Here is a 56,849-nt window from a genome sequence, read left to right as displayed (position 1 = left end):
TTATTGATCTGGGCATGATTGTCATGGTCCGCCCGGCGCGGGTCCGGACTTCTCACGGATTTCCGACGCCCGCCAGCGGGAGCGTCATCTTCATGACGGTTCCCCCAGGACCGGTCGAGGCCACCTCGACGGAACCGCCTGCAGCGACCGCGATCTCCCGGACCAGGGCCAGCCCGATGCCAAAGCTCCGCTGTCCCTGTGATCCGCCGGTAGCGGAGGCCCGCACGAAGCGATCAAAAATCCGGGCCTGATCCACACCCGTGATGCCGGTCCCCGTGTCCGCCACGGTGATGACCGCGCGGTGCTGCTCGATCGACGTCGTGATGCTGACGCGGCCGCCCGGAGGGGTGTGGGCGAGGGCGTTGTCAGCCAGGGCCAGTACCGCACGGCGCAGAGCGTTCGCGTCGATCCGGGCCAGCGGCCGGGCCTCGGCGGAGAAATCCAGGCGCACGTCCCGCTGGCCGGCCACCGGCTGAAGGCTCCCGGCGACGCCGGCGGCGGCGCCGGCCAGATCGGCGGGCGGCGCCGAGCGGTCCGGGGCGTCCGTGGTTGCCGCGAGGAGCAGTTCGTTGACAATTCCGGTCAGCGTGGCGGCGTCCTCACGGATCCGGGCCAGGTCCTGGCCCTGCCTGGATTCGGGTTCGGTGTTGCGCTGGGCGAGCTGGATCCGGGTGTCCAGGATGGTCAAAGGCGTGCGCAGTTCGTGGCTGGCGTCCTGGACGAAGCGCCGCTGCCGGGCCAAGGCGTCGCCGAGGGGCCGGATGGCGCTGCGCGCGCTGAGCCACCCGACGAAGCCCGCCAGCACGATTCCCGCCACGCCGGCGATGACCATGGCTTCGAGCACATCCTTGGAATCCAGGTAGGCGTAGGCCGTCCCGGCCGCCGGGCCCGGCACTTCCGGATGTGCGAGCTGATTCATGAGATAAAGGGCCGTGGCGGCGAGGAGCCCGAGAACCATGACCGCGCACGCGGCGCTGATCCGCAGGGCGACCTTGAGCGAGGCCTTGCGCAGCGTGGAGCGGTCCGGATTTTCGCCGTCGGTCCCTGCATTACTCACTGGCGTCGCCGATCTGGTAGCCGACGCCGTGAACGGTGCGGATGACGGCCTTGGCGACCTTCCGGCGAAGGTGGTGAACGTAGGTATCGATCATGCCGGGCTGGTCGGAAGCGTGGAAGTACGCCGCGAGGAGTTCGTCCCGGGTGAAAACCCGGTCAGGTTCCGCGGCAAGGGCCGCCAGGAGCTGGGCTTCTTTCGCTGTCAGTGACACCGCATGCCCATAGACAGACCGGACGGTGCGTTGCGCCGGGTCGAGTTCCCAGTCTCCGATCGTCAACGGTGCCGCGGCCGGAGCAAAGGTGCGCGTCAGGGCACGCAGGCGTGCTGCCAGCTCGGCGGCGTCGAACGGCTTGGTCACGTAATCGTTGGCGCCGGCGTCGAGTCCCCGGACTTTCTCGCCGGCATCGCCCAGGGCGGTCAGGATCAGGATGGGCGTGGCGATGCCTTTGGACCGCAACGCCGCGATGAGGGCGATGCCGTCCATTACGGGGAGCCCGCGGTCAATCACCATCACGTCCCAGGCCTGGGTCAGCCCCAGGTGCAGGCCGTCACGGCCGTCGGTCACCAGCCGGACCTGGTAATCCGGCTCCAGGAGCTCGGCGATGAGTGGCCCCAGGACACCGTCGTCCTCGACCAGCAGCAGGGACGGGCGGTCAGCGGTTGTCATGGCACCTATTCTTCCGCGGCCATTTCCCGGGTCCGCAGTCCGTCCCCAGTTCCCGCAGCCGTGTCGCCGTCCCCGGTTCCCGCAGCCGTGTTGCCGTCCCCGGTTCCCGCAGCCGTGTTGCCGGTGTCCGTGCGTCGGTGGGTGCGGCGGCGCAGGAGCTGCACGGCCCCCGGCACGACCGAGACGAGGACCAAGGCGACGGCAATGGCGTCGATGTTCTTGGCGATGATGTCAAAGTGTCCCAGCCAGGTGCCCAGAAGCGTGACGGAGGCTGACCAGGCCACCGCGCCGGTGACGTTCCAGAGGGTGAAGTACTTGTATTCATAGCGCGCAATCCCGGCGCTGAGCGGGGCAAACGTCCTGACCATCGGCACGAAGCGGGCCAGCACGACGGCGGCGCCGCCGTGCCGCCGGAAGAAGTCTTCCGTCGTGGTCAGGTGTGCCGTCTTCAGGATCCGGGCATCGTCCTTGAACCATCGCCGGCCGAAGGTGCGCCCCAGCATGTAGCCGACCTGGTCGCCGGCGATGGCAGCCGCGGTGACGACGCCGATCAGCACCGGCAGTGTCAGCTGCAGCTGCTGGTGCAGGAGTCCCGCGGTGAACAGCAGCGAGTCGCCGGGCAGGAAAGGGAAGAGCACGCCGGACTCGATGAAGACCATGAGCGCAATGACGCCCAAGGCGCCCGGGCCCAGGCCGGCGAGCAGGCTTGCCGGGTCCAGCAGCGACGGCGTTCCGGCCTGTGCGGCGGGAAGGAGGGTCGAAATGTCCAGGATGTGCATACTCATTTCCTCTCGGGGGCCGGCGGCCGGGTGACGGCGAGGGCCGGAAGCCGGTGCGCCAGCCGCGGAGCGGCCAGATTCCACAGCCCGGCAAGCAGTACCACCGCTGCGCTCGCGGCGAGGAACGACGCCACGACGTCGGTGGGGTAGTGGACGCCGATATACAGCCGGGACCAGGCCACGACCAGCGCCATCGCTGCCGCTCCCACGGCCGTGACCCGGGCCAGGCGGGTTCCGCGGGCCAGGAAGTACAGCGCGAAACCCAGGGCCACGGCAAAGGACACGTGGCCGCTCGGGAAACTGTTGGAGCCGGTTTCCGGCGACAGGGGATCGAACAGCATGGCGGGGTTGGGCCGCTGGCGGGCGACGATGAGCTTGAAGAACTCGCTGGCCACCCAGCCTGAGGATGCCACAACGCCGAAGGCCACCGCCTTGACCAGGCCGCCGCGGAACAGCCAGATGTAGAGGGCGGCGGCGCCGATCAGTCCGACGCCGGCCACCGGTCCAAACACCACGTTCAGCAGCATCGCGACGGCGGTCAAGGCCGCGGCGTGATGCTGGCTGAGGTCCTGGTCGACGCCGAGTTCGGCGGCGCTAAAGCCCGGCACCAGCTGCGCCGCGAGGCCGAGTGCCAGGACGGCAACGGACAGCAGGACGCCCAGCGGCATCCAGTGACGGACCTGGGGGAGGACCCATGGTGGCGGCGCCACGGCGGGACTTACGGCATCGGGGGGCACGGCGGTGGGTCGCACCGCGGTGCGGTTGAGTGCTGTATCGCGTTCAACGGGGGCGGGTCCAGTCATGGGATCCTCCGGCTCGGGACAAGGGCGCCCGGAAGGGCACCGGTCACCACTCTTCCGCCGTGCCATTAAGAAACGCTTAAGAAGTGCTGCGGGGCGTGCCGCCGAGCATTCCCGCCACGACGAGCTGCGGGGCCCTCTACGCGGCGTAGCGCAGCAGTGCCACCCCGTTGCCAAAGGCGTGCGTTTCCAAGAGCCGGAGCTGGGCCCGGCTGTCCGCATCCTTGAACATGGGGCGGCCCCGTCCAATCAGTACGGGGTGGACGTACACCCAGTATTCGTCGATCAGCCCGAGCCGACGGAAAGTATCTGCGAGTTCAGCCCCGCCGAGGGCCATGTCCCCGCCCGGCTGCGACTTCAGGGCCAGGACATCCGCCGCCACGACCTCCCGGACCACAGTGGCGTTCGGGCCGGCGGCCGTCAGGGTCCGGGAGTAGACGATCTTGGGCATGTCCCGCCAGATGTGGGCGAACTCGGCCATCGGGGGACTGACGTCGGGGTCCATGTCCGCGGTCGGCCAGTAGTCTTCCATCAGCTCGTAGGTGACGCGGCCTTCCAGGAAGGCACCCATGGGGGCGAGCTTTTCGTTCATGTGGCGGTGCAACTCCTCGTCCACCATGTGCCAGCTGATGTCGCGGTCCAGTCCCTCGAAGAATCCATCGAGGGACACCTGCATGGCCAGGATGATTTTTCGCATCGCCGCTCCTCTCCCTTTCCCCAGAGTACGCCGCGGCGAGATCCTGCCGCTTTGGGCGTCAAAAGAGGTCGAGGGTACGTTCCCAAGTGCATTTCGGCAGGATCTTGCCGAAACCGATGCAATACGGCAGGATTGGAGCCAGCAAGCGGCCAACCGGCAGCATCCTGCCGACTGGCGGGCGGGAGTGATGCCCCAAGCGGTTATGCGCGGAGTGACGCGCGGGACAGTTATGACACGCGGGGCACTTATACAGGGAACGGGCTGATACGGGATTGAGGTGCGGGGAGTGGGGGGAGTAGGCGCGGGAGTGAGTGATGCCCTCTCTGTGGCGGCGGGCATCCGGAGCGCCCGCAAGGATGCCGGTATCACCCAAGAGGACCTCGCCCACCTGGCCGGAACATCGGTGCGCACCGTCCGGACCATCGAGACGGGCACCGGGAACCCCTCGCTGCAGGCCGTCATCGCGGTCAGCAATGTCCTTGGCCTGCACCTGACGGTGCGGTGATGATGCCGTGATGCGGTGCCGAGATGCCGTGCAGTGGTGGCTGTGGAGTGAAGGCAGTGCAGTAATGGCGGTGCAGTGATGGCAGTGCTGGCGCCGGGGGACCTGCAGGACCTGAAATTTGTCCGGTCCGCGGACGTGTACAAGAACGGGGCGTTGGCCGGCCGCCTGAACCGGACCGGCTCCGGCGGGGTGAGCTTCGCCTACCTCAACGCCTATGTCTCCTCCGGCCTGCCCGCCGTGGCCGTCTCCCTCCCGCTGTCCGCCCCGGCCGTGGAGACCCCGGCCGGGGCCCTACCGGCGTTCTTCGCGGGACTCCTGCCGGAAGGGCACCGCCTCACGGTGCTAAAGAATGCGACCAAGACGAGCTTCGACGACGAACTGACCCTCCTGCTGGCCGTGGGCGCGGACGTGCCCGGGGACGTCCAGGTGGTTCCCGCGGGCGTCCCGCCGGTCGAACCGCCAAGCCTGGCCGACACGTCCCGACCGGAAGAACTCGACTTTTCCCTGCTGGCCAACACCGTGGATCTCCACGGCCTGCCGGGAGTCCAGCGCAAGACCAGCGCCTCCATGCTGACGACGCCGCTGGCCCTGCGCGGGCACCGCTATCTGCTCAAGCTGGACCCGCCGGAGCATCCGCATCTGGTGGTCAATGAGGCCGCGCACTTGCGGGCGGCGAAATCGCTGAAGATTCCGGTGGCCAAGAGCCGGATCATCGCGGACCGGAACGGACTTCCCGGGCTCCTGGTGGAAAGGTTCGACCGGGTCAAGGATCCGGCAGGTGTGTGGGTCCGGCTTCCGCTGGAGGACGGCACCCAGGTGCTGGGACTGCCGCCGGCGGCTAAGTACGGCGTCAGCTCGGAGCAGGTTGCCTCGGCCCTCGCCGGGACCTGCAAGGCGCCGGTGGTGGCGAGCCGGAACCTGTACCTGCAGTTTGTTTTTGCGTGGCTGACGGGTAACGGGGATCTTCACGCCAAGAACCTGGCCGTCCTCGGCGGCGGCCCTGACCGGACGATTGCCCCGGTCTTCGATGTCCCGTGCACTCTCCTGTACGGCGACGAGACCCTCGCGCTGCCGGTCGCGGGGAAGACCAGGAACCTCAGGGCCAGGCACTGGGCCGAGTTCGCCGACGCACTGGGCCTCCCGCCGAGGGCGGCGGCCTCGGCCAATGGAACCGCCCTCGCGGCGGCCGGCACCATCAGGCTTGAAGACCTGCCCTTCACCGGGTCGCCGCTGCGCGGCGCGCAGCGGGAACTGGGATTCCGGCGCCGGGAACTGACCGGCTGACCAGAGCTATTCCCAAGAGCCGGCTCTTGCGCGGGGAACCGCGAAGGTGAAGAATGCAGGGACTTCAACGCCCCACCGCGGGCAGTCACCTTCGGGGGAAGTATGATGCCTGCGAACCTTTTCGAACAGCAGCCCGGGCGGTCCGGATGACTGAGCCGGCACGCCACTACGGGGCCGGCGCCCACCGGGCAGACGCCGGATCAAGGCCCGGGCCGGGGCTCCCCTGGCAATTGCGGCGGATCCGGCCGCACTTCCTGACTGCGGCCGCCGTCGCGGGTGCCCTGGTAGTTGCCGGTGGCGTCTACGCCACCGTCCAGACAGGGATACCGGGTGAACCGCCGGCCGCCGCAGCGGCGACACCGTCGGGCACCGCCGTCGCGTCACCGCTGTCCGCAGCCCGGACATCACCGACGGTCACCGACGCCGGCGGGACAGCTTCGCCGGCGGCCACTGATCTGCCGGCGGCTGCGGCCGCGTCACCCAGTGCGGCTCCCGCGATTCCAGCCCCCGCTGCCCCGGCTCCCACAGTCCCGGCGGCGGCCGGCAAACCCGATGAAGTGCCCGCCGCCGCAGTTGCGGCCCGGGCCATCGGCCCCGAACTGGACGGCCAGATCAGGGCGATCATCGCGGCCAACAGGGCCTACGCGCTGGGGGTGTCGTTGATCGATCTTTCGGACGGGGTGGTCCACGGCTACGGGGTCCAGGGCAAGTTTGTGGCCGCCAGCACGGCCAAGATCCTCGCCGCGTCGGCTTACTACCACCTCGTGGAGACCGGCCGGGCCTCGCTGACTGCCCCGATGGGCGTCTCGACGGCCGGGGCCCAGATCCGCCAGATGGTCCAGCAAAGCAACAACGATTCATGGGCGCTGATCCTGGCGGCGGTCGGCCAGCGGGGTATCACCGACTACGCCGCGTCGATCGGGATCACGTACGACCGGACGGTGAACCTGCTGACCCCGGCGGAAATGGCCCGGACCCTCCAGCTTCTCTATACCGGACAACTGCTCAATGCGCGCAACACCGCCCAGCTGTTGTCCTACATGCAGCACACGAACTACGAGACGCTCATCCCTCCGGCGGTTCCGCCCGGAATAGGGGTCTTCCACAAATACGGGCTGCTGTACGGCAACCTGCACGATGCCAGTGTCCTGGTCAAGGACGGCAGAGCCTTCGTGTTCGTCGTTTACACCCGCGGCCTGAACTATTCGGACATGGGCCCGCGGACCCGGATCATCCAGCAGCTCACCCGGACCGTGACCGCCGCCCTGTTCTAGGTCAGCACCCGGCACGGGCCCGTTCGGTGGTGCCGTAGACGTCCGGGCTGACGGTATAGCCGTGCCGGTCCTGGGCCAGCGCATGCCTGTCGACGGCGGCCAAGGCATCGGCATCGAGCGTCGTCGTCGCGTCGAGTTTCAGGAACTCCTGGCTGTCGCCGCTGGAGGCCGTAACTTTGAAGCTGCCCACTCCGGCGCGGTAGTACTTCTGCTGGTGGCCGGCTGCCGACCCTTCGAGCGGGTTGAACTCATCAACCTTCAGAACAGTGGCGGTTCTGCTGACCACCTGGCCGCAGTCCAGGAAGTCAATCGACGGTGCCGACGCCTGCGTATACGGGCCAGAGCCCTCCGACGGATGGGCCAGCATGGCGACGCCTGCCCGGGCCTTGTCCACCCCCGTGATGAACGTGTTCGGTGCGCCGGTGAACTTTCCGGCGTCGAATTCCTCCGGGTACTCTCCCAGGAGCCAGACCGCACCCTTCCGGGTCTGCGCAAAGAACGCCAGTTCGGATTCCTCCAGGACGCCGTCGGAGTAGTCGCGGTCCCACAGGACAACCGTGCGAACGCCGTCGATCTCCTTGGTCAGGCCCGTCACGATCGACACGACGCGGTGGGTGTGGACCTCCGGCGGGCTCGTGGTGAGGTCCTTGACGGTGCCGCTGAACTCGGAGCGCGTCCCGGGTTTCATGGGGAGCCAGGTGTTGTCCACCCGTGGCTCCTGCGGGAAATTCCCCGCCTTGAAGTCCGGAAGAGAGCCCGGGCCGCAGTCCGTCGGGGTGGCAGACGTGGCGCTGACGGCGGCGTGGCCGGTGCCGGCTTCCGCCGGGCTGACGGTGAAGAGCGCGAGCGGCAGTGCCACAAGGCAACTGGCTACGGCAATGTTTTTGCGAAACATCGGGCTTCCTTTGCGGGGTTCAAGCGCGGCCTGTGGCCGCGGTCAGGCGGTCACCGGCCCGGCGGCCGCGCGTTCCTTCTCAAGTGTCTTCTTGGATTTGGCGAACCGGAGATAGAGCGAGGGAACGATGAAGAGATTGAGCAGGGTGGAGGTGACCAGGCCGCCCAGGATGACGACGGCCATGGGGTGCTCAATTTCGTGGCCCGGAATATTGCCCATGACCACCAGCGGCACCAGGGCCAATGCGGTGGCCAGGGTCGTCATGAGAATCGGCGACAGCCGCTCCGCCGCCCCGCGCAGCACGAGGGTGCGGCCAAACGCCTCGCCTTCATAGGTTTCCAGATGCTGGCAGTGGTTGATCAGCAGGATGCCGTTGCGCGCCGCGATCCCCATCACCGTGAGGAATCCGACGAGGGATCCAAGGGACAGGACTCCGCCGGTCAGGTACGCGGCGATGACCCCGCCTACCAAGGCTACGGGCAGCGTGAGCAGCGACAGCACTGCCAGCCGCCAGCTCCGGAAAGACGCCTGCAGCAGCAGGAGGATCACAGCCAGTGCAGCCAGGGAGTAGATCATCAGGCGGTTCGCCGCTGCCTCACGTTCGGTGTACTCGCCGAGCAGCTGCACGCTGTAGCCGGTCGGTAGATCCAGTTTCTCCAGCCGCGACTTCAGCTCGCTGACCACGGTTCCCAGGTCTGCTCCCTGGGCCAGGAAGGCACCCGTTTCCACCCGGCGGGACCCGTTGGTGCGGTCGATCTGGTTTGGCGTCGGCTGCAGGCTCACGGTCGCGACGTCGGCAAGGCGGACCCGCTGTCCGCTCGGCGTGTCGATGGGCAGGTCCTCGATGCTGGTGACACTGGAGCGGGTCGCCGGGGTGCTCCAGACCTGGACGTCGTAGGCACGGCCGTCCCGGAAGACGTCCCCGACCTCCTCACCGGCCACGAGGGTGGCGGCCGCGCGCCGGACGTCACCGGGCTTAAGCCCGAACTTTTGTGCCGCGGCAAGGTTCACCGTGACGGCGATCTGGGGGACCTCCACCTCGAGGGACACGTGCGCGTTCTCGGTGCCCTCGATCTGGTCCATGATTGCCTTGACCCGCTGTGCCTCCTCCCGGAGTACGTTGAGGTCATCTCCGTAGACCCGGACCAGGATCGGCTCGCTGGCACCGGTGATGACTTCTTCAATCCGCTCCTTCAGGTAGGTCTGGACGTCACGGTGCAGTCCCGGGTAGCCGGCAACCACTTCCTCGACGGCGGCCACCGTCTTGTCGTAGTCGGCGTGCCTGTCGATGCTGATCCAGTGCTCGCCGGCGTTGACCCCGACGATCTCGTCCGCGGCGAAGGCCTGCCCGATGTGCGTGCCGCAGTTCAGGACGCCCGGAACCTTGAGGAACTCCTCACAGCCGCGCTGGGCGATCCTGTACTCCTCCGCGGCAGAGGTTCCCGGTTCCGAGATCCAGTGCATCAGGAAGTCTCTTTCCTTGAACGTGGGGAACAGGGACGAGCCCATCAGGGGAGCAATGACCAGGCCCACCGTCGCCAGCACGCCAAAGCCCACGTAGCCGTACCGGGGCCGGTTCATGGCCTTGGACAGGGCCGTGTGGTAGCCGCGTTTGAGCACGCGGACCAGCGGCGGGTCGCGTTCTTCCAGTTTGGCGTTGCCCAGCAGGATCAGGGCCAGGGCCGGCGTGACGGTCAGCGCCACGAGCATGGAGGCAAGGACCGCAAGGGTGTAGGCGACGGCCAGCGGCCGGAAGAAGACGCCGGTCAGCCCGTCGAGGAAGAAGATCGGCACGGCGGCGACCACGATGATCAAGGTGGCGTAGACGATCGGACTCCGCATCTCCAGGGAGGCTTTCAGGACCACCGAGGACGCCGATTCATCACTGCCGGAGCCATTAATGCCCTGGGCCCGGCGCTGCCGGAGCCGGCGCATGATGTTCTCGACGTCGATGATCGCGTCATCCACCACGACGCCCACGGCGATGACCAGCCCCGCGAGGACCATTGTGTTGATCGCGCTGGACGTGAAATAGAGCACCAGTGCGGCGGTGAGCAGGGACAACGGGATGGCGATGATGCTGATCAGGGCCGTGCGCCATTGGAAGAGGAAGGCGATGAGGATCATGACGACAAGCAGGCAGCCCAGCAGCAGCGCGACGCTGAGGTTGGAGATCGCCTCCTCAACGAAGCTGGCGGGGCGGAAGATTGTGGTGTCGAAGTGGATGCCGCTCAGGCCCGGCTGCAGCTCGTGCAGGGCCTCCTCAACTCCCCGGGTCACGTCCAGGGTGTTACCCCATGGCAGCTTTTCGACGATCAGCATGAGTCCGTGTCCGTTGTTGATCACGGCATCACCAATGAGCGGCTGATGGTCCTCCACAACCTGGGCCACATCTCCCAGATGCAGAGCCACGCCGTCCTTTTCCCGGATGGTCACCTGGGCCAGGTCAGCGGGAGTCTGGATCGGCTGGACGTGGCGGACGCCCATGCGCTGGGACGGGCTGTCGATGAAGCCGCCCGTGCCGATGAACCGTCCGGGTGAGTATTTCAGCAGCCCGGCGTCGAGGGCGCCGGCGGTGACTTCCATGACCTGGTTGAGGGAGACGTTCTGGGCCTTGAGCTTGTCCGGCTCGACCTGGACCTGCAGCATCTGGAGCCGCTCGCCCCAAATGGCGACGTTGGCCACCCCGGGGACCCTTAGCAGCCGGGCCCGGATGGTCCAGTAGGACAGCATGGACATCTCGATGAGCGAGTGTTCCGAGGATGTCATCCCGATCTTCATCACGCGGCTGGTCGCGGACAGCGGCTGGAGCATCACCGGCGGGGCCGCCCAGGTGGGCAGCGCCGCGGTCACCGAGGCCATCCGCTCCGATACAAGCTGGCGGGCGTTGAGCAGGTCCGTGCCCTGATGGAACAGCAGCACGATCGATGACAGTTGCGGCACGGACTTTGACCGGATCTCATCCAGACCCGGCATGCCGGACACGGCGGCCTCGATCGGCACACTGACGAGTTCCTCGACCTCCTGGGCGGTCAGTCCCAGGCACGCGGTCTGGATTTCCACGCGGGGCGGCGCGAACTCGGGGAAGACATCCACGGACGCGGCACTCAACTGCAGGGAACCGAGCAGCATCACGGCGCATGCGAGGGCGACGACGACCGTCCTGAAACGGAGGCTGATCCCGATGAGCCAGCGCATGTCACTCGCCTGTGTCGAATTCGGCGCCGAGAAGTTCCTCGGCCCCTGTCGTGACCACCACGGTCCCTGCCGGCGGCCCGTCCGTCAGGACGGCGGCGTCGCCGTTGATGCGCTGGATAGTTATGGACTGGCGGACGTAGACCCGGGGTTCGGGGTTGGTGTAGACCCAGGCCTTGCCCGTGCTGTCGTACAGTATGGCCCCGTAGGGCACGGTGAGCTTCCCGGACTGGGGATCAACCGCAGTCGTCGCCGTTTTGATGCCGACCCGTTCGACGGCGTGCTCGGTCAGGGTGATCCGGTGAAGGTCCGTGCCGGGCACTTCGGTGACCACTGCCGGTTCACCTTCGGCCGGGGCGGCTGCCGGGGTCTGGGCGCAGCCGGCGACGCCCACTGCCGTGAACACCGTCAACAACGCCCCGATGATGAATGCCCGGATCCTGCTGCCCCGCGGCGGTGTGGAGTTCATGACGCATCCTGGCTTTCAGTTCGTTCAGCCGTACCCGGGCCGGTCCGCTCGCTCAGGGCTTGCTTCGGCTCGTAGCCAAGCAGCACGGCGGGCACAACAACCAGGGTGAAGAAAGTTGTTGTCAGCAGGCCGCCCCAGATGATCACGGCAAGCGGCTGGATGATTTCCGTTCCGACGACGCCGCCGGCAAGGACCAGCGGGAGCAGCGCCAGGCCGGTAATCAGGGTAGAAACCACCACGGGTCCCAAACGCTCCCTGGTTCCGCGGACCACCAGGGCCGGCCACGGCGCCGAGGCGTCCGCGGCACGCAGGCTCCTGACATGGCCCGTCAGCAGGAGGGCGCCGCGGACAGCGATTCCCAGGACCGCGGCGAAGGCAACCAGGGCGACCAGCGAGTTGACGCCGCCCGTGACCTGGGCGGCCAGCACGCCGCCGGACAGCGCCAGGATCAGGCCCAGGAGGAGCGGGGCGGCGAGCCGCCAGCTCCTCGTCGCCGTCTGCAGCAGCACGAGGATGCCCGCCGCGGCAACCGCCGCGAGCAGCCAGAGCCACTGGTAGTTGCTTTGCTGCTGGGCGTACTGGGTGAGGATCTCCGCGTGATAGGACATCGGGAACTGCATCTGCTGCAGGCCCGCGTCGATATCACGCTGGATATCGCCCAGCGGGCGGCCCTGGATGTCGGCTTTGACATCGATGCGCCGGGAAGTGTCATCATGCAGGATGACGGACTCATTCGCCACCATGGTCACCTGCGCGACGTCGCCGAGGCGGGCATGCCCGCCGTTGGGGGTGTCGATGATCAGGTTTCGGAGGCTGTCCAGGCTGTTATGGGTGGCTTCAGTCCCCTTCACGATGACCGAGAAGACTTTCTGTTGTTCGTAGAGGTTCCCGACTTCAATGCCCTGCACCAGGGCGGCGGCCGCGCGCCGCACGTCACCGGGGACGACTCCGGCCTTTTGGGCCGCGGCCAGGTTCACCTTGACCTCGGCGATCGGCTGTTCGGCGGGCAGGTCGACGTGGGGATTAACGACCCCGTCCGTGTGTTCCAGGATCCGCTGGACCTCCGCAGCCTTCTGCCGCAGGATCGCGGGGTCGAGTCCAAAGACCCGGACGGCAAAACCGCTGTCCCCTTCTTCCCGGATCTGGTCGATGCGTTCCTGCGGGTACGTGGAGATTTTGCTGCTCAGGCCCGGATAGCCGGCGATCACCCGGTCGACGGCGGCGGCCGTATCCGCGTACGACGCGTCGGCGGCCACGGTCACCCACAGTTCGCCGGAGCTGACGTCGCCAACCTGATCGGAGGTGATGGCGCGCCCGATGTGCCCGCCGACATTGGCCACGCCCGGCAGGGCACGCAGCTCGACGGCGGCCGCCTCGGTGATGCGGCTCATTTCCTGGTCGGAGGTGCCGGCAATCGCGTTCCAGTGCACCACCAGGGTCTTGTCCGCCAGCACCGGTACCACGGGACGGCTGCCGGTCAACTGGGGAGCGAGGGCGAGTCCGGCCAGCGCCACAACCGCGGCGGCGGCGAACACCCACCGGGTCTTCCCTGCCAGGCGCGTCACGAACCGGCCGTAACCGCCTTCAAGCCGCTTCAGGGGGCGGCGGTCCGGTGCCCCGGAACCGGCAGGAAGGACGAACGCGAGCGCGGCCGTGACGGTGAGGGCGACAATCATTGCCACAACCAGGGCGATGAGGAAGCTCTGGACCAAGGGGCCGAAGAGAGCGCCGTTCTCGCCCGCAATGAAGAGCGCAGGCGTGACGGCCAGCGCCATGATCAGCAGCGCGTAGAGGATCGGCGTGCGCACTGTCCGCAGGGCCTCCGGGATGACTGATTCGCGGCGTTGCCGGTCTTGCGCGGGCGCGGCGTCTGTCCCGCCGTCGGCGGTTTCTTTCCCGGACCCGGACCCGGGGCCGGCGTTCCGTGCCCGGGCAATGCCGTTGAGGTCCTCCGCGACATCGCCCACTATGACCGCCAGGGCCAGCACCATGCCGGCCAGGACCATGGTGTTCATCCCGGTGCCGCGCCAATCGAGCACCAGCGCCGCCGCGGTCAGCGACACCGGAATCGTAATGAGGCTGATCAGGGCCGTGCGCCAGGAGTGGAAGAAGGCGCCGAACAAGGCAACGATCAGCAGCAGCGTAATCAGCAGCGCGATGCCGAGCGTCCCGACCTCTTCGTCGATGAAGGACGCCTGCCGGTAGACGCTGGTGTCGATCGTGACTCCGGGCAGGCCGGGCTGGAGTGCACGCAATGCCTCGTCGACGCCCCGGGTCACGTCCATGGTGTTCGTCTCGGGGAACTTCTCGATGACCAGCAACAATTCCGCTTCCTTGCTGAGCAGGGCGTCGCCAATCAGCGGCTGGTGGTCTGTAGCCACGGTGGCCACGTCTTTGAGCAGGATGTTCCCGGCCGGGCCCTCGATGGGCACCTGGCCCAGATCCTCCGGCGTGGTGATCGGCAGGACATGCTGGACGCCGATCCGCTGGTGGCCCGTCTCGAAGAAGCCGCCGGTGCCCGGTGTCGATGCCTCAAGGTAGCTCAAGGGCGAAACCCAGACGGAGTTGCCGGTCGTCTTGATGACTTCGTCCAGCGTGACGCCCTTGGCCTGGAGCTGCGCGGGGTCCACCAGGACTTGGAGTTGCTGGTCGCGCTGGCCCCAGATGGCCACGTTCGCCACGCCGGGCACGGCCAGGAGCCCGGGCTTCATGGTCCACCGGGCCAGGACGGACATGTCGATGGCCGACATGTCCTTTGAGGTCAGCCGGATCATCATGACGCGGCTGGTGGAGGACAGTGGCTGCATCAGTACCGGTGCTGCCGAAACGTTGGGCAGTGCGCGCGCCTGGGTGAGCCGTTCCGAGACCAGTTGGCGTGCGCGGAAAAGGTCCGTCCCCGGTTTGAAGACCATCTGGATGGATGACAGGCCGGGCACGGACTTGGACCGGATGGCTTCCACCCAGGCCACCCCGTTCAGCAGGTCGGCCTCCATGGGGGAGGTGATGAGCTGCTCAACCTCGGCGGCCGAGAGCCCCAGTGCTTCGGTCTGGATCTCCACCTGCGGCGGGGCAAATTCCGGAAAGGCGTCCACGGACATGCTCGGCAGGCTGGTGAGTCCGAGGGCCAGGATTCCCGCCGCCGCGGCCAGGACCAGGATCCGGAACTGCAGGACCCAGCGGAGGATGGCGCTCATCATGGCCGGCACCCCGCAAGGGTGCGCAGGTCATGGGGAACCAGGTCGGGCCTGCGGCGCCGTCGGTAACCCGGGCCGTCGGAGTGAGCCGGGGGAGGGACGGGGCCGTGGGTCGGTCTTGCCACGAAACAGATCACCGGGAAAAGGATTTTGAATGCTTTTCCTGCTTGGCCAACTGCCCAAAAGTTGTTCACGGCGCGGCTCCCTGGTCCAAGGCCATAGCGCCCCCCAGCCGTCAAGAGCAATAATGATCTTCGGGCACACAGGCGTCAATAGAGATACAGGTGATGGCCATGAAGGCAGTCGCAGGGGACCGGATCATCATTCGAGGGACCACCGTCGAGTCCACGGACCGGCACGGTTTGATCCTGGAGGTGAAGGGGGCCGATGGAGCGCCGCCGTACCTCGTGAGGTTCGATGACGGCCATGAAACGATCATGTTCCCGGGCGGTGATTTCGTCGTCGAACGGACCGGGGGCGGCCCCTAAGCCCGCCGCCCTGCGGGCCCGGCCCTGGAACCGGCTTTGGAACCTGGCCCTAGAAACTCGACGAGCTCCCGGACCCGGAAAAGCTGCCGCCGCTGGACCCGTACCCGGTGGTGGCGCCGCCGCCGCGTGCGCTGCTCACGCTGCTGACGCCGGTGCTGAAGCCGGAGTTGAAGCTCGGGACCGAGAAGAAGTAGTAGGACGGATACACCGTGCCGAGAATGCTCGGCTCGTAGGCTCGACCGTATCGGGCCTTGGTCCCGGCCTGCGCACTCTCCATGTCCTTGCGCATGAGACCGGCTTCCTTCTCGTTGCGGGCATAGGCGTCGATCACGGTGTCGGCGTGGTCCTTCAGAAGCTCCGAGAGATGGGTCCTGGCATCACGCAACCGGTCCAGCGCCGTCTCGGGGGTGATCGAGCCGTCCGCCAGCTCCGATGACCAGCGTTCAAGGTCGCTGCGGCTTTCATCGCGGAAGGACCGCAACGCGGCCGCCGTCGCAGACGCTCCCTCGGCTCTGCGCTGGCTGAGCAGCTCCTCCAGGCTGTTCAGGTCACTGCGGAACGGTGCGAGCTGGTGGTCCCAGGCGGCCGGCCAGGATGCGCCACGGTTGAGCAGGGCATTCGTATCGGCAATCACGTCATCCAGCACATCGAGTTCCGCAGCGGCATCGGCGTAGCTCCGGACCAGTTTGAGGTTGGGCCGGCGGCTCAGGTCCCGGCTGCTAAGGGCATGCACCTGGTTGGAAAGCTCGGTGGCCGTGTTGTAGCGGTTCAGGAACGTGCGGTGTTTCTCCAGGACCGTGCTGCCGTACCGCGAGGACTCGGGAATGGTGCTGGCGTTGAGCTCGGTGACCTGTAGGTCCATGCTCACATTCGCGTAGCTGGCGTCACCCCGTGCAAGCTCCTCCCGGCTGGAGACCCTGGTCCGCCAGCGGACGATCAGCCACGCCGCGGCACCGCAGACCGCGGCGATCACGGCCGTCCAGGCCGTGACGAGGAAGGCCGTGGACCGGTACCACGGCTGGTTGATCAGTTCGGCGCCGCGGCGGATCCCGGCAATGGTGCCGTCGGTCCACTGGGCATCGCGGAGCAGCTCCTTGGAGGCGTTCTGGATGTCCTCGCGTTGTTCGGGGGAGACCTTGCGGTCTTCACCCATGTACGTCCCGACATGCCGGCCCACCGGATCCAAGGCGAAGATGAACAGCCCGTCCGCCCACTTCTGTCCGTCGGGGCTGATCCACTCGGGGTGTTCGGCGCGGGCGAAGCGCAGGACCTCCTCGTTCAGGTTGTCCGCGGCCGTGCCGTTGTAGGTGTAGACCGCCACCTTGGTGGGCTGGTAGAAGTCGGTGGACTCCACTGCCGGCAGGAGGGTTTTTTGGTCCAGGACGCCGGCGCGGTCTTCAACCACGACGGCGGTCGGCGTCACGGCGAGCGCCGCAGCTGCGCCGCCGAGAAGCCCGATCAAGAGCACAACCACAACGGCGAGGGCCTTCCGCATGATTCCCATTTTCCGAGCGTAGTGGCTGGCATCGGCCGCGTCGACGCAGACGCCGCGGAAGGGGGCGAAAGACATCATGACCGTGCGCTGGCCCGGCATCCATACTTGGGGCATGAGCCAGCAGCCTGAAGGACAGCCCGCAGGACCCCCCGAAGGACCGCCGGGACAGGTGGAAGGACCGCAGGATAGACCGGCGGAGAAACCGCGCCGGGCCAGGCCTGACCGGACCCTGTTGGCCGTCATGGCCGCAATCGCGGTGATCGTGATTGTCGCGCTGGCGGTGGTGCTCACCCGCGGGGAACCTGCGCCCCTGGCCGAGTCAACGCCGGCCGGCGTCGCGCAGCGCTATGCTGCCGCCGTCATTGCCGGGGATGAGGCGGCCGCCTCCGCCTACCTGACCCCCGCCGCCCGGAACAAATGCACGGCCGAGGGCCGCCCCGTTGCCCGGAACCTGCGCGTCACACTGGTCTCCACCACCGAAAGGCCGGACTCCGCGGACGTCAGGGTGCTCATCACCGTTTCTGAGCCGGGCGGCCCGTTCGGCAGTGCCGAATACCAGGTGGAGGATGTCTTCGACCTCGTTCGGTCCGGCAACGGCTGGCTGATCGACACCGCACCCTGGCAGCTGACAGTGTGCCCGGGACAGGCGAAGCAATGAGCGCCCAGCGGACTGTGCGCCGGCTGATCACCTACGCGCTGCTGTTCGCGCTGGTGGTGACCGCCGCCGTCGGGCTCGGCGGACTGCTGGGCCGGCTGCTGGTGACCGGGACGGAACTGGCCACTGACGACGTCGCCGGGCTGGCGCGGTCGCTGGCTTTTGCCCTGATCGGCGGGCCGCTCGCCGCCCTTCTGTGGTGGGCGGTATGGCGGCGGCTCGACGATCCGGAGGAGCGGTCCGCCATTGGCTGGGGTCTCTACCTGGCCGGCGCCTACCTGCTGGCCCTGCTCATCGCCTCCACCAACGTGCTGAATACAATCTCTTCGCTGATCGGCGGGCAGGGCCCGGAATGGCGGCTGTCCCTGGCCACCGGCCTGGTGTGGGCTGCGGTCTGGGCCTGGCACCGGTGGATGTGGCGTCACCCCCGGAAGAGTCCGACAGAACTGGCCGACGTCCCCACGGTGCTTGGCTCGGTGCTGGGGCTCGTGCTGGGCGTGGGCGGCGCTGTCGCAGCCCTGTCCACGCTGTTGGATGCCGCCCTGCGGGGTTCCACGACTGAGGTCTCGGTGGGTAAGCCCTGGTGGGTTTCGGCGCTGCAGTCCCTGGTCTGGGCCGTTGGCGGAACCGCCGTCTGGTGGTGGCATTGGAGGCACGATGGCGGCCGGAGGCTGCGGACCGGGCTGGCCGACGTCGCGCTCATCACGGTCGGGGTGCTCGGGGCGGGTGTTCTCACCCTGGGCGGAGCCGGCGTTGCGCTTTTTGTGGTCCTCCGGCTGCTGTTTGACCGTACCGAACCGCTGGAGCTCCTGCTGGAGCCCCTCGCGCCGGCCGTGTCCGCGGCCGCCATCGGCACCCTCGTCTGGGTCTACCACCGCAAGATCGCGCGCGGGCGCTCGGAGGCCACCCTCCAGGGCGGCAGGCTGGTGACCTCCGGCGTCGCCCTGGTCGCGGCAGCGTCCGGGATCGGCGTGATCGTCAACTCGGTCCTCGCCATGACGGCGACGCCGCTGGCCGGCGCCGGGGCGCGGACACTGCTGCTTGCGGGAATCAGTTCCCTCCTGGTTGGCGGGCCGGTGTGGTGGCTCGCGTGGCGGCCCCTGGAGCCGGCGGCGGCGGGTGCCGGGCTGAACGCGCGGCGGATCTACCTGGTGGCCGTGTTCGGCCTGAGCGCCGTGGTGGCCGTGGTCACTCTGTTGGTAATCGGCTTCCGGATGTTTGAGTTCTTCCTGGGCGATGTCAGCGGCGGAAGCCTCGTGGACCGGATCCGCGCACCCCTGGGGCTTTTGGTCGCCACCGGGCTCGTGTCCGGATACCACTTCGCGGTGTGGCGGCAGGACCGTGTCCTTTCTGCGGCCGGCCCTGCTGCGGCCGGCCCGGTCCGTCCGCGAACCATCGGCCACGTGATCCTCGTGGCAGGATCCGACTCCGCACCGCTGCGGCGGGTCATCGACGAGGTCACCGGGGCCGGCGTCACGGTCTGGAAGCGGGCCGACGGCGGTGCCGACGGCGGTGCCGACGGCGGCGTGGCGGGTGTTGCCGGCGGAGAGGTTGCTGGCAACACAGGAGCGCAGGAGGAGCAGCTGGCGGCAGCACTGGAAGGCGTGGCGGCGGCCCGGGTTCTGGTTGTGGCCGATCAGCACGGGGGGATTGACGTGATCCCGCTGCAGGGCTGAGCTGGCCGTCTTCTGCCCGTCCTGTACCTGTTGTGCTGGTGGTGCCTGTTGTGCCTGGCTTATGCTGACCTGCGCCTTCCCGGGCCGGCCAGCCCCTAGGATGGCGGCATGTCTACCTTCGAAATTTCCCGCAGCGCAGTCATTCCCGCACCCGCCGAGGACATCTTTCCGCTGGTCAACAGCTTCCGTGAATGGACCAAGTGGTCCCCGTGGGAGGCAGTCGATCCTGCCATGGAACGGAGCTACTCCGGCAGCGAATCCGGTGTCGGCGCCAAATACGCCTGGAGCGGGAACCGCAAGGCCGGCTCCGGCACGATGGAAATCGTGGACACGGACAGGCCGCGGAGCATCAAGGTCCGCCTGGAGTTCACCAAGCCCTTCAAAGCCGTCAACCCCACCAGTTTCACGTTCGCGCCGTCGGCCGGCGGCACCCAGGTCACGTGGACGATGACCGGAGAGAACAAGGGCATCGGCAAGGTGTTTGCCTTGTTCATGAACATGGACAAGGTGGTCGGCGCGGACTTCGAAAAGGGCCTGGCCTCGCTCGCCGCTGCCGCCGCACCGCGAAAAGCCTGACACGGCAAGCCCCGCCGGTGACGCTGCCCTGTCACCGGGAGCGTTCAGGAATGCCGTTCAGGACTGCCGTTCAGGACTGCCGTTCACGACTGCCGTTCACGACTGCCCGGGGGCCCGGACGAGTCCGGGGTGATGGATCCGGGCAACCTCCGGGTGGGCGCGCAGCCAGCCTTTGAGCACGTTGGCGCCGTAGGACGCGAGCATCGGGTTGTCCGGATCGTCGGTGATGCCCCGGGCCCGGGCCGCGAGCGCGAGCGGAAGGGGCACCGGTTCGATCACGGCGTCGAGCCGGGGCGAGAAGAAGAACGGGACCGTGTAGCGGTCCACGCCGGGCGGGGGCGCCTCGACGCGGTGGATGGTGGCCGCAAGGTAGCCCTGCGTGGCGACTTCGAGCATCTCCCCGAGGTTGACCACCAGGGCCCCCGGAATCGGCTCCACGGGAATCCAGTTGTCGCTGCCCGGCGGGAGCACCTGCAGGCCGCCGACCTGGTCCTGGAGCAGCAGGGTGACGAAGCCGTAGTCCGCATGGGCGCCGACGCCCTGGGGGCCGGCATCCGCGACTACACCGCCGACATAGTGGACAAGCTTGGCCATCCACGCCGGAGAGTCCTGGAACGGCTCGTCGAAGTAGTCCTCCGGCAGTTCCAGGGACACGGCGATGGCGCTTAGCAGTTCGGCGCCAACCCGGGACATGTGGTCCGCCCAGGCCATGCACACGGTGCGCAGCTCGGGCAGCGCCCGGTCCGGCATCAGGTTGGGTCCCTGGATCAGCCAATACGGCTCGTCCGCCGGGTAGTTCCCGACGGCGGGGCGCTCCGGTCCAAAGTCGAGCTGCTCTCGGGCGTCCGGCCGGCCCTGGGTGACTTCGTGGCCCAGACGCGTGTAGCCGCGGAAATGGGGCGAGAGCCGGTTGTCCAGTTCCAGCCGGGACTCAAGCGGGAGCTCAAAGAACCGCCGGGTAACGTCAAAGAGTTCGTCCACCTCGGCGGCAGAGGCCCCGTACCCCGTCAACTGGAAGAAACCCACCCGGTGCGTGGCATCACGCAAGGCATCAATAAACGCCGGGTCAAACGTGCCGTCCTGAGCCCTTGCCGTGCTGAGATCAAGAAGCGGAATGGAATCCGATGGTCCGTTCATGACTGCAAACTACCACCACCACTTTCGCTACTGAACGGTACGGCGGTTCCAGTTCCCCCGGGGCCGGTTCCCTGGCCGCCGTGCGCCTGCCGACAGTTCCCGGCCGGGGGGCCGGCACACCGCATTCCCAGCCATTGTCTAGGCTCTTCGCGGGCTTTCTTGATGGCGGTGTGCAAGAGTTCAACAAATAGAGCCGCCAACGCGATGCCGATCGGATCAAGCGGGTCGGGCCAACGAGAAAGCCGGGATCCATGAGCCGGAACGCCACGAAAACTCAACGTCGAATCGCCGTGCGGCTGCTTGTTGCAGCAGTCCTGATGGTGTCAGCGGCAGCGTGCGAGCCCTCGCCTCCCCGCGGCAGCCCGTCTGCGGGACCCACTGCCGGGAGCACGAGCACTGCGGGCTCCGGCTCGAAGCCGGGGCACGTGTTCGTGATCAACCTCGAGAACAAGGGCTATGACAAAGTGTGGGGGGCTGGCTCCGAGGCCACCTATCTCTCGCAAGCGCTTCGCAGCCAGGGGGTCCTGCTGTCTGAGTACTACGGGATCGCCCATAACTCGAACCCGAACTACCTGGCCCAGATCTCCGGGCAGGCGTCCAATGCGATGACCCGGAACGACTGCCCCACGTACGCCCCGTTCCGGCTGACGGGGACGGCGTCGCTGGGACAGGTTGAGGGAACCGGCTGCGTGTATCCGGCATCCGTCCCCACGGTCGCCGGACAGCTCAGCGCAGCCGGCAAGACCTGGAAGGGTTACATGGAGGACATGGGGACCCCGTGCAGGCATCCCAAGCTTGGCGCGAAGGACAGCAGCCAGGGCGCCAGGGTGGGCGACCAGTACGCCACCCGCCACAACCCGTTCGTGTACTTCGAATCCATCACCTCCTCGCCGGACTGCCGGGACAACGTGGTGGATTTTGGCGAACTCGCCGGGGACCTCAGGTCCGTGGCCAGCACGCCGAACCTGGCCTACATTTCACCCAATCTCTGCAATGACGGCCACGACAACCCCTGCGTCGACGGCAGCGCCGGCGGGCTGGCAGCGGCGGACACCTGGCTGAGCCAGCAGGTCCCGGCGATCCTGGACTCACCGGCGTTCAAACAGGACGGCATGCTGGTCATCACTTTCGATGAATCAGAGGGCAAGACCCTGGGGCCCTCAGGACTGCTGCCCGGCGGGACGGCCGGCGGCAAGATCGGTGCGCTGGTACTCTCGCCGTTCGTCAAGGGCGGCACGACGTCGGACCGGCCCTACAACCACTTCAGCCTTTTGGCCAGCATCGAAGACGCGTTCTCCCTGCCGCGCCTCGGGTATGCCGGTGCGCCGGGCCTGAACAGCTTCGGCGAGGACGTCTACAACGCCGGCTCCTGACAGCGGCCCCGCCCGTCGTTGCCGGGTACTTTCCCGGGCGTACCGTCCCGCCGGGCGCGTTGGGCGCATTGGGCACGTTGGGCACGTTGGGCACGTTGGGCAACAGGGGAGCGGCTGCCCGTCCTTCCCGCAGCCGCTCCCGGATGCCTCCTAGACGCCTGCGTTGTAGACGTCGAGGCCGAAGCGGTTCAGTCCCGGGGCTCCCGCATAGCCCAGGTACGGCAGGCCGAAGGTGTCTTCGATGCTGCCCAGCAGGCTGTAGTGGTTGTACGGGGTGGTGGACCAGGTTCCGCCCTTGATGAAGGGAGAAATCACGAGCGCGCCGACGCGGCCGCCGCCGGGGCCGGTGATTCCAGGCTCGGGAGTGTTGGGCCCGGCGGTTTCGCCGCAGCAGGCGGTGGCGTCGGACTGCGGTCCGTCGGATTCGTCAAATGTGATCACCAGGACACCGTCCTGTCTGAAGGCCGGGGACGACGTAATGGCCGGTACCCATTGCTTGAGCCATTCATCCGCGCCGGCCAGGCCACCCGGTTGACCGTCAACGCACGGTGCATCGTGACCGTCGTGGCACAGGTTTGGTGTGATCATCGACAGGTTAGGGGTGCTGGCCGCTGAGGCGAGGTCTGTCTTCAGAGAGGCGAGGTCGACGTCGTTCTGGGCGCAGTCCGGCGAGCCGCTGATCCCGGCAAAGTATACGAACGGGTTGTGGCGCGCCGCGTACTGGTCCCCGGCCTTGGCTTTTTGAGTGTCATCCACCGCCCCGAGGGCCGGGTGACGGCACGGTGTTCCCATGTCTTCCATGTAACCCTTCCACGTCTTGCCGGCAGCCGTCAGCTGTCCGGCGACGGTGGGCACGTTGGCCGGGAAGACGCAGCCGTCCCCTACGGCCTGGCCCTGGGCGGCCGTTCCGGCGCCGGTAAAGGGTGAGTAGGTCTGGCAATCGGCTTGCATTTGCGGGTTGGGTCCCTGTCCGGAAATCTGGGCGACGTAGTTCGGCTGGGAATTGTGTGCCGTGCCGTAATACTGGTTCAGCAGCACCCCCTGGGACCGCAGCGTCGTGGACAAGTACGGCGCCGCGGATTGCGGGCCCCACGTGGAGTCGTAGCCCTTGTTTTCGAGGTTGATGACAAAGACATGCTGGGCGCCGGGGAGATAGTCCAGGCCGGCGGCCGGTGCGCTGACAGGGGTGGCCGCCGTAGCGGATTCCGGTCCGGAGACGAGCGTGGCGGCCGCCAGCACCACCAGGGCGGCATAAGCGAGCCGCCGCACTGGGCGCGCCGAGCGGGGCCGCGGCGGGACCGCAGGCTGGGAAACGGGGCGGGTTCGGGTGTCGGGGATCAAGGCAGTGTCCATCCGTCGGCAAGGGCCTTTTCTTTGAGTCCGGACCATTCTTCGGCCGGCGGCGGCCCGACGGGGGTACAGGCCGGTCCGGCCGCGAAGGGCGGGACCAGGTACGTCGGGACGGTGAGATTGGCAGGGGCCTCGAAGTCGAGGACTTCGGCGATATTGCGGGCCTCCTGGTCCCGGGGCGTCAGCGGAGGCAGGTTCCACCGCCATTCGATGGCTTTTAGAACCGACGTGTGGTCATAGACGCCGTGGGCGACATAACCGCGCCGGGCCCTCGGGGAGATGATGGCCGCCGGCACCCGGAAACCGCGCAGAGCGGTCTCGGGGCTTGTGTCCGGGGCGTTCTCCGGTGCGACGTGGTCGTAGAAGCCGCCCCACTCGTCATAGTTGATGACCAGCATGGTGTTGGGCCAGGCCGGGCCGGTGGTGACGGCGTGATAGACCTCTGCGAGGAAGAGCTCACCGGAACGTATATCAGCATGAGGGTGGTCGTCGCCTGACGTTCCCGAACCTTCGTCCGTGAAGCGGGGATCGACGAAGGACACCGCGGGAAGGTTGCCGGAGCCGGCGTCCGAGAGGAATTCCGAATAGTGGCCAGAGATGCCCAAGTACTTGGATCCCCAGAGCGCGGTGAACGGGATATCCCCGTAGTAGTACTTGCCCTCGACGCCGGCATCGGCCAGCCGGTCCCAGATGGTGGGGAGCGAGCTGGTGGCGGAGGAATTGTGGGTGCGGTCGGTGGCGGCCGCGTGCTGGTAGAAGCGGTTCGGGTAAGTCTCGGCCATGGTGGCGGCGAAGTAGCGGTCGCAGACCGTCCAGTCGGGAGCTGCCTGCCGCCAGAAATCGAGGTCGGCGGCCGCGTAGTAGCCGACGGCGAATTCGTCGTTTTCACCGGCCCGCAGCCAGCCGTTGTTCTTGCCGTTGTTGTATTGGATTCGGCCGCCTTCGTAGGAGTGGTCCGGATCCGGGTGGCCGCAGCCCTGGAAGTCTGTCAGGTGATGGGTGGCGTGCGGTATTCCGTATCGGTCCAGGTAGGTCAGGCCGGCCTGGGTGCCGTCGGCACGGGGCAGCCAACCCAGGAAGTGGTCGAAGGAGCGGTTTTCCATCATCAGGACGATGATGTGGTCAATGCCGGACATGTCGGCCGGGGGCAGGGCGGGTACGGCGGCTTCCGCGGCGCGCCAGCTGTCGCCTGCGGCGAGGGCTGTGACGGTGGCCGTTCCGGCGGCTGTCAGGAACGTGCGTCTTGAGAAGTTCACGCCCAGCAGTAGATCACGTGGAGATTACGATAAGCGTGCTTTCGATGCCCGGTTCACCCTTTGTTCACCGGGTGTTCTTGCCCCCGGACCGGCCGCTAAGACGCCGCGGGTTCCGAGCCGTTTCCGGACGCTTCCTGGCCGTATTCGGCCGAGATCAGGATGGGGAGGTGGTCCGAGGCGCCGCGGGGCAGCGTCTCCACGCTCTCGATGTCCAGGCCCTGGGAGGTGGCAAAGTCGAAATGGCCCTTGAAGACCTTGTACCGGGTGTAGGTCCGGCGGTCGCTCATTGTGAGGTCATAGCCGGCGTCCTTCATCTTCGCGGTCAGGGACTTGGTGAAGAACGGATAGTTGAAGTCACCGACCATCAGTGACATCAGGCCGCCGCCCATGCTGAGCAGCTCCGCGTGGGCGGCATGGATCTGGTTCCGCCGCAGCGAGTTCGACGCCGTCAGCGGAGCCGCGTGGAAGGAGGCGATGACGAGCTCGTGGTCGGTCTCGTTGTCCGTCACGCGGGTTCCGATGAGCCGCTCATGGGCGGGGGCCAGGACCCGGTCGTGGAGGGACTTCTTCAAGGCGAACGTCTGGGTGTCGTAAGCGGTGAAGCGGTCCTTGCGGTAGTAGATCGCCAGGCCGAGCCGGTTACCCCGCGTGGCGTCGGCCAGGTGCAGGTTGCCGATTGTGGCCGGCAGGTCCTCGGTATCGCACTCTTGGAGGCACAGAGCATCAATCTCGAAATCGCGGGCCAGATCGACCAGCTCTCCACTGGCTTTGTGCTTGCGGAGGTTGTAGCTGATGACTCGAATCAGGAGGGCACCCCTTCGGATGATAGTTTCGGACGCTGTGATCGAGTCTACCCAGTCCGGCCCGGCGAACGATGACTATTGACGCCTGCGCCGTCCGGGTTGCGTCCCGCAGATGGTTGTTCCTGCCGGTGCGGCCGGACCGAAAGGATAGTGTGTTCTGGAATCATCAGCCACGCGAAAGGGCGGACGTTGACTGCTGTACTACCGGAACTGGCCGAGGGCGATTTCTACTACCAGGTGCTGGGTGGCGGGCGTTTCCGCTCCACGCTCCACGCCCAGGGCGCCTGGAACGAGCACGAGCAGCACATGGCCCCCGCGTCCGGCATTATGGCCGACTGCCTGGCCAGGCACGAGCCCCGCGAGGATATGCGCATGGCGCGGCTGAGCTACGAAATCCTCGGCCTGATCCCCGGCGGGGAGTTCGAGGTGGTGACCTCCACGCTCCGCCCCGGCCGGACCATCGAACTGGTGCAGGCCGAACTCATCGCCGGCGGCCGCACGGCCGTTCGCGCCACTGCCTGGCGGATGATCACCTCTGACACGTCCGCCATTGCGGCTTTCGAGGATCCGCGGATCCCGGCTCCGGAAGACTGCGAACCGTATGATGCCGCGAGCGTCTGGCCCGGCGGCTACATCGCTTCGCTGCACATGCGGATCGCCGAGGGACACCGGGCCGGTTCGGGGACGGTGTGGCTCCGCACCGACTATCCGCTGACCGACACGGCGGACAGCGGCGACCTCGCCCGGCTGATCGGGCTCGTGGACACAGCCAACGGCATTGCCGCCCGGGTTCCCCCGGGCAAGGGCAGCTATGCCTTCCCCAACCTGGACCTGCAGATCCACATGTACCGGCAGCCGGAGGGAGAGTGGCTGGGACTGGACAACGAGGTCTCGTTCGGCACGGACGGGATCGGCCTGACCTCCACGGTGCTGCATGACCTCACCGGACCGTTCGGCCGCGCGGAACAGATTCTGACCCTGCGCAAGTCCTAGTTGGTGTGGAATTACTAGTTCGTGTGGAAGACGAGCCAGCCTGCCAGCGTGGCCAGTGCCGTCAACGCGGCACCCCAGAGGATGTCGACGACGATCAGCTGCCACGGCCAGGTCTTGAGTGTGGCGGCATTGGTCAGGTCGTAGGTGGCGTAGGCGAAGACGCCCAGGGCGGCACCGTAGCCCACCGCACTGAGCCAGCTGCCGCCGTCGAGCGCCGGCCGCAGGGCAAAGAACACGATTCCGGCAATGTAGATCACGTAGAACACCAGCGCGTACCCTAGATTGGGCTTGTCGGCCAGCAGGTCACCGATCTGGCGGCGGTAGAACGGGTTCATCGTCTTGAGCCAGATGGCGTCGACGATGGCGAACGCGGCGGCTACGACGAGGAATTGCAGGATGACCATAAGGGAGCATAACAACATGCCGCAGGCGCCAGCCGGACCTCGGACACTGACGGTGGTGCGGCAGGAGGAATCCCTCGGTGCCGCCGCCGACCTCGACTTCGCGCTCGGGCTCCTCCAGAAGGTCAAGACCGGTTCGCTGGGTCCGACGCTCAGGCTGTACCGGCCGGTTCCCACGGTTGCGTTCGGGCAGCGCGACACCCACCTGCCCGGTTTCGAGGCCGCCGCCGCGGCCTGCCGGGAGTTCGGTTTCGAACCGCTGGTCCGCAAGGCCGGCGGCCGCGCCGCCGCCTACCACAAGGGCACGCTCGTCATCGATCATCTGGAACCGGACCCGGACGCGATTGCCGGTGCCAAGGGACGGTTTTCGCTCTTTGGCGAACTGCTCGCCCGGGCACTGCGGGACACCGGTGTGGACGCCGGCGTTGGTGAGATCCCGGGGGAATATTGCCCCGGCGAGTTCAGCGTGCATGGCAGGAACCCGCAGGTCCCGGAGCATCTCATCAAGCTGGTGGGTACTGCTCAGCGGGTGGTCGCGGGCGGCTGGCTCTTCAGCTCCGTGATCGTGGTGGCGAACTCCGCACCGATCCGTGCAGTCCTGGAGGCCAGTTACGCCGCGCTCGGCCTTGAGTGGGACCCGGCGACGGCGGGAGCGGCCGATGACCTCGTGCCGGGCCTCGACGTCGATGCCGTCGAGGCTGCCGTGATCGCCGCGTACGGCCGCTACGCCTCGCTCAGCCGCGCGGAGTTCCCGAGCCTGCGCTAGGCGCGCACGTCAGGGGGTTGGTCGCCGGAGGGGTGGCCTTCAGACGGCTGGCGGCGTTCCGCCCGCGGCGCCTGGAGGCTACCCAGGCGGCGGTATTTTTCGAGCCGCCGGGGGAGCAGCTCGGTGACCCCTGCACTGGCGAGGGCGGCGAGCTCGTATTCGATGGCCCGGCCGAGGCGACGGCAGAAGGCTTGCGCCTCGCCGGCGGCATCGGGGCGTTCGTCCACGATGTGCTCCACGAGTCCGTTTGCGTGCAGGGCCGCGATGTTGACGCCCTGCGCCGCGGACATGGCCGGGGCGAAGTCCGTGCTCCGGTGGACAATTGCGCTGGCGCCTTCCGGCGGCAGCGGAGACAGCCAGGCGTGCTGGGCGGCGATGGTGCGGTCCGCGGGCAGGAGGGCCAGTGCGCCGCCGCCGGCTCCCTGCCCGAGCAGCACGGACACTGTGGGGGCGTTGAGCCCGATGAGTTCGTGCAGGGAACGGGCGATTTCGCCGGCCAGGCCGCCTTCCTCGGCCTCACGGGAGAGGGCGGCGCCGGCGGTGTCGATGACCGTGACAAGCGGCAGTCCGAGTTCCTCGGCCAGGCGCATGCCGCGCCGGGCCTCCCGGAGGGACGCCGGCCCCATCGCCGCTTGTGCCACTGCCACTTGTTCAACTGCCGTTTGTCCCACTGCCGCCGTGCGGGGCGGCCTGGGCCGGGTGTGGCCGATGACTACGCAGGATTCCTGCCCGAAGCGGGCCAGGGCCAACTGAAGGCCGGGGTCCTTTTCGCCCTGGCCGGTGCCGTTGAGCGGGAGGACCTCCCGTGCGCCGTGCGCCAGCAGCTGCCGCACGTCCGGCCGGCGGAGATTGCGGGAGATGCCGATCGATTCCCAGGCGCCGGCGCCGGACGGCTTCGCCCGCAGGGTCACGGGAGGTGCCACCGGCAGCCGCGTGCCGGTGGCCAGGATGCTCAGGGCGCGGTCGACGACGTCGGGCAGTTGCCGGGGCGGGACCACCGCGTCAATCAGCCCCTTATCGAAGAGGTTTTCGGCCGTCTGGACGTTCTCCGGGAACGGGTTGCCGTGGAGGGCCTCGTAGACCCGCGGTCCGAGGAAGCCGAGCAGCGCTCCGGGTTCGGCGGCGGTGATGTGGCCGAGGGATCCCCATGAGGCCATGACGCCTCCCGTGGTGGGATGCCGCAGGTAGACGAGGTAGGGCAGCCCGGCCTGCCGGTGGGTCCGGACGGCGGCGCTGATCTTAACCATGGACAGGAACGCGATGGTTCCCTCCTGCATGCGGGTGCCGCCCGAGGCCGGACCTGCCAGGAGGGGCAGGCCCTCGCGGGTGGCCCGTTCGACGGCGGTGACAATCCGTTCCGCCGCGGCCTGGCCGATGGAGCCGGCGAGGAACCGAAACTCGCTGACGATCACGGCGACCCGGCGGCCGCGGATGAGTCCTTCGCCGGTCAGGACGGATTCGTCCACGCCGGTCTTCGCCCGGGCCGCGGCCAGGTCCTGCCGGTACTCGGGGCCCGGATCGGGGTCCGCGACGGGGCCGTCCCAGCTCCGGTAGGACCCGGGGTCGAGGACCGCGGCGATGAGTTCGGCGGCATCCAGGTGCCGGACCCCCTGCCGCGTCAACATGCCGGGCGACCTTCCAGGGCTGTGCTGGAGTCCTCGGCTGTGCTGGATTCGTGGACTGTGCTGGATTCCCCAGCCGGCCGCAGTCCCAGCCATGTCCGGATCTGGTCCCCGTGCTGGTCCAGCAGCGGCGGGGCGGTGTGCGCGGTGAGGGTGGTTTCCGCGGTGTCCGCGGCAGAGAAGAACCGCAGCGGGGGACCGGGCAGGCTCACCGTGCCGAGGACCTGGTGCTGGACGTCAATGACGAGACCCTGTGAGCGGACCTGGTCCCATTCGTAGACTTCGCCCAGGGTCCTGACCTTGCCGGCCGGGATGCCGGCGTCGTTAAGTCTGGTGAGCAGCGGTTCGGCCTCGAAACCGGCGAACGCCTGCTCCACTTCCTCGATCACTTTCTCGCGGTTCCGCACCCGGTCGGCATTCGAGGCGAATTCCGGCCGCGCGGCGTCGATCCCGAACTCGGCAGCGAACGTGCGCCAGAGTTTCTCGCTGCCCACGCTGATCTGGACCCGGCCCCGCCGGCAGTGGAACAGGCCGTAGGGGGCGATGGACGGGTGGTGGTTGCCCTGGGCCGCCGGAACCTCCCCTGCAACGGTGGCCCTGGTGCCCTGGAAGGCATGGACCCCGACCAGTGCCGCCAGCAAGGACGTGCGGACGATCTGGCCCCGGCCCGTGCGTTCGCGCTGCAGCAGCGCGGCCAGGGTGCCGAACGCCCCGTACATGCCGGAGAGGAGGTCGGCGATGGGCACGCCCACCCGCTGCGGATCGTCCGGCCCGGACCCGGTCAGGGACATCAGCCCGGCCTCGCCCTGCAGGATCTGGTCGTAGCCGCTGCGCCGGGATTCCGGCCCGTCGTGCCCGAACCCGGTGATGGACAGGACCACCAGCGCCGGATTCAGCGCATGCATGTCCGCGGCGGAGAATCCGAGCCGTTCCAGGACACCGGGACGGAAGTTCTCAATCACCACATCGGCGCGTTCCAGCAGCCCGCGCAGGACTGCACGGCCGTCGTCGCTCTTCAAATCCAAGGCAATCGATTCCTTGTTGCGGTTGCAGGACAGGAAGTACGTGGCCTGCGGATCGTCCTCGGGACCCACGAACGGCGGGCCCCAGCCGCGGGTGTCGTCTCCCGTGCCCGGATTCTCCACCTTGATCACCCGCGCGCCGAGGTCGGCAAGCATCATCCCGGCATGCGGGCCGGCGAGGGCGCGGCTCAGGTCCACCACAAGATAGCCGGTCAGGGGACCGTCGGCGCCGGGCGTGGGTTCGAAAATCATGAGCGTGTTCCTTCTTGGTCGGTCGGCTGGTGCGGATCTTGCTGCCCCGGATCTTGCTGGCGGGGATTGAGCTGGCGGGGATTGGAAGAGGTGCCGGCTACATCCAGCCGGGGACCACCATGACCAGTCAGGCGACGGCTGGCCCGACGGCGACCACGATGCCGCTGTACGCCAGAATCTGCTTGTAGAACCTGTCCTTGTCCACGTCGTCCGGGGCATTGGCCAGGACCAGGGCGCCGTTGGTGGAGAACGGGGACACGTCCACGATCGTGGAGGCGACGGCCAGGGCGGCGATCACCCCGACGGCGCCGATCTCGCCGGTGGCCAGGAACGGCACCGCCAGAGGAATAAGGGCCGCGAGGATAGCTGTGGACGAGGCGAAGGCCGAGACGATGGCACCGATGTAGCAGATCAGCAGGGCGGCGAGCAGGGGCATGCCCAGCTCGGCCACCCCGCCGGAGACGAACGTGATGGTGCCTGCTTCTTCGAGGACGCCCACGAAGGTGAGCATGCCGCAGATGAGCAGGACGGTGGACCAGCTGATCTTGTTGACGGCGCCTTTCTGGGCTGCCGGGGACACGAGGGCAAGGACGATTGCGATGGTGATCGACACGAAACCGACATCCACCTTGAAGCCGAGCGAGATGACGGCGAGGGCGATCAGGCCCAGGATGGTGATCAGTTGCGGCACCGAGGCGCGGCGGGCGCCGGTGGGCGGTTCGGAGGCGGCGGACGGCCCGGTTGCCGTTGTGGTTCCGGGGCCGGCCGGGGTGCCCTTGGCGGAGACGCCGGCGGCGGAGATGTCCGAGCCGGAGCCCGGCAGGGTCACGCCGGCCGCGCGGGCCCCCACACTGACGGCCATGCGCCTTTCGGCGGCCTGTTCCACCAGGCGGCCGCCCGGGCCGGACAGCAGCTTGCTGCCGCCGAGCACGATGAACAGCACCAGCGCGATGGCCAGGTTGAACAGGAAGCTGGCCAGGAAGATGGCCATGGGGCTGGCCGCCAGTTCCGTCTTGGCGATGATGCCGTTGACGGTGACGCCATAGACGGCGATGGGAGAGAACCCGCCGGCCTGTGCGCCGTGGACCACCATCATGCCCATCATGAGTGGATTGATCTTGTGCTTGGCGGCGAAGCTCAGGGCGATCGGGGCGATGATTGCGACGGCGGCCGGGGAGAGGGCGCCGACGGCGGTTATCACCGCGGTGATGGCGAACATCACCCACGGGATGAGGGCCACCCTGCTGCCGACCATCCGCACAGCACCCCGGACCAGCAAGTCGATGGTGCCGTTGTTCTGCGCGATGGCGAACAGGTAGGTGACCCCGACGATCGTCAGGAACAGGCCGCCGGGAAAGTTGGCCAGGATGTCGTTGGTGGACATCCCCAGCACCACCGCGCCCAGCAGGAAGGCACCCACGAAGGCCAGGGCGCCCATGTTCAGTGGCAGGACCGTGGCGAGGAGAAACATCACCACCAGGATGATGATGGACAGGACGGGAGCGGACATCGTTGTTCCTCCGGATCTAAGTGATTGCCTGGCTGGCTTAGTGGCCTAGCCTCCTAGACACTAGGTGTCTTTGTTAATAGTTCTCCGGTAGGCTTAGGGTCAAGACCGGTTGGAAGGACGCGCATGGCTAAGCAGGCGGCAACGCATCAGATTTCCCGCGTTTCGCGGCCCCGGCTGTACGAGCAGCTCGTGGAGCAGATCATGGACTTCATTGAGTCCGCCGAGCTGGGGCCGGGTGACACGCTGCCGGCCGAGCGGGAGCTCGCCGAGCGGCTGGGGGTTTCGCGGGCAACGCTGGCGCAGGCCCTGGTGGCCCTGGAAGTGCTTGGCGTGATTGACGTCCAGCACGGAACGGGCGCGGTGCTGGTCTACCGGCCCAACGTTCCGTCCGTGATCAAGGGCCTCCGCGAGCACCGCAGCCGGCTGCCCGAAATCGTCGAGGCGCGGAGCACCCTAGAGGTCAAGCTTGCCGAGCTCGCCGCGGCCCGGCGCACCGAGCAGGACCTGAATGCCATCGATCAGGCCCTCGCCGCGATGGCGGAGGAAGTCGCCTCCGGAGACCGGGGCGCCCGCGGCGACGAGCTGTTCCACCAGGCGGTGACCGCCGCGGCACATTCGGCCGTCCTGGCCCAGCTGATGACGTTCATCGCCGGAATGGTCCTGGAAACGCGCCTCGAATCACTCGGTCAGCCCGGCCGGCCGGAACAGTCGCTCGCCTCCCACCGCAAGATCGCCGACGCGATCAGGGACCGGGATTCCCAGGCCGCCGCGGCCGCGATGCTGGAACACATTGACCTGGTCTCCGATGTGGCCCTCCTGAAAAACGGCTGAAGCGGTATGACTGTGAACCTTTCCTTCGGGCCGCCGTGTGGCCCGATCAGCGGATGGCGCGACGGCGCCGTCGTGCGTGCCACCGGCATTCCGTATGCCGCCGCGGAACGGTTCCAGCCGCCCGCGCCCGCAGCCGACTGGACCGAGGTGCTGGCGGCAACCACGCTGTCCCCGGCGTGCCCGCAGGCGCCGGTGCCCTTCCTGGACGACGTGCTGGGCACCCGGTACGGCGAACTGCCGGGCAGCGAGGATTGCCAGCGGCTGTCCATCACCTTGCCGGCCGATCTCGACGACGGCGAGCGGCTGCCCGTTATGGTGTGGCTGCACGGCGGGTCCTATACGTCCGGATCGGGGGACCTGGCGATCTTTGACCCGGCCTCGCTCGTTGCTGAGACCCGCGTGATCGTGGTCTCGGTGACGTACCGGCTGGGTCTCTTCGGGTATCTGGCCACGAGTACCGGCAGGCCCGCCAATCTGGGCCTGCTGGACCAGATCGAGGCGTTCCGCTGGGTGCAGCGCAATATCGAAGCATTCGGCGGTGACCCGGGCAGGGTCACCGCGTTCGGCCAATCGGCCGGTGGCGACGCCGTCGCCCACCTTATGGCGACGCCGGACGCGGCGTCCCTCTTCCAGCGGGCCATCATTCAAAGTGCGCCTTTGGGCATTACCCGCGGGCGGGAAAAGATGAGCGCCGCCATGGGGGCCGCCGCGGAGGCGGTCTCCGACGCGACGCCGGCAATGGACGTCGTCGCCCTTGAAGAAGACGTGGCCCAGGCGGCCCGGAAGTTCGGACTGATGGCTGCGATGCCCTTCGGGATCCAGTACGGGCATGCGCCCCTGCCCAAGGAGTCCGACGTCGACCAGGCCTGGAATGCTGCCGCCCCGGGGATCGAGATCCTGATCGGTCATACCGCGGACGAAGTCCGGCTGTTCCTGCCGCGGAGCCCCCACCTGAGCCGCGTGGCGAGGATTCCGGTGGTCGGCGGCGCCGTGCTCAGGGCAGTCACGTGGGCGGTCACGGACATGGTGTACGGCAAAGCGGCCAGACGATTTGCCAAGCGGCATGTTCGCGCGGGCGGACGGGCCCACAGCTATGTGCTGTCCTGGCGGGCCCCCGGCAACCTTTACGGCGCCGCGCACACCGTTGATCTGCCGCTGCTGTTCGGCCACCAACAGACGTGGGAGGCCGCGGGACTGCTCGCGGGCGCCACCTGGGACGACATCAATGCCCACGGCAGGGCGCTGCGGGCGCTGTGGGCGCGGTTCGCCTACGGGGAAAGCCTGGGAACCCGGGGAGAGATTCCCGGCTCACTCCGGTACCGCTCGGTCTGAGCCCGAGGAACCCGTGGCCAATCTGCGCACCGGGGCCGGCCCAGACTGGCGCGGGCTGGGAATGCAGAGTTCCTTATGACCGCAGTCTAGTGTTGGCCCATGGACCTCATGACAGGGTCGGGATCATGACCACTGTGGATATCAGCGTCAGACCAGCGGCCGAGGGCGACGCTGCCCGGCTGGCCGAGGTCCATGTTGCGGCATGGCGGGCCACTTACCGCGGAGTCATGACCGATGAATACCTTGACGGTCTCGGACGCGCGGCATCCGCCTGGCGCCGCAACATCCGTGAGCCCAGGGACGGGACTGTTCACCTCGTGGTCCAACGCGGCAGCTAGGTGGCGGGATTCGCGATTCTCGGTCCAGCGGCCGGAGATTCGGATCCGGAAAGCGGCCAGCTCCACGCGATCAATGTGCACCCGGACCGGTGGGCGCAGGGTGTTGGCTCCGTCCTTTTTGCCGCCGCCGAACAAGAGTTCATCGGCCTCGGCTACGCCCGGGCGTTTCTCTGGGTGGCGAAGAACAACGAGCGGGCCATCAGTTTTTACAGCAACCGCGGCTGGCTCCACGACGGGGCGACCCTGGAGGACACCAGATTCGATCCTCCGGTGGCTGAGAACCGCCACAGCCGGACTTTCCCGCACTCAACGGCCAGAGCCGCGACGTTGTGAGCGCACCCTCGGGTCATTAGGGCACACTATTGGGTCTTTTTGATCGGGACGGGCTGGCCTACCGTGGTCAGAGGGCGCTGCCCAGCCGGGGCGGCCGACAACCCGGAAGGTCATGCCATGACAACGCACGTCGCGGACTGCAGCGTATCGAACTGTTCCTTCAACGACCATTCGGCCTGCAACGCCGCCGCTATCACGGTCGGTGGGAGCGAAGACCACGCTGCCTGCGCCACGTTCATCGACATCGGCACCCACGGCGGCCTGCCCAAGGTCCTGGCCGACGTCGGGGCCTGCCAGCGCTCCGAATGCGCCCATAACGACCACCTCATGTGCCGGGCTTCCGAAGTCCATGTCGGTCCGGGCGCTGACAACGCCGACTGCCTCACCTACGCCCACCGATAACCCCAAATATTCCGCGACCCGGTCCGGCCGGCGCTGGCAGCAGTTACCGCAGCACCGCCCCGGCGGCCCCGGCCGCATTCATGCGAAGAGCCCTTCGCCGATGAAGCCTCCTGCCGCGGTTCCCGGGGGAACCGCAAAGAGGCCCGAGCCGGTGTGTTTGAGATACTCCAGGGCCAGCGTGTCCTCCTTGGCCATGGCCAGCTGCATCGGCACGTAGTGGGTCCTGGGATCGGTGACGAAGGCGATGAAGAACAGGCCGGCGTCGAGATGTCCCAGCCCGTCCGAGCCGTCGGCGTAGTTGTAGCCGCGCCGGAGCATCCTGACGCCGTCGTTCCGGCTGGAGTGCGCGAGCCGGACGTGGGCATCCAGCGGAATCAGCGGGTCCCCGGTGCGCCCCCTGATCTCAAAATCGGGGGCAGTGAATTCCTCGCCACCTGAGAGCGGGGCTCCCGCGCCCTTGGTGCGGCCGATCAGGCCCTCCTGCTCACGCAGCGACGTCCGGTCCCAGATTTCGATGTGCATCCGGATCCGGCGCGCCACGAGATAGGTGCCGCCGGCCATCCAGGCCTCTCCCGGCCGGGTTCCGGGGCCGGCCCACACGTGCTCGTCCAGCAGGGCGGTGTCCTCGGCTTTAAGGTTGCTGGTGCCGTCCTTGAAACCGAAGAGGTTCCGCGGGGTGGTCTGGGACCGCGAGGTGGAGGAGGTCCGGCCGAAGCCCAGCTGCGACCAGCGGACGCGCGTCTGCCCGAACCCGATGCGGGCCAGGTTCCGGATGGCGTGGACTGCCACCTGCGGGTCGTCGGCGCAGGCCTGGACCACGAGATCGCCGCCGGTGCGCCCGGGCTGCAGATCATCGCCGGGGAAGTGCGGCAGGTCGATGAGGGCGTCCGGTCGGCGTCCATCCAGACCGAAGCGGGTCTTGCCGTCCTTCTCGAACAGGCCCGGTCCGAACCCGATGGTGAGGGTGAGCTTCCCTGCCCCCAGATCCAGGGTTTCTCCCGTGTCCTCGGGCGGGGCGTCGGAGGGGCCGTCGACGGCGCCTGTGCTGCCCGCGCCGCGCCCGGCCGTCATGGCCTCGGCGGCAGCGGTCCAGTCCCTTAGGAGCCGGATGAGTTCGGCCCGGTCCTCGGTGACGACGTCAAAAGCTGCAAGGTGAAGGCGGTCCTGGGCCGGTGTGATGATTCCCGCCTGGCGGTCACCGTGGAAAGGGACGACATCGCCGGGCGCCGCGAGCGGAGCAACCTGTGCCGCCACGGCGTCGCGGTCCAGGAAGCCCGCTGCCAGGCCTGCGACGGCGCCCGCGCCGCCCGCCCCTGCCAAGGACAACAGCCCACGGCGGGACAGCCGGCGTTTCCCCGGGGTGGCGGCCGCCGGTGTGCCGGGGACAGCCGCGGAGCCGCCGTCGGGTGTGTGGCCGGGGCTGCCGCCGAAGGGGCAGCCGCTCACAGGGCTACTGCCGACGTGAGCCTGGCGAGCGGCTCGCCCAGGGCGTCGACCAGGGAAGCGAGCTGCTGGATATCGGCCTGGCTGAGTTCGTTGTAGTAGGCGAAGCCGTCGCCGGCGGAGTGCTTCTTGAGTCCGGCTTGCAGGGCTGCGAACTTTTCCTTGAGGACGTCGGCCAGGGCCGGGTCCTTCCGCTGCAGAACGGGCAACAGGCTTTCGAAGGCGATCCGGGCGCCGTCGACATTGGCCTGGAAGTCCCAGAGATCGGTGTGGGACCAGAGTTCTTCCTCCCCGGTAACCTTGCCGGTGGCCACTTCGTCCAGGAGTTCCTTGGCGCCGTTGCCAAGCTTGTCCGCGGAGAGCTCTACGGTGCGGGTGCGTCGGGCCAGGTCCTGGGTGTCGGACACGAGCTGCGTGGCAATCGCTGCGCGCTCCGCCGTCGTGAGGGGAGTGTAGCCGGAGGGCGGAAACAGGTCTTTTTCGGCCCGGTGCCAGCCGGTCCACTCCTGGCCGGGCCCAAGGTCGGCTTCGCGGGCATCGAGCTTGGGGTCGAGATCCCCGAACGATTCTGCGACCGGCTCGATGCGTTCCCAGTGCATGCGGGTCGCAGCATAAAGCCCGCGGGCCTTGGCGGCGTCCCCGGCAGCGTACGCCTCCGCGAACGCCTTCGTGCCGCTCAACAGCTGATCGGTCTGATCCTTCACATAGGCGGCGTACCGCCGGGTGCCGGTGTCCACGAGAGCCTGAAGATCGGCGTCAACGGTCTGCGTGCCGGTGACCTGGACCGGCCCGGCGGACGCACCCGGGGTCTGGGCGTTGCCCGCACAGCCGGCCAGGGCCAGCGGAACGGCGGCTGCCGCCGCAACCAGGGCAAGCGTTTTCCGCAGCCGTGAAGTGTTCTTGGGCAGGGGGCATCCGGGCATGGTGTTTCCTTTGATCGGCGGGGTGGCGGGGTTCAGGCGGAGCGGGCGAGTGGAGGAGTGGAGGGACGGTGAAGGGACAGTGGTGTGGGCGAGTGGAGGGGCAGTGATAGAGGAGGGACAACGGAAGGGGCACAGGCGGGCGGCTGCGGGACAGTGTCGCCCGAGGCCCGGGCCCCGGGGGCCGGGGAGCCGAGTCATTCCTTACTTAGCCACACCTAAGTAAGGAGAATACTCATCGAGGCGGATTACGCAAACATTTCGTACCGTAATTTTGTTTAGGTAAGCCTAATCTAATAACATCGTCCGGGTGACCACGCAGCTTGATTTCATGCGGGTGCCCTTTGCCGCCGATCTAGCGAGCTACGGGGACAGCCCGGCCATTCTCACCGACACCCTGACACTGACGTACAGGGAGCTGGCGGAGCGCGTCGATGACTTTGCCCTGCGGCTGGGCCGCGAGCGGCGCCTCGTCGCCCTGACGGCAGCCAACGACCTCGACTCGCTGGTCGCCTATCTGGCGGCGCTGGCGGGCGGGCACCCCCTGATCCTCCTGCCTGAGGACAAACCGGCGGCCTTGGAAGCCCTCGTTGCCGCCTACGACCCCGACGTCATTGTGCGGTGCGGGAACGGGGGAACCGTCCTTGAGGAACGCCGGCCCGGCACGCGGCACGAGCTGCATCCGGACCTGGCGCTCCTGCTCAGCACCTCCGGATCCACGGGCTCACCCAAGCTCGTCCGCCTCTCGCACGAGAACCTGCAGTCCAATGCCGAGTCGATCTCCGAGTATCTGGACATCGGCCCCACCGACCGTGCGGCGACCACCCTGCCCATGTCCTACTGCTACGGCCTGTCCGTGATCAACAGCCACCTGCTCCGCGGTGCCGGGCTGGTCCTCACCGGCCTTTCCGTGGTTGATCCGTGCTTCTGGGAGCTCTTCCGCCGCCGGGGTGCCACGGCCATGGCGGCCGTTCCGTACACCTTTGAGCTCCTCGAACGGGTGGGGTTCGCGGAGATGGAGTTGCCCAGCCTGCGCTACGTCACCCAGGCCGGGGGGCGCATGGCACCCGAGTCCGTCAGAAGCTACGCCGAGCTGGGCCGCCGCAAGGGCTGGGAACTTTTCGTGATGTACGGCCAGACCGAGGCGACGGCCCGGATGGCGTACCTCCCGCCGGAGCTCGCGGCCACTGTTCCGGGAGCCGTGGGCATCCCCGTGCCCGGCGGCTCGTTCCGCATCGACCCCGTGCCGGGACTGGAACACGGCGAACTTGTCTACACCGGCCCCAACGTCATGCTCGGCTATGCCGGGAGTCCGGCGGACCTCGCAGCGGGCCGGACCGTCACCGAACTCCGCACCGGTGACCTCGCCAGGCACCACCCGGCGGGAGTCTACGAAGTGGTGGGCCGGCGCGGCCGGTTCGTCAAGATCGTGGGGCTACGGGTCGACCTTGGACAGGTGGAGCGGATCCTGGCGGATCTCGGTGTGCAGGCGGCCAGCGCGGGGACGGACGACGGCGTCGTCGTCGCCGTTGAAGGCGACCAGGACGCACAGCTGCTGGGCAAAGTACTCGCCCAGGGCATGGGACTGCCGCGAGCGGCCCTCGAGGTGCACGCCGTCGGGCACCTCCCGCGCCTGGCCACAGGAAAACTGGACTACCAGGCTGTCCTGGCCCTGTCCCGGCGGGAACCGGTGCCCGCGGCGGAAGCCGCCGCAGGGGGACCAGGCGTGCCGGAATCGGACCGCCTGGATAGCGTCCGGAGGATCTTCGAGGACGCCCTGGAGTGCGCCGACGTCGCGGACAGCGATACCTTCGTCTCCCTGGGCGGGGACTCGCTGTCCTACGTGGCTGCGTCGGTGAGGCTGGAACAAGCGCTGGGCCATCTCCCGCCGGACTGGCATGTGACGCCGGTCCGGGACCTGGAACCGCGCCCCCGCCCGGCACCGGTCCGGAAGCCGCGTCGGCTCTTCGTGCCGCTCGAAACCAGCATTGTGCTGCGGGCTGTGGCCATCGTCCTGATTGTCAGCACCCACGTCGGCCTGTTCAGCTGGCAGGGAACCGCCCACGTGCTCATGGCGGTGGCCGGGTACAACTTTGCCCGCTTCCAGCTCACCGGGGAACGCTTCCCGCGGCTGCGGCGGCAGCTGGCCAGCCTGGGGCGGATCGTCGTGCCGAGCATGGCGTTCATCGCGGCCGCCTACCTGGTGACCGACAACTATGCGCCCGCCAATATCCTGCTGCTCAACGCGATCGTCGGGCCCGAGGCGGTGACCACCCAGTGGCACTTCTGGTTCATCGAAATCCTCGTCTACCTCATGGTGGGGACGACGGCGCTGCTGGCCCTTCCGTGGGCGGACCGCGCCGAGAGGCGCTTCCCGCTGCTCTTTCCGCTGGCGCTTACCGGCGCCGGGCTGCTGACCCGCTATGAGTTGGTGAACCCCGGGGTGCCGCATACTGCGCCGGCCCTCTGGCTGTTCGCCCTGGGCTGGGCCATCGCGCAGGCGCGGACTGTGGGGCAGCGCTGCCTGGTCTCAGCCCTTGCGGCCCTGACCGTTCCGGGATTTTTCGAGAACGTCAGCCGGGAAGTCACGCTCCTGGCCGGAATTCTGCTGCTGATCTGGCTGCCCGGCATCCCGGTTCCGAAGGTCCTCCGCCGCCTCACGACGGTGCTGGCCAGCGCCTCCCTCTACGCGTATCTGGTCCACTGGCTGGTCTACCCGCCGCTGGCCGGGGTAAGCCCGGCGCTCGCCGTGGCAGGCTCGCTTGGCGCGGGAGTGGCCTACTGGGCGCTGTGCACGCGAGTGGTGAGTGCGGTCCACCGACGCCGGACCCGCCGTGCCGGGCGACCTGCCGGGTGCCCGTCGCGCGATCGCAGCCGGGATCAAACCAGGCTTCTGCCCAGGAAGGAGAGGACCTCCGGCAGTACGGAGCGCCAGTAGACGGTGTCGTGGCCGCCGGCCTGGAAGCCTCCCTCGTGTGCACCCGGAAGGTCCTTCACATAGTCCTTCACGCTGTAGAGCAGGCTGTCCGCCATGCCGCAGCCAATCCGTTTCGGCACTGACGCCAGCTCAGGCCGCAGGGCAAATATGTCGTTGGCCGCAAAATCCGCGGCGCCGTCGAAGTTGTCGGACCGGCCGGCGTCGTACTGGCTCCAGACTGCGGGACTCATCGCGGCGACGGCGCGGAGTCCGGGGACGCGGTGCCGGGCGGCGAGGAGCAGGGCACCGAATCCGCCCATCGACAGGCCGAACACGGCGAGACGGCCGGTGTCGACTCCGTGGCCGGCGAGAACAGGGAGGAATTCCTCCACCAGAATGGACTGCGTGTCTGTGCCGGACGCGCGGCGGTGCCACCAGCTTTCGCCTCCGTCCACGGCGGCGATCGCGAAGGGCGTCCCGCCGCCGGCCACGTGCTGCGCCAGGACCCGGCCCCGCCGAGGTCATCGAAGATCATGCGGTGGTCAGCGTGCGCGCCATGCAGGAAGAGCGCCACGGGCGGCGGGGCGGGGGACCCGCCGTCGGTGGCACCGGGCACGGCCATTGACCATCCTGTGGGTTAGTGTGGCCGGAACCGTGAGGTGAAGCTCCCGGTGCGCATAGTTGCCGGTGGGGCCAGGGCCGGGGCTGTATCCCGGCCCGGCCCGGCTGCGCCCGGGCCGGTGCACCTCGCGAGGGCCGCCGCCAGGATGCCGGGGCCGAGCCCCAGCAGGCCTCGTCGGGAAAATCCGGGCGATCGCATAGCCCCGATCATAGGCCTGCCGCGCCCGGGGCCGGGTGCACCGGCCGTGCGGGGCCCGGCTCACTGTGCCCTTGGAGAGCTTCGGCAACAATACGGGAACGAAGACAAGGCAACTCTGTGCGCCGGCTTCTGTGCCAGCGACAATGACGGCATGGCTTCACGTATGGGGGACCGTGATCGGCGCGCCGGGATCTGTGCCACGATCGGAGTATTCATGCTGCTTGGCCCGATATCGGGGTGCGCATCCTCTGCTGGCCGGGAGCCGCCGTGCTTCCCCCCGGCCTATTCGCTGACCCCGGCCGAAGCCAAGCCGGGGCAGCGCGTGACAGTGGCGGCACCGGACGCTGACTGCAATCCCCGCTACGGCAAGAACGCACTCATCGAGGTGGGCATGACCGACGCAACAGGTGCGGAAGTCGTCAAGGCCACCGCCGCCATGAACGACGCCGGCGGGTTCACCTACACGTTCGTCGTCCCTGCCGGGACAGCCGTGGGAGATGCGGCCGTCACTGCGGTGCCGTTCAACATTGACTGGTGCGACGACACCGGCAGGAACAACCGCGTGGCAGGCACGGGCGCCGACCCCTTCGTGCGGGTGTCGTGTGTGATGCCGGTGAAACACCTGACGATCACCGGCGGAAGTGCGCCCCCGGGCAGGTGATGCGGGCGCGAGGCTAGTTCCCGGTCTCGCGGCGGCTACTCGTAGCGGAGGGCATCGATGGGGTTTTGCCGTGCCGCCCGCCAGGCTGGGAGAGTTCCGGCTAGGAAGGCGATGGCCATGACCAGCAGAATGACCCCCGCCACGGGTCCGGGGGCGAAGGCGAGGATGTGGAGGCCCTCCAGTTCGCTGAGGGGTCCCCGGGCGAGGGCGCCACTGACTGCCGTGCCGAGCCCGATGGCCGCGGCGGAGCCGATGGCGCTTCCGAGGAAGCCGATGAACGCCGCTTCGGTGCTGAAGAGCGCGAAGACCGATCCGCTGCCCATGCCCATGGCTTTCATGAGGCCGATTTCCCGGGTGCGTTCCTGAACGGACATCAGCAGGGTGTTCACGATCCCGAAGCCTGCCGCGACGAGGGCAATGACCGCAAAGGCGTCCAGGACACCGATGATCCCGTTGATCACCGTCTTGACAGTGCCGATCCGGTCATCGAGGGTCTGGGCGGTGTAGCCGGCCGCGGCGAGCTTGCTCTTCATGTCCTCGACCTGCGCTGCGGCGGACGGCGCGAAGGTGGCCGTGGCATTGGCCCACGCGCTCTTTGACGCGGCAGGTGCCCCGGTGCCCTGGGCATCGGCGAGGGCAGTTGAGAGGGCCTTGTTGATGAAGGCACCGCCGCCGCCGAGGAGCGCGCTCTGTTCAATGCCCGTAATGCGGGCGGTGATGGGGTGCATTGCTCCGGTCGCGTCGGTGATGCCGATCGTGGCGTCCTGGCCGACGGCCTGGGCGTTGTCGGCGAAGCCGAGCGGGGCAACGTAGCTGGACGGAAGGACCAGTTGCGGCTGGGTTCCGGAATCGTCCAGGGCAGCGCCGGCCGCGAGCTGGGGCTGCGCGCCGGCAAGGGGGCTGACCGACAGCTGGTATTTGTCGTGGCCGCTCCATTGGATGAAGTCCGGGCTAAGCCTTGTCACCGGGGTGACGCCGGTGATACCCGGGATGGCGCCGATCGTGTCCAGATCAGCCTGGTCCAAGGCAAGCTGGGTTGAACCCGGGCGGCCGCCAGCTGCAAGGACTTTTATGCCGGCATCGTATTTCTTCGGTCCGGAGGCGGGACTGCCGCTCGTGTCGGTCTTGCCGACCGTGAAGGAGCTGCTTGAGCCGACGGCAGCGATTTGGCTGTCGATGTAGTTGGAGATGCCGGTGCCGAGGCCGTTGGTGATGGTCAGGGTGAACGCTCCGACGAAGATCGCCAGGATGGTCAGCAGCGTGCGCAACTTGCTGCGGAGGCTGTTCGCCATGGCGGTTGTCAGGATTTCGAGCGGGTTCATGCCGCGTGCTCCTCGTCGGTGTTGATCAGCAGGCCGTCGCGGATATACAGACGGCGGTTGAAGCGGGCGGCAAGTTCGTGATCGTGGGTGACGGTGATCAGGGTGATGTCATGGTTGGCGTTGAGGTCGAACAGAATGTCCTCGACGATGCGCCCGGTGGCCGTGTCCAGGTTTCCGGTCGGTTCGTCCGCAAACAGGACCTGGGGACTGTTGATCAGGGCCCGGGCGATCACGACCCGTTGTTTTTGGCCGCCGGAGAGGTTACCGGCCTTGTTGCGGGCCTTGTCGGCCAGTTCGAGCTGAGCCAGGACGGCCATTCCGCGAGTGCGCCGTTCACGGCTGCCGACGCCGGCGATCTTGAGCGGGAGGGTGACGTTCTCCAGCACGCTGGAACCGGGGTTAAGAAAGAACTGCTGGAACACGAAGCCGAACATCGTATTCCGCAGCGCGTTGAGCCTCCGGCCGCTCAGGGTCTTCGCGTCGGTCCCGTTGACGTGGACCTGGCCGCCGCCGGGGGTGTCCAGCAGCGCGAGGATGTGCATCAGCGTTGATTTGCCGGAGCCGCTCTTACCCACGATCGCCACAGAATCGCCACGGGCGATCTCCAGGGAGACGCCTTTGAGGGCGTCGAAGCGGTCAGGCCCGCGGCCGTAGGTCTTAGTGAGGTCTTGGGCGGCCAGAATTGGCACAGACATGGGGATCCGTTCAGGAGTTGGGACTAAGGGGTTAATAGCACGAAGCGCGAAGAGAGGGGCCGCGGGGTCCGGCGACCGAGGTCAGAAGCCTCGCGGACGGAGGACGGTGATGACACTCATGACGGGGCGAGGCCGAATCTCTGGAAAAGCAGCGGCAGGCCGGATTTGAGGCCAAAGCTCACAGCGTCGCCGCGGTGTCCGATCCCGGGCCCGACGAACCGGTGCGTCGTCATGCCGGCCGCCTTCGCGTCTTTCGCGGCCGAGGCGCTCTGGGGCCCGTACTTTGAGTCAAGGGCGCCGCTGGTAAAGATGGCGAGCTCATCGGTGTATTTGTGGGCCTTGAGGATCGTTGTGGGTTTCTCCGCAGTGAACGCGGACTGGCTCCCTCCGAAAATGGTCTTCACGGTGTTGGCCGCGGTGCCGTCCAGAGGGTCAAGCTCTCCCGAGATGTCGAGCAGCGAGCCGAAGATCTCCGGTCGCTTGGCCGTGAACGAGAGCGCGCATTCGCCGCCGTTGGAGTATCCAGCCACGGCCCATTGGGTTCGGTCAGTGGCAACGTTGAGGTTTTTGCGGATGTAATTGACGACGTCGGTCGTGACATAGGTGTAGACGTTGCCCTTGGCGGAGTCAACGCAGACAGGATTCCGATAAGGATCGCCCAGCTGATCCACCGTCAGGAGCAGCGGGGCCAGCCCGTGGTTTTGCTGGGCGAGGGCATCGAGCTCCTGAACGGCGGATCTGCTCTGCTCCGGGCCTCCCGGCTGGCCCATCATCATGATGACGACCGGCAACGGCGGCGGATTGTCCACCAGGGCAGCGGGCGGCAGGTAGAGGAAGGCGTCGCGGGCGTGGAATCCTGAGGCGTCAGCGGGAATCGTGACTGACCCGCTGCGTCCGACGGCCGGCATCCCTGCAGGAGGCTTCCAGCTTTGCCAGAGCGGGGCCTTGGACTCGGGCTGGTGAGGCGGGTTCAGCTTGGGAAGGGTCAGATGGTTGGCCTGGTTCATGCCCAACATTGCCCCTAATGTCGGGTTCAGTCCGTAGCCGGCATTGATACCCAGCGCTGCCGTCGCCATGAACAAGAGGGAGGCGACGACGGCGACCGCTTTCCGCCACCAGCGGGACCGCCACAAGTTCACGACAGCCAGGCCCAGCCCCGCGAACGCGGAGATCACCCAGACGCGGGTGTCCGGGTCCAGCGGCAGACCGAAGACGTTCAGCAGCACTTCGCAGACAAGCAGAGTCAGTGCTCCGGTCAGGGCGCCGGCGGCCGTGGCGGCGGCCGCGGTGACAAGCCACCTTCGCCGTCCGGGCAGTGCTGATGCTGTGTGCGGCGCCGGGTTGCGGACCTCCCCGACCGAGGGCCCGATGCGGGCTGCACGGCGCGGCAGGAGTCCGGCGCGCAGGAGCAGGAACAGGATCGCCAGAGCGGAAAGGGCGTAGAAAGAATAGAGCAACGCTTGATCGACGACGCTGACATTGAGGAGTTGCTCCATCTTGTTCTCCTCCTGTCCGCGATGGGGGCCACGCCCGGCGGCCGGCCGGGTCTGGGCGCTGCTTCGCAAAGGAATGCAAGCGCCTCAAGGGGCTTTTATAGCACGCCAGCCGGAGGCGAAGCTGGGAATTTGAGCGGTGCTACCATCGTTCCGGCCCTGGCCCGTGGTCGATGATTGATTAGCGTGGCCGCCTTTTGCCGGCTTGGACGTGGGTGGTCAAATGGAGCGACAGGATGGGCCTGCCTGGATTGTCCCAACATCCTGAAAGGATTCCGTGTGCCAGAGTCGCCGCCCGTCGCCGGGCACGGGCGATCCCGTCGCCATAGGTCAGTGCGCTGGCTGCTCGCGGTGTTGCGGGGGGCTCCCGTCACGGTTGCGTTCGTCGCCGCCTTCTGGAGCCTCGGTCTGCTGACCTCGAGTATCGTCTCCGGCCCGGCACCGCGGTGGAGGGCCGATGTGGCGGCGACGGCACAGTCGTTGCCGAATCATTGGTGGGCGGTCTTGGCCGCTCCTTTCTGGGCTCGGGACCTGTTGGGCTACGTCGTGGGAACGGTGCTGGTGCTCCTGGCCTGCATCCCTTTGGAACGGCAGATGGGAAGCAGGAAATTCTGTGTCGCAGCCGTCGTGACCCAGGTTGCGGGCATCCTGGCTGCCGCCGGATTCTGGGAGGCCACCCGGGCCCTGACTGGGAACTGGGCCCGGGCCATGAGCGGGACGTTCATTCTTGGCCCGAGCGTATTCATCTGCGGAACCGCCATGGCCGCCACGGCTTCCATGGGCCCCTTGTGGAGGCGACGGATCCGACTGGGACTTTTTGGGCTTCTGATACTTTTGGCACTCTATAACGGGGGATTCGCAGATCTGGCCCGTTTGGGAGCCGGTGCCGCCGGCGCGCTCCTGGGCCCGGTCCTCCTGGGTCGCCGACCCCGGCTGGTGCGCCCGGTGAGTTCAAGGCACGAGGGGAGGGTGCTCGTAGCCCTCCTCGTGGCAGTCTCGGCCGTCGGTCCGGTTGTTGCCGGCCTTGCCCCGCACGCCGTCGGGCCGCTCTCCGTTTTGCGCTTTCTGTTCACCGATATCAGGCCTGTGGACGCCCAGGCGCTGCAGGAGATCTGCGCAGTCCCTGCTCAGCATCGGGACTGTGAGGCCGCGCACCTGCAGTTGAGGGCCGGGGCGGGCGCGATCTTCATGGCCATTGTTCCGTCCTTCCTGCTGCTGCTGCTCTCCGAGGGCCTTCGACGCGGCCGACGCTTCGCCTGGGCCGGGGTGCTGGTGGTCCAGGCAGGATTATCACTGCTCGCGCTGGTCACCCTGGTGGGTGTGCTGCAGGCAGCGGGCCCGGACACGGTAGCGGGGGAGTTGGTGGACGCGAGCCAGCCGGGCCACAGCACCCAGCCGCTGGCACTCGTGGTCCCGCTTCTCCTGCCCGTCATGATCTTCGGCGTGCTGCTTGCCTGCCGGACGTTGTTTCCTGTCACCGCACCCCCCGGGACCTACAGCAGGCTCGCCCTGCAGGTGCTGGGCCTGGCCGGCGTCCTGGGACTGATCTATGTCGGGGCGGGGCTGGTCCTTGCCGCGGAATTCACGCCTGTCCCCGCTCTCGCCGATTTAGTGGCCGACGCCCCGGACAGGTTCCTGCCGTTGGGCTTCACAGCGGACGTTCCGCCTGCCTTCTTTCCTGAGGGCACCCTAGCAGTCCTGCTCTACGAAGGAGTCGGCATCGTGTTCTGGGCCGTCACGGGCGTGCTGGTCCTCAAATCGTTCGTTCGGCCGACACACCCCCGGCATCCCGAGGACCAGGACAAGGCCGTGGCGATCCTCACGTCACAGGAGGGCAGTTCGATATCCTGGATGACTACCTGGGCCGGGAATACCTACTGGTTCTCCCGCACAGGTCAGAGTTTCATCGCTTACCGTGTCATCGCCGGGATCGCCCTGACGGCCGGAGGACCGGTCGGACCCAAGAACCTGACGCCGGCGGTAGTGAACGAGTTTTACGGCTACTGCAGGTCCAATGGATGGACGCCGTGCTTCTATTCCGTTGCACCGGAGGTCAGGGCTGCCGCAGCCGGCCTTGGCTGGGATTCCGTCCAGGTTGCCCAGGAAACTGTCCTGCCCTTGGACTCCCTGTCGTTCAAAGGGAAACGATTCCAGGATGTTCGCACAGCCTTGAACAACGCGGCCAAAGCCGGAATCCATGCGGAATGGGTTCGCTATCCCACGGCCGGCCTCAGTATCCAGACCCAGATCCTGGCCATCTCCGAAGAGTGGGTCGCGGACCGCAAGTTGCCCGAAATGGGCTTCACCCTGGGCGGACTCGACGAACTCAATGATCCTGAAGTTCGCTGCCTGCTCGCCATTGACGCCCATCAACAGGTGCACGCGGTGACCTCGTGGCTTCCGGTCTACCGCAACGGACGGATCGTCGGCTGGACACTGGATTTCATGAGGAGGCGCAGCGCCGGTTTTCGGCCGGCTGTCGAGTTCCTCATCGCTTCCGCAGCCATGAGCCTCAAGGACGAGGGCTGCGATTTCATCAGCCTTTCCGGTGCGCCCCTGGCGCGAGTGGCTCAGGCCCCGCCCCAGGACGAGACCCCGGCGCGTCTTCCGGCGACCGCTGGCCTGGACCGGCTGCTGGATCTCTTGGGATCCGCACTCGAACCCGTCTACGGGTTCAGGTCCCTCCTTGCCTTCAAGAGCAAGTTCCACCCCCTCTATGTGCCGCTCTTCATGGTTTATCCGGACTCGGCAGCTCTGCCCGGGATCGCCAATGCCCTCACCCGTGCATACCTGCCGGAGTTGTCCCTGGGCGAGGGATTCAGGCTCCTGCGCAGCATCCTTAGCAAACGCACCCGGACGGTTGCGCGCGCGGGTCGCCGGCTGGAGTGATGGCGGACGTCGTGGCGTCTTTGGTCTTCACCCCTGTGCGCTGGCCCGCACGTCCGGTGCCGGGTATGAGATCTGGCGCCACACTGCAACGGTAAATGGCTTTGTTCTCGTAGCTGTCATTTTCAGAAGTCGCCTGCACGGAAGAGCTATATAGCCTCTCGCGGACACTTACACTGGGCGCCTGACTCCCGGGAGCTGAGCCTCGTCTGGGCTCGCCGAATCGGGGCATCCCTTCTTCAGTGCCCCCGGATGGTGTGTCGCAAGGCTTGTGCTTGTGCTGTGGGTACGGGGATTTGGGGACTGCGACTCTTGCACATCCCAGTGGCTTCGCGGTAAATCGACGACAGCCCCGACAACAGAAGATCATGATTGTCGTGGGATTACTGTTTCCGGTCTGCGGGGCCGCGTTCTCGACTGCAGGCAGGCAACGTTGGAATAGCGGCCTGACTGTGCGGCATTGCAGTTATTGCCGCTGCGGTATGGGACTGACCAGACCGGACAACTAAAGACACCCCTCGTCCGTGTGAGGAGCGGGGCGGGGCGGGCTGGCGACCTACTGGGTTCTTGTCATCTGCGGATGACCGCACCAGCGAAAAAGAGGCAACAAGGGACTGCCCCCGGTTTTGTTGACTCCTGACTTGTGAGGATTCAGTCCTTGCAGCAAGGATGTTCACATGCCCAAGCCTTTCCCCGCTGAGTTCCGCCGTGACGTGGTCGCCGTGGCACGCAAGCACGAAGCCCCGATCTCACAGATCGCTAAAGACTTCGGGATTTCCGAAGCGACCCTGCACAACTGGCTCAAGAAAGCCGACGTCGAGGACGGCGTCCGCCCCGGAGTGACGGAGAAGGAAGCGGCAGAACTCAGGGATGCCAGGAAGCGGATCCGGCTGCTGGAGCAGGAGAACGAGATTCTGCGCCGGGCAGCGGCCTTCTTCGCCCGGGAGCTGCCCCCAAAATGAAGTTTCCGCTGGTCCTTGACCTTGCCGCGGACGGAATTCCCGTCGCGGTGGCCTGCCGGGTGCTGGGTTTCTCCAAACAGGCCTTCTACGAATGGAAGAGAAGTCCCGTCTCCGAGCGCGACTGGTCAGATGCCCACCTGATCAACGCGGCGGTGGACGTCCACCGGGACGATCCGGGGTTCGGGTACCGGTTTATCGCCGACGAGCTCGAAGACCAGGGTTTCAGCGCCGGAGAGAACCGGGTCGCACGGCTGTGCAGCAGCCAGCGGATCTGGTCTGTCTTCGCCAAGAAGCGCGGCCTGACCCGCAAGGCCGGCCCGCCCGTGCACGATGACCACGTCCGGCGGGACTTCACAGCAACGGCACCGGATCGGCTGTGGCTCACGGACATCACCGAGCACCGGACCGACGAGGGCAAGCTCTACCTGTGCGCCATCAAAGACGTCTACTCCAACCGGATCGTGGGTTACTCCATCGATTCCCGGATGAAGGCGTCCCTGGCAGTCTCGGCCCTGCACAACGCAATAGCGCTCCGGGAGCCGGAGGGAACCGTGATCCATAGTGACCGCGGCTCCCAATTCCGCTCAAACGCCTTCGTGCGGACGTTGAAGGGCAACCGGCTCACAGGATCGATGGGACGGGTCGGCGCGTGCGCCGATAACGCCGCCATGGAATCCTTCTTCTCGCTCCTGCAGAAGAACGTGCTGGACAGCCAGCGATGGTCCACAAGGGCGGACCTGCGCCTGGCCATCGTGACGTGGATCGAGAAAACGTACCACCGGAAACGCCGCCAGCGGCGCCTCGGACGGCTAACACCGGTCGAGTTTGAGACAATCAATAGCGGCCTCAAAGCCGCCTAGCGACACCAAACCCCGAGAGTCAACGAATTCCGGGGCAGTCCCCAACGATGTTTCACTCAAAACGCGCCCGGTTCCTTTTGGCCGGTCTTCTGGGCGGTGGCATGCAGCTCACGGCCTGCACACCGACGACCACTTCCGCGCCCCCGTCGGCGAGTCCGACCCAAAGCACGGGCGAAAGTGCCGCTGGTGGTCCGCTCAGTAATCACGCCGTCGCACTCGCTGAAGCTGCGTGCGCAGAAAAGGAAGTGAATCCACCCTGGTACTCCACGATGCTGGGCTATGAGCACCATGACAGCGCCCGTTCCAAGATGTATCCCTGCGCGCAATTCACCGGGTCGCTGACCGACCCCAACAATGTGTACGCCTACAAATCCCCCGACAATTTTTATGCGCCGTCCATGATGGCGACCCGGGGCGTAAATGAAATGTACGTATACGGCGGTTCGCTCGGCAACGCCAACCCGCTGCCCTCCGGGCCCTATGTCGCACGGGTTGAGCCCGGCTCACTGAAAGAACTGTGGCGCACGAACCTGCTCAACACCCACATAGGCAACCAGTGGATTGGCGCCGGGTCGATCGAATCCATTGACGGCGATGTCCTGGCCATCGTCAACACGTACCTGTTCAAAATCGACGGCACCACCGGGGCGGTTAAAAAGGTTGTGTCCCTCCCGACCATCGGCAGCGCACCAGAGGACAGCTACTTCAACGGGATGGACGGGTGGTCCGATGGAACGCTGGTCATGAAGAACCTGGCCCGCGTGCCGGGCTGTAAAGAGCAGGGATTCTTCGCCGTCGTCAACTGCCCGAACCTGGAGAAGACGCCCCCATCCACCATGGTGGTGGTGGACTCCAAGAATCTCGCAGTGCTTGCCTCCAAGCAGATGGAGCAGATGATCGGCGGCCGCATCACCGCGGCCGAATTCAACGGCAAGAAATATGCCTATGTTGCCGGCCCGACCAAGCTGTACCGCTATTTGTGGGACGGCACGAATATTTCCCTGGACACGAGCTGGGGTCCGGTCTCCTATCTCCAGCCCGGCGAAACCGGGGCCTCCGCAGCCTCGATCCTGGGCGATCAGGTCCTGCTGATGACCAACGGGGGCGCCCCGACCCAGACACCGCTCAGTATCGTGGCGATCTCCCAGTCCGACCCCACGAAGATCCACCGGATCCAGCCCATGCCCCTGCAGCAGGGACAGATCAGCTACATCCCCTCCGCGCTGTCGGTGGATGCGGTCAATAACCGGCCTTACACCATGGATCCTGGCCCGGGGAAAGTGGCAGCGGTCGACATTAATCCACAGACCGGCGAGATGAAGCTGGCGTGGAGTGTGGACCAGTCGACGCTTAGCTGGATGGTGCTCATCGGACCGCCGGACAAGCGGGTACTTGTCGCGACGGACATCAAGACGAACACCTCCATGCCGAACCCGCTCGATTGGCAGTCCGGACCCATTGGCGCCAACTACACCGAGCGGGTGCAATGGCGCGAAGCATCCACGGGCAAACTCCTGGGCCAATCGGATTACTACAGCCCCATGGTCGTTGGCATGCAGCTGTGGCCCGGCTACGGCGGCCTGATCTACGATGGCCTCACAGACGGAGGGCTGGTGGCCTTCCAGCCCCTGCCGAGTCCCCCAGCCACACCTTCGCCGACGCCTACGCCCTCGCCCTCGCCTAAGGGCTAATGGGTACCGCGGATCCGCCGATATTCTCCACGCGTCTGATCCGTCTGATGCGGAAGGGCCGGCGCGTGCGTGCCGCACCTGGAAGTTGGAGTCGCCGTCTATGCGGCGGCTCCACCTACGGCTTGCAGGTTGGGCTTCGCATTTCTCTCCCCCAAGGAGGGCGCCGTCCGAGTTGCGGACGGGGCCCTCCCTGGGCGGTCCTGACATGAGGGTCCGGACGGCGGCTATCTGTCGGCCCCTGAGGTCTGAACGTGGCGTCCCTGTTCAGGGCGACTCACACCCGAGGCACGGTCGCCTTGATTGCCTATTGTCTACCCCTGTCTGCCACCCGGTACGAGACGGGCCGCCTCGAAAATCATGGTCGGGACAAGGCGTCAGACATCCTGGACCTCGGAGCAGGCACGGCCAGACGGACCGGCTGGGGCGGAACTTCTTTCCGGGGAGCTGCCGGAGCAGGAGCGCAAGCCCTGGCGCGCGTGAAGTCACCCGGAGTGGATGAGGTGCCCGGGCTTCCCGGGGGAACAGGATGGAAACTGCGACGATCCGTCGAATCGCCTTGTCCCTACTGAGAAACGGAGGTCATCAGCATGGCTGAGTCACTGGATGAACTAGGGCCGGTGGACTGGCTCGTCGTGGAGTTCCCCGGCCCCGACTTTGGCAAAGGCCAGATCGCCCCGTACTTGGAGGACCTGGTCAACCGTGAGCTTGTCAGGGTGCTCGACATGGTGTTCCTGAGGAAGACCGAGGACGGCACGCTCGAGACGGCAGAGATCTCCGACCTCGACCCGAGCGAGCTCGGCGAGGTGCGCACGGCCGAGGCCGACCTGGCCATGGTGCTCTCTGAGCAGGACGTCGTGGACCTGGCGGAGACGATCCAGCCCGGCCACTCCGCCGCGGTGCTCGTCTGGGAGAACCAGTGGGCTGCCCCGTTCGGCGCGGCCGTCCGCAAGGCCGGCGGCCAGCTCGTGGCCAGCGGCCGGATCCCGACCCAGGCCGTCATCGCCGCGTTCCAGGCCGACGCCGACGCCGAGGCCCAGTCGCCCGAAGGAATGAAGGAAGGAGCCTGACATGCCACTGGCAGCACGACGCAGGCGCAGGACCGCCGCCGCCGTAGGCGGGGCCGTTGTGGTCGCCCACGGGATTAACCGTCGCGGTGACCGGCGGGAGGACCGCCGGGATGACCGCGGCGACCGCCGGGAAGACCGCCGCGACCGCCGCGACTGACACCACAGAGCCGGTTCCCGGTACACACAGGTGCGCATGACCCTTCGGGGTCGTGCGTACCCCCGCCGGACGTCGGCTCCTCCCCCGTACGGAACCGCCCCGGGGCCACGTTCTGATGAAAGGTTGTCACCATGTCAACGGCTAAGGGAGATCTCAGTTCAGCCGAGAACCTCCACGGAGTGCACCATGGTGAGATCGTCGTCTTCACCAGGGACGCCGACGGGCCCGGAGCTTCCGGCGTCATCTACAACACCCTCGGGCTGACCGATGACAAGTCGCATGAGCAGTTTGATGCTGAGTTCCGGGCCCTCGACCCGGAAGAGTTGAAGAAAGACTTCGGCGGAGACGTTATCTGGATGAACGGCCCGCGCCGGGCACTGATGGACCGGTTGGACGCGATGATCTTCAATGACTCCAAGATCAGTATGGTCGGCCCCATCCCAATGCGCACGGTCGGCACCATGCACCTGCCTGACCTGGAGGCGTTCCTCGCCGTCGAAAAGGAGCGACCGCCCTACACCGAGATGACCATTGGGCGGAGCACCAACTGGTACTTCAACGCCGGCCGGCAGGTGTACCAGTTAGTCTCCCCGACCGGCAGCGTCTACATCATGCAAAGCGCCTCCCAGCACGTCGACCCGCACAACACCGTCGACCGGCTGGCAACGCTAGGAGAGCGCCTGAAGTTGCCGCAGGGGTGGGAATACCGGACCCCGACGCTGCAGGAGGAACTTGTCGTTCGCGCCGAAGCGAACGGCGCCCCGGCACACATTGTCTTCGACGAGTACGAGGACAACTACCAGCGCATCGACAACGTCTAAGTCACTGACCGCACCGGCCGACTCCGTTTCTGCACCAAGGAGAACACGATGACACATTCCGCGAAAGTCCCGAACGACGACGCTGACACAACCGTGATGCGCTTCGATGGAGTACGGGGGCAGCGCTACGCCGAGATCATTCTTATTGCCCCCGCCGAGACCGGCGAGATGATCGGCAGCATCTATAACACCACAGGCTTGAACGATCCCGACGGCGCCGGCGACACCTGCCCCCAGCCGCTGCTGGACCAGCTCGACATGCGGGTCCTCGCGGAGGAGTACGGGATCCCTAGTGTCTTCAAGAACGGTCCGCGCCTTTGGTGCCTGGACTGGATGGACATCGTGGTCGGCAGGGAGCGTGATTTTCACGGGTTGAAGGCCCGATGGTGCATGTGGGTGGATGTCCCCACGGGGCTGGGCCATCAGGAAGAAGTGGCCTACAAACCCATTACCGGCCGGCGTGACACCCATTTGGGCATCAACAACGGATCACCGGCCTTCATCCTGGACGACCCGGACGGCGATACGTGGGTGATGAAGTCAGTCAGCCTCATCATCGACCCGCACCAGACATACGACGCCATGACAAACCTCGGCGAACGCCTGCAGCTGCCGGCAGGGTGGTCCTACCGCGCCGTGACACTGGAGCAGGACCTCGTACTGACCCCCGAGAATGGGACTGCACGCATCCTCCAGGATGACCTCGGCAACACCTACGACCGCGTGGGCGGACCGTTCAGCAACTACAAGCCCTGAGCGTCGGGCCGCCGGCCCCGCCGGCCGGCGCCCCCGACCGGACCCGAATCCGAGGAACCCGCCATGGCACAGACCCCCAGCGCCACCCCGGAGACCTCTCCTGCCCCACCGGCGGAAGAGTTCGACTGGCGCGCCGAGTATGCCTACACCGCGGGCGTTCAGGCATTCATCTACGGATTTCCCTACATCTACAACGCCAAGGTCCGGCACGACTGGGTGACCAGCACGCAGGACCCCGCCGTGATACCGCAGGGGGCAGTCAACGAGTTCTGGCATGCCAGCCGGATCCTGGATGCAAGCTACCGGGCGGGAGGCTGCCCCAGCACCGACTCTCTGTACTCCGTGGCCTGGCTGGACCTCGGCCAGGAGCCCTTCATCCTGACCCACCCGGACATGGGCGATCGGTATTTCACCTTCCAGCTCGCCTCCTTCACCTCGGACAATTTCGGCTACATCGGTCAGCGCACCACCGGCCCGGGTGCGGGTCACTTCGCCATCGTCGGACCGCGCTGGGACGGTGAACTGCCGCCGGGGGTGCAACGGCTCCGGCCCTCGCCCACGCCTTGGGCGCTGGTGCTGGGCCGCACTGCCGTCAACGGCAGCGCTGACCTGGCAGACGCACGCGCCCTGCAGGCCCAGTACCGGCTCACCCCGCTCAGCGTCTGGAACTCACCCGCGGCGGCCGTCCCGGTGCCGCAGGACATCTACGCGCCGGTGCCGGTGACCGAGGACCCCCTTGGGCCCTGGAAGACCCTCAACGCGATGCTGGCCGAGAACCCGCCGTCATCCACGCACGCCTTGGTCCTGGAGCAGTTCAGCGGCCTGGGCGTCGGGGCCGGCCTGGACGTCGAGGCGCAGCCGGAAGCGGTCCGCCAGGGCCTGGCCCGTGCCACGACCGTTGGCATGGCCCTGCTCAGGGACCAGTTCACCAGCGGCGACTGGGCGACCATCGTCAACGGCTGGAGGTACCCGCCCCCCGAGGAGGGGAGGTTCGGCAACGACTTCCTGCGCCGGGCCGCGGACCAGTCGCTGGCCGGCATCGCCGCCAACGACCCGGCGGAATCGATGTACCTGATGAACTTCCAGGACGTCACCGGCGCCAGGCTCGACCCGAAGCGCCGGTACACCTTGCGCTTCCCGCCCGATGGACTGCCGCCCGTGGACGCGTTCTGGTCCCTGACCGCCTACACCGCCACAGACCTCAACCTCATAGCGAACCCCATTGACCGGTACACGGTCGGGGACCACGCGTCCCGGCTGCAGCTGGACGGCGATGGCGGGCTGAGCATCTACCTTCAGCCGGACCCGCCGGCACACGAGCGGGAGTCAAACTGGCTGCCGACCTCCCCGGAGAGCCCGTGGTTCGTGCTTCTCAGGATGTACCGGCCCAGGCCCGTAGCCCTCGACGGGTCCTGGAGGTGCCCGGGAATCAGCCGAGCGGACTGAAGCGCCGCACGCGATGGTGGAGGTAACGAGATGGTCCGGATTTTTCGAGTGTTCGTGGAGGTTGGCGCTGCCGGCCGTGACCGCGCCGCCGACCTCGGAGCGTCCCCTTCAATTCCTGACCGGAACCGCCGGACCTCTGACCGGGAAAACTACGAGAAACGGGGCCTGACATGGAGCTGACAGTAGTCGTCGTGGTCGCCGCCAGCATCTTCCTTTGGGGGCTGGTTTCCGCGAGGCTTCAGAGGGCTGACCTCACCGCTCCGATCGTCTTCACCCTCATCGGCGCAGTCGTGGCCCTGACCGGCATAGCCGGCCCATCGGCCTCCGAGCGGCTGAAACCCGTGGTCGAGATCACGCTGGTGTGGGTACTGTTCGCCGATGCCGCCCGCATCCGGGTCCAGGACCTCCGCAGGGGCCTGGGCCTGTATGTGCGGCTGCTCGCCGTCGGACTTCCGCTCACAATAGTCGCCGGGTGGGGCCTGGCCGCATGGTTCTACCCGGGCCT

At 67.2% G+C, this 56,849-nt stretch carries 50 protein-coding genes (1 of these 50 running past the window's edge); 26 read left to right on the top strand and 24 right to left on the bottom strand.

The window, feature by feature from the left end; all coding sequences use genetic code 11:
• Positions 1-52 precede the first annotated feature (52 nt).
• The 5 genes from LDO15_RS12875 to LDO15_RS12855 form a co-directional block, all read right to left on the bottom strand.
• Positions 53-1,057 (bottom strand): HAMP domain-containing sensor histidine kinase, encoded by a 1,005-nt coding sequence (locus LDO15_RS12875; RefSeq protein ID WP_223979289.1) that lies wholly within the window; start codon positions 1,055-1,057, stop codon positions 53-55.
• Entirely contained in the window at positions 1,050-1,724 is a 675-nt protein-coding gene (locus LDO15_RS12870; RefSeq protein ID WP_223979287.1) for a response regulator transcription factor, read from the bottom strand. The genes LDO15_RS12875 and LDO15_RS12870 overlap by 8 nt, the downstream gene beginning before the upstream one ends.
• 5 nt (positions 1,725-1,729) lie before the next feature.
• Entirely contained in the window at positions 1,730-2,503 is a 774-nt protein-coding gene (locus LDO15_RS12865) for a VTT domain-containing protein (RefSeq protein ID WP_223979285.1), read from the bottom strand.
• A gap of 2 nt (positions 2,504-2,505) precedes the next feature.
• Positions 2,506-3,306 (bottom strand): phosphatase PAP2 family protein, encoded by an 801-nt coding sequence (locus LDO15_RS12860; protein ID WP_223979283.1) that lies wholly within the window; start codon positions 3,304-3,306, stop codon positions 2,506-2,508.
• 136 nt (positions 3,307-3,442) lie between these two features.
• Entirely contained in the window at positions 3,443-4,000 is a 558-nt protein-coding gene (locus LDO15_RS12855; RefSeq protein WP_223979282.1) for a dihydrofolate reductase family protein, read from the bottom strand.
• A 307-nt stretch (positions 4,001-4,307) separates the two neighbouring features.
• Between LDO15_RS12855 and LDO15_RS12850 the strand changes: the two genes are divergently transcribed.
• From LDO15_RS12850 to LDO15_RS12840, 3 genes are all read left to right on the top strand, one after another.
• On the top strand, positions 4,308-4,505 hold the full coding sequence (locus LDO15_RS12850) for a helix-turn-helix domain-containing protein (RefSeq protein ID WP_223979281.1): 198 nt from the start codon (positions 4,308-4,310) through the stop codon (positions 4,503-4,505).
• A 78-nt stretch (positions 4,506-4,583) separates the two neighbouring features.
• Positions 4,584-5,789, top strand: coding sequence for a HipA domain-containing protein (locus tag LDO15_RS12845; protein WP_223987343.1), 1,206 nt, complete (start codon positions 4,584-4,586; stop codon positions 5,787-5,789).
• 146 nt (positions 5,790-5,935) lie between these two features.
• Positions 5,936-7,063 carry a serine hydrolase gene (locus LDO15_RS12840; RefSeq protein ID WP_223979280.1) on the top strand — a complete coding sequence of 376 codons (1,128 nt, stop codon included), beginning with the start codon at positions 5,936-5,938 and terminating at the stop codon, positions 7,061-7,063.
• A gap of 1 nt (position 7,064) precedes the next feature.
• On the opposite strand, the gene LDO15_RS12835 is transcribed toward LDO15_RS12840, so the two are convergent.
• The 4 genes from LDO15_RS12835 to LDO15_RS12820 are packed head-to-tail and all read right to left on the bottom strand — an operon-like array spanning position 7,065 to position 14,819.
• Entirely contained in the window at positions 7,065-7,958 is an 894-nt protein-coding gene (locus LDO15_RS12835) for a hypothetical protein (protein ID WP_223979279.1), read from the bottom strand.
• 42 nt (positions 7,959-8,000) lie between these two features.
• A complete protein-coding gene (locus LDO15_RS12830; RefSeq protein ID WP_223979278.1) occupies positions 8,001-11,156 on the bottom strand; it encodes an efflux RND transporter permease subunit in 3,156 nt (1,051 codons plus the stop codon).
• 1 nt (position 11,157) lies between these two features.
• Positions 11,158-11,622, bottom strand: a complete 465-nt coding sequence (locus tag LDO15_RS12825) for a hypothetical protein (protein ID WP_223979277.1) — start codon at positions 11,620-11,622, stop codon at positions 11,158-11,160.
• A complete protein-coding gene (locus LDO15_RS12820; RefSeq protein ID WP_223979276.1) occupies positions 11,619-14,819 on the bottom strand; it encodes an efflux RND transporter permease subunit in 3,201 nt (1,066 codons plus the stop codon). Before LDO15_RS12820 ends, LDO15_RS12825 begins: the two co-directional genes overlap by 4 nt.
• A 290-nt stretch (positions 14,820-15,109) precedes the next feature.
• Here LDO15_RS12820 and LDO15_RS12815 point away from each other — a divergent pair, with 290 nt between their 5' ends.
• Positions 15,110-15,304 (top strand): DUF1918 domain-containing protein, encoded by a 195-nt coding sequence (locus LDO15_RS12815; RefSeq protein ID WP_223979274.1) that lies wholly within the window; start codon positions 15,110-15,112, stop codon positions 15,302-15,304.
• 49 nt (positions 15,305-15,353) lie between these two features.
• Here the strand turns inward: LDO15_RS12815 and LDO15_RS12810 are convergent, their stop codons facing one another.
• Positions 15,354-16,808 carry a DUF5129 domain-containing protein gene (locus tag LDO15_RS12810; RefSeq protein ID WP_223987340.1) on the bottom strand — a complete coding sequence of 485 codons (1,455 nt, stop codon included), beginning with the start codon at positions 16,806-16,808 and terminating at the stop codon, positions 15,354-15,356.
• Positions 16,809-17,040: 232 nt separating this feature from the next.
• Between LDO15_RS12810 and LDO15_RS12805 the strand changes: the two genes are divergently transcribed.
• The 3 genes from LDO15_RS12805 (at position 17,041) to LDO15_RS12795 (ending at position 19,706) form a co-directional block, all read left to right on the top strand.
• Positions 17,041-17,457 carry a hypothetical protein gene (locus LDO15_RS12805; protein ID WP_346655957.1) on the top strand — a complete coding sequence of 139 codons (417 nt, stop codon included), beginning with the start codon at positions 17,041-17,043 and terminating at the stop codon, positions 17,455-17,457.
• Positions 17,454-19,130 carry a DUF5671 domain-containing protein gene (locus tag LDO15_RS12800; protein WP_223979270.1) on the top strand — a complete coding sequence of 559 codons (1,677 nt, stop codon included), beginning with the start codon at positions 17,454-17,456 and terminating at the stop codon, positions 19,128-19,130. The genes LDO15_RS12805 and LDO15_RS12800 overlap by 4 nt, the downstream gene beginning before the upstream one ends.
• A gap of 108 nt (positions 19,131-19,238) precedes the next feature.
• Complete coding sequence (locus tag LDO15_RS12795; protein WP_223979268.1) at positions 19,239-19,706, top strand: SRPBCC family protein; 468 nt, start codon at positions 19,239-19,241, stop codon at positions 19,704-19,706.
• Positions 19,707-19,802: 96 nt separating this feature from the next.
• On the opposite strand, the gene LDO15_RS12790 is transcribed toward LDO15_RS12795, so the two are convergent.
• A complete protein-coding gene (locus LDO15_RS12790) occupies positions 19,803-20,843 on the bottom strand; it encodes a 2-oxoglutarate and iron-dependent oxygenase domain-containing protein (protein WP_223979266.1) in 1,041 nt (346 codons plus the stop codon).
• 425 nt (positions 20,844-21,268) lie between these two features.
• Here LDO15_RS12790 and LDO15_RS12785 point away from each other — a divergent pair, with 425 nt between their 5' ends.
• Positions 21,269-22,216 carry an alkaline phosphatase family protein gene (locus tag LDO15_RS12785; protein WP_223979264.1) on the top strand — a complete coding sequence of 316 codons (948 nt, stop codon included), beginning with the start codon at positions 21,269-21,271 and terminating at the stop codon, positions 22,214-22,216.
• Between the two features lie 150 nt (positions 22,217-22,366).
• Here the strand turns inward: LDO15_RS12785 and LDO15_RS12780 are convergent, their stop codons facing one another.
• The 3 genes from LDO15_RS12780 to LDO15_RS12770 form a co-directional block, all read right to left on the bottom strand.
• Positions 22,367-23,485: an alkaline phosphatase family protein gene (locus LDO15_RS12780; RefSeq protein WP_223979262.1), complete on the bottom strand. Its 1,119-nt coding sequence runs from the start codon at positions 23,483-23,485 to the stop codon at positions 22,367-22,369.
• A gap of 68 nt (positions 23,486-23,553) precedes the next feature.
• The gene (locus LDO15_RS12775) at positions 23,554-24,822 is read right to left on the bottom strand and encodes an alkaline phosphatase family protein (protein WP_223979260.1); all 1,269 of its coding nucleotides are present in this window, start codon (positions 24,820-24,822) and stop codon (positions 23,554-23,556) included.
• A gap of 95 nt (positions 24,823-24,917) precedes the next feature.
• Entirely contained in the window at positions 24,918-25,625 is a 708-nt protein-coding gene (locus tag LDO15_RS12770; RefSeq protein WP_223987337.1) for an endonuclease/exonuclease/phosphatase family protein, read from the bottom strand.
• 189 nt (positions 25,626-25,814) lie between these two features.
• Between LDO15_RS12770 and LDO15_RS12765 the strand changes: the two genes are divergently transcribed.
• Positions 25,815-26,618 (top strand): thioesterase family protein, encoded by an 804-nt coding sequence (locus LDO15_RS12765; protein ID WP_223979258.1) that lies wholly within the window; start codon positions 25,815-25,817, stop codon positions 26,616-26,618.
• Positions 26,619-26,632: 14 nt separating this feature from the next.
• On the opposite strand, the gene LDO15_RS12760 is transcribed toward LDO15_RS12765, so the two are convergent.
• Positions 26,633-27,022, bottom strand: a complete 390-nt coding sequence (locus LDO15_RS12760; protein WP_223979256.1) for a DUF2177 family protein — start codon at positions 27,020-27,022, stop codon at positions 26,633-26,635.
• A gap of 16 nt (positions 27,023-27,038) precedes the next feature.
• Here LDO15_RS12760 and LDO15_RS12755 point away from each other — a divergent pair, with 16 nt between their 5' ends.
• On the top strand, positions 27,039-27,785 hold the full coding sequence (locus LDO15_RS12755; RefSeq protein WP_223979254.1) for a lipoate--protein ligase family protein: 747 nt from the start codon (positions 27,039-27,041) through the stop codon (positions 27,783-27,785).
• Here LDO15_RS12755 and LDO15_RS12750 read toward each other — a convergent pair.
• The 3 genes from LDO15_RS12750 to LDO15_RS12740 all read right to left on the bottom strand — a co-directional run bounded on the left by LDO15_RS12750 (position 27,782) and on the right by LDO15_RS12740 (position 32,191).
• Positions 27,782-29,410 (bottom strand): carboxyl transferase domain-containing protein, encoded by a 1,629-nt coding sequence (locus tag LDO15_RS12750; protein ID WP_223979253.1) that lies wholly within the window; start codon positions 29,408-29,410, stop codon positions 27,782-27,784. The genes LDO15_RS12755 and LDO15_RS12750 overlap by 4 nt on opposite strands.
• Complete coding sequence (locus LDO15_RS12745) at positions 29,404-30,681, bottom strand: CoA transferase (RefSeq protein ID WP_223979251.1); 1,278 nt, start codon at positions 30,679-30,681, stop codon at positions 29,404-29,406. Before LDO15_RS12745 ends, LDO15_RS12750 begins: the two co-directional genes overlap by 7 nt.
• A gap of 127 nt (positions 30,682-30,808) precedes the next feature.
• On the bottom strand, positions 30,809-32,191 hold the full coding sequence (locus LDO15_RS12740) for an SLC13 family permease (RefSeq protein ID WP_223979249.1): 1,383 nt from the start codon (positions 32,189-32,191) through the stop codon (positions 30,809-30,811).
• A 123-nt stretch (positions 32,192-32,314) separates the two neighbouring features.
• On the opposite strand from LDO15_RS12740, the gene LDO15_RS12735 reads away from it, so the two are divergent.
• From LDO15_RS12735 to LDO15_RS12715, 5 genes are all read left to right on the top strand, one after another.
• Positions 32,315-33,022, top strand: a complete 708-nt coding sequence (locus LDO15_RS12735; protein ID WP_223979247.1) for a FadR/GntR family transcriptional regulator — start codon at positions 32,315-32,317, stop codon at positions 33,020-33,022.
• A gap of 6 nt (positions 33,023-33,028) precedes the next feature.
• Positions 33,029-34,354: a carboxylesterase family protein gene (locus LDO15_RS12730; protein ID WP_223979245.1), complete on the top strand. Its 1,326-nt coding sequence runs from the start codon at positions 33,029-33,031 to the stop codon at positions 34,352-34,354.
• 125 nt (positions 34,355-34,479) lie between these two features.
• A complete protein-coding gene (locus tag LDO15_RS12725; RefSeq protein WP_223979244.1) occupies positions 34,480-34,692 on the top strand; it encodes a hypothetical protein in 213 nt (70 codons plus the stop codon).
• Positions 34,693-35,025: a GNAT family N-acetyltransferase gene (locus LDO15_RS12720; RefSeq protein WP_223979243.1), complete on the top strand. Its 333-nt coding sequence runs from the start codon at positions 34,693-34,695 to the stop codon at positions 35,023-35,025.
• A gap of 117 nt (positions 35,026-35,142) precedes the next feature.
• On the top strand, positions 35,143-35,427 hold the full coding sequence (locus LDO15_RS12715; RefSeq protein ID WP_223979242.1) for a DUF1540 domain-containing protein: 285 nt from the start codon (positions 35,143-35,145) through the stop codon (positions 35,425-35,427).
• 78 nt (positions 35,428-35,505) lie between these two features.
• On the opposite strand, the gene efeB is transcribed toward LDO15_RS12715, so the two are convergent.
• Both efeB and efeO read right to left on the bottom strand, forming a co-directional pair.
• Complete coding sequence (gene efeB / locus LDO15_RS12710; RefSeq protein ID WP_223979241.1) at positions 35,506-36,873, bottom strand: iron uptake transporter deferrochelatase/peroxidase subunit; 1,368 nt, start codon at positions 36,871-36,873, stop codon at positions 35,506-35,508.
• Positions 36,870-37,793 carry an iron uptake system protein EfeO gene (gene efeO / locus LDO15_RS12705; protein WP_223979240.1) on the bottom strand — a complete coding sequence of 308 codons (924 nt, stop codon included), beginning with the start codon at positions 37,791-37,793 and terminating at the stop codon, positions 36,870-36,872. The genes efeB and efeO overlap by 4 nt, the downstream gene beginning before the upstream one ends.
• 307 nt (positions 37,794-38,100) lie before the next feature.
• Here efeO and LDO15_RS12700 point away from each other — a divergent pair, with 307 nt between their 5' ends.
• The gene (locus LDO15_RS12700) at positions 38,101-40,728 is read left to right on the top strand and encodes an AMP-binding protein (protein ID WP_346655956.1); all 2,628 of its coding nucleotides are present in this window, start codon (positions 38,101-38,103) and stop codon (positions 40,726-40,728) included.
• Here the strand turns inward: LDO15_RS12700 and LDO15_RS12695 are convergent.
• Entirely contained in the window at positions 40,671-41,198 is a 528-nt protein-coding gene (locus LDO15_RS12695) for an alpha/beta hydrolase-fold protein (protein ID WP_223979239.1), read from the bottom strand. The two genes, LDO15_RS12700 and LDO15_RS12695, sit on opposite strands and share 58 nt — an antisense overlap.
• Before the next feature lie 480 nt (positions 41,199-41,678).
• Here LDO15_RS12695 and LDO15_RS12690 point away from each other — a divergent pair, with 480 nt between their 5' ends.
• A complete protein-coding gene (locus LDO15_RS12690) occupies positions 41,679-42,188 on the top strand; it encodes a hypothetical protein (RefSeq protein WP_223979237.1) in 510 nt (169 codons plus the stop codon).
• Between the two features lie 35 nt (positions 42,189-42,223).
• Here LDO15_RS12690 and LDO15_RS12685 read toward each other — a convergent pair whose 3' ends face one another.
• The 3 genes from LDO15_RS12685 to LDO15_RS12675 form a co-directional block, all read right to left on the bottom strand.
• On the bottom strand, positions 42,224-43,510 hold the full coding sequence (locus LDO15_RS12685; RefSeq protein ID WP_223979236.1) for an ABC transporter permease: 1,287 nt from the start codon (positions 43,508-43,510) through the stop codon (positions 42,224-42,226).
• Positions 43,507-44,205, bottom strand: a complete 699-nt coding sequence (locus LDO15_RS12680; protein ID WP_223979235.1) for an ABC transporter ATP-binding protein — start codon at positions 44,203-44,205, stop codon at positions 43,507-43,509. Before LDO15_RS12680 ends, LDO15_RS12685 begins: the two co-directional genes overlap by 4 nt.
• Positions 44,206-44,321: 116 nt before the next feature.
• Positions 44,322-45,701, bottom strand: a complete 1,380-nt coding sequence (locus LDO15_RS12675) for an alpha/beta hydrolase-fold protein (RefSeq protein WP_223979234.1) — start codon at positions 45,699-45,701, stop codon at positions 44,322-44,324.
• A gap of 501 nt (positions 45,702-46,202) precedes the next feature.
• On the opposite strand from LDO15_RS12675, the gene LDO15_RS12670 reads away from it, so the two are divergent.
• The 9 genes from LDO15_RS12670 to LDO15_RS12630 form a co-directional block, all read left to right on the top strand.
• Positions 46,203-48,587: a phosphatidylglycerol lysyltransferase domain-containing protein gene (locus tag LDO15_RS12670; RefSeq protein ID WP_223979233.1), complete on the top strand. Its 2,385-nt coding sequence runs from the start codon at positions 46,203-46,205 to the stop codon at positions 48,585-48,587.
• Between the two features lie 674 nt (positions 48,588-49,261).
• Positions 49,262-50,406, top strand: a protein-coding gene (locus LDO15_RS12665; protein WP_223979232.1) for an IS3 family transposase whose coding sequence is annotated in 2 segments (ribosomal slippage) — positions 49,262-49,535 and positions 49,535-50,406 — 1,146 coding nt in all. Because the reading frame shifts where the segments join, the coding sequence is not laid out codon by codon here.
• Positions 50,407-50,651: 245 nt separating this feature from the next.
• Positions 50,652-52,097 carry a hypothetical protein gene (locus LDO15_RS12660; protein WP_223979231.1) on the top strand — a complete coding sequence of 482 codons (1,446 nt, stop codon included), beginning with the start codon at positions 50,652-50,654 and terminating at the stop codon, positions 52,095-52,097.
• A 587-nt stretch (positions 52,098-52,684) separates the two neighbouring features.
• Complete coding sequence (locus tag LDO15_RS12655) at positions 52,685-53,164, top strand: DUF6325 family protein (protein ID WP_223979229.1); 480 nt, start codon at positions 52,685-52,687, stop codon at positions 53,162-53,164.
• A 1-nt stretch (position 53,165) separates the two neighbouring features.
• Positions 53,166-53,321 carry a hypothetical protein gene (locus LDO15_RS12650; protein ID WP_167467810.1) on the top strand — a complete coding sequence of 52 codons (156 nt, stop codon included), beginning with the start codon at positions 53,166-53,168 and terminating at the stop codon, positions 53,319-53,321.
• A gap of 131 nt (positions 53,322-53,452) precedes the next feature.
• Positions 53,453-54,142, top strand: coding sequence for a hypothetical protein (locus tag LDO15_RS12645; RefSeq protein WP_223979227.1), 690 nt, complete (start codon positions 53,453-53,455; stop codon positions 54,140-54,142).
• A 48-nt stretch (positions 54,143-54,190) separates the two neighbouring features.
• A complete protein-coding gene (locus LDO15_RS12640; RefSeq protein WP_223979226.1) occupies positions 54,191-54,898 on the top strand; it encodes a hypothetical protein in 708 nt (235 codons plus the stop codon).
• A gap of 63 nt (positions 54,899-54,961) precedes the next feature.
• Positions 54,962-56,344: a DUF1254 domain-containing protein gene (locus tag LDO15_RS12635; RefSeq protein ID WP_223979225.1), complete on the top strand. Its 1,383-nt coding sequence runs from the start codon at positions 54,962-54,964 to the stop codon at positions 56,342-56,344.
• 170 nt (positions 56,345-56,514) lie between these two features.
• Positions 56,515-56,849, top strand: the beginning of a protein-coding gene (locus tag LDO15_RS12630; protein WP_223979224.1) for a cation:proton antiporter. It continues 943 nt past the right edge of the window; the window shows 335 of its 1,278 coding nt (coding positions 1-335); the start codon lies at positions 56,515-56,517; its stop codon lies off the right edge, out of view.

The sequence above is a fragment of the Arthrobacter sp. NicSoilB8 genome, from assembly GCF_019977355.1.
Lineage (GTDB): Bacteria > Actinomycetota > Actinomycetes > Actinomycetales > Micrococcaceae > Arthrobacter.
This window is presented reverse-complemented; position numbering and strand designations above follow the sequence as displayed.

Bases quoted from the DNA above. Each gene is read 5' to 3' on its own strand.
- LDO15_RS12815 (WP_223979274.1), top strand. From the start codon at position 15,110: ATGAAGGCAGTCGCAGGGGACCGGATCATCATTCGAGGGACCACCGTC.
- LDO15_RS12825 (WP_223979277.1), bottom strand. From the start codon at position 11,622: ATGAACTCCACACCGCCGCGGGGCAGCAGGATCCGGGCATTCATCATC.
- LDO15_RS12725 (WP_223979244.1), top strand. From the start codon at position 34,480: ATGACCACTGTGGATATCAGCGTCAGACCAGCGGCCGAGGGCGACGCT.
- LDO15_RS12840 (WP_223979280.1), top strand. From the start codon at position 5,936: ATGACTGAGCCGGCACGCCACTACGGGGCCGGCGCCCACCGGGCAGAC.
- LDO15_RS12855 (WP_223979282.1), bottom strand. From the start codon at position 4,000: ATGCGAAAAATCATCCTGGCCATGCAGGTGTCCCTCGATGGATTCTTC.
- LDO15_RS12655 (WP_223979229.1), top strand. From the start codon at position 52,685: ATGGCTGAGTCACTGGATGAACTAGGGCCGGTGGACTGGCTCGTCGTG.
- LDO15_RS12870 (WP_223979287.1), bottom strand. From the start codon at position 1,724: ATGACAACCGCTGACCGCCCGTCCCTGCTGCTGGTCGAGGACGACGGT.
- LDO15_RS12805 (WP_346655957.1), top strand. From the start codon at position 17,041: ATGGCCGCAATCGCGGTGATCGTGATTGTCGCGCTGGCGGTGGTGCTC.
- LDO15_RS12680 (WP_223979235.1), bottom strand. From the start codon at position 44,205: ATGTCTGTGCCAATTCTGGCCGCCCAAGACCTCACTAAGACCTACGGC.
- LDO15_RS12810 (WP_223987340.1), bottom strand. From the start codon at position 16,808: ATGGGAATCATGCGGAAGGCCCTCGCCGTTGTGGTTGTGCTCTTGATC.
- LDO15_RS12745 (WP_223979251.1), bottom strand. From the start codon at position 30,681: ATGATTTTCGAACCCACGCCCGGCGCCGACGGTCCCCTGACCGGCTAT.
- LDO15_RS12645 (WP_223979227.1), top strand. From the start codon at position 53,453: ATGTCAACGGCTAAGGGAGATCTCAGTTCAGCCGAGAACCTCCACGGA.
- LDO15_RS12860 (WP_223979283.1), bottom strand. From the start codon at position 3,306: ATGACTGGACCCGCCCCCGTTGAACGCGATACAGCACTCAACCGCACC.
- LDO15_RS12820 (WP_223979276.1), bottom strand. From the start codon at position 14,819: ATGATGAGCGCCATCCTCCGCTGGGTCCTGCAGTTCCGGATCCTGGTC.
- LDO15_RS12800 (WP_223979270.1), top strand. From the start codon at position 17,454: ATGAGCGCCCAGCGGACTGTGCGCCGGCTGATCACCTACGCGCTGCTG.
- LDO15_RS12650 (WP_167467810.1), top strand. From the start codon at position 53,166: ATGCCACTGGCAGCACGACGCAGGCGCAGGACCGCCGCCGCCGTAGGC.
- LDO15_RS12685 (WP_223979236.1), bottom strand. From the start codon at position 43,510: ATGAACCCGCTCGAAATCCTGACAACCGCCATGGCGAACAGCCTCCGC.
- LDO15_RS12755 (WP_223979254.1), top strand. From the start codon at position 27,039: ATGCCGCAGGCGCCAGCCGGACCTCGGACACTGACGGTGGTGCGGCAG.
- LDO15_RS12730 (WP_223979245.1), top strand. From the start codon at position 33,029: ATGACTGTGAACCTTTCCTTCGGGCCGCCGTGTGGCCCGATCAGCGGA.
- LDO15_RS12740 (WP_223979249.1), bottom strand. From the start codon at position 32,191: ATGTCCGCTCCCGTCCTGTCCATCATCATCCTGGTGGTGATGTTTCTC.
- LDO15_RS12790 (WP_223979266.1), bottom strand. From the start codon at position 20,843: ATGAACGGACCATCGGATTCCATTCCGCTTCTTGATCTCAGCACGGCA.
- LDO15_RS12865 (WP_223979285.1), bottom strand. From the start codon at position 2,503: ATGCACATCCTGGACATTTCGACCCTCCTTCCCGCCGCACAGGCCGGA.
- LDO15_RS12750 (WP_223979253.1), bottom strand. From the start codon at position 29,410: ATGTTGACGCGGCAGGGGGTCCGGCACCTGGATGCCGCCGAACTCATC.
- LDO15_RS12675 (WP_223979234.1), bottom strand. From the start codon at position 45,701: ATGGAGCAACTCCTCAATGTCAGCGTCGTCGATCAAGCGTTGCTCTAT.
- LDO15_RS12830 (WP_223979278.1), bottom strand. From the start codon at position 11,156: ATGCGCTGGCTCATCGGGATCAGCCTCCGTTTCAGGACGGTCGTCGTC.
- LDO15_RS12690 (WP_223979237.1), top strand. From the start codon at position 41,679: ATGGCTTCACGTATGGGGGACCGTGATCGGCGCGCCGGGATCTGTGCC.
- efeO (WP_223979240.1), bottom strand. From the start codon at position 37,793: ATGCCCGGATGCCCCCTGCCCAAGAACACTTCACGGCTGCGGAAAACG.
- LDO15_RS12715 (WP_223979242.1), top strand. From the start codon at position 35,143: ATGACAACGCACGTCGCGGACTGCAGCGTATCGAACTGTTCCTTCAAC.
- LDO15_RS12760 (WP_223979256.1), bottom strand. From the start codon at position 27,022: ATGGTCATCCTGCAATTCCTCGTCGTAGCCGCCGCGTTCGCCATCGTC.
- LDO15_RS12640 (WP_223979226.1), top strand. From the start codon at position 54,191: ATGACACATTCCGCGAAAGTCCCGAACGACGACGCTGACACAACCGTG.
- LDO15_RS12845 (WP_223987343.1), top strand. From the start codon at position 4,584: ATGGCAGTGCTGGCGCCGGGGGACCTGCAGGACCTGAAATTTGTCCGG.
- LDO15_RS12835 (WP_223979279.1), bottom strand. From the start codon at position 7,958: ATGTTTCGCAAAAACATTGCCGTAGCCAGTTGCCTTGTGGCACTGCCG.
- LDO15_RS12795 (WP_223979268.1), top strand. From the start codon at position 19,239: ATGTCTACCTTCGAAATTTCCCGCAGCGCAGTCATTCCCGCACCCGCC.
- LDO15_RS12735 (WP_223979247.1), top strand. From the start codon at position 32,315: ATGGCTAAGCAGGCGGCAACGCATCAGATTTCCCGCGTTTCGCGGCCC.
- LDO15_RS12635 (WP_223979225.1), top strand. From the start codon at position 54,962: ATGGCACAGACCCCCAGCGCCACCCCGGAGACCTCTCCTGCCCCACCG.